General features: G+C 44.3%; 47 protein-coding genes, 4 tRNA genes and 1 other RNA gene (1 of these 52 only partly in view). 20 read left to right on the forward strand and 32 right to left on the reverse strand.

Annotation, left to right across the window (positions count from 1 at the left end; all coding sequences use genetic code 11):
- Window positions 1–4 precede the first annotated feature (4 nt).
- The 18 genes from rodA to aroH all read right to left on the reverse strand — a co-directional run bounded on the left by rodA (window position 5) and on the right by aroH (window position 18,815).
- Window positions 5–1,330: a rod shape-determining protein RodA gene (rodA, locus tag ACYQ2L_RS12450; protein WP_460056173.1), complete on the reverse strand. Its 1,326-nt coding sequence runs from the start codon at window positions 1,328–1,330 to the stop codon at window positions 5–7.
- 9 nt (window positions 1,331–1,339) lie between these two features.
- Window positions 1,340–3,202, reverse strand: a complete 1,863-nt coding sequence (gene mrdA / locus ACYQ2L_RS12455) for a penicillin-binding protein 2 (RefSeq protein WP_460056176.1) — start codon at window positions 3,200–3,202, stop codon at window positions 1,340–1,342.
- The gene (gene mreD, locus ACYQ2L_RS12460) at window positions 3,199–3,696 is read right to left on the reverse strand and encodes a rod shape-determining protein MreD (protein ID WP_460056179.1); all 498 of its coding nucleotides are present in this window, start codon (window positions 3,694–3,696) and stop codon (window positions 3,199–3,201) included. The genes mrdA and mreD overlap by 4 nt, the downstream gene beginning before the upstream one ends.
- Window positions 3,689–4,570, reverse strand: coding sequence for a rod shape-determining protein MreC (mreC, locus tag ACYQ2L_RS12465; protein WP_460056181.1), 882 nt, complete (start codon window positions 4,568–4,570; stop codon window positions 3,689–3,691). Before mreC ends, mreD begins: the two co-directional genes overlap by 8 nt.
- Entirely contained in the window at window positions 4,536–5,558 is a 1,023-nt protein-coding gene (locus ACYQ2L_RS12470; RefSeq protein ID WP_460056183.1) for a rod shape-determining protein, read from the reverse strand. Before ACYQ2L_RS12470 ends, mreC begins: the two co-directional genes overlap by 35 nt.
- A 44-nt stretch (window positions 5,559–5,602) precedes the next feature.
- Window positions 5,603–6,547, reverse strand: coding sequence for a tetratricopeptide repeat protein (locus ACYQ2L_RS12475; protein ID WP_460056186.1), 945 nt, complete (start codon window positions 6,545–6,547; stop codon window positions 5,603–5,605).
- A gap of 76 nt (window positions 6,548–6,623) precedes the next feature.
- Window positions 6,624–6,958: RNase P RNA component class A (gene rnpB, locus ACYQ2L_RS12480), an RNA gene on the reverse strand.
- A gap of 22 nt (window positions 6,959–6,980) precedes the next feature.
- On the reverse strand, window positions 6,981–7,997 hold the full coding sequence (locus ACYQ2L_RS12485; RefSeq protein ID WP_460056188.1) for a zinc ribbon domain-containing protein: 1,017 nt from the start codon (window positions 7,995–7,997) through the stop codon (window positions 6,981–6,983).
- A 17-nt stretch (window positions 7,998–8,014) separates the two neighbouring features.
- Window positions 8,015–9,790, reverse strand: coding sequence for an RNA polymerase sigma factor RpoD (gene rpoD, locus ACYQ2L_RS12490; RefSeq protein WP_460056191.1), 1,776 nt, complete (start codon window positions 9,788–9,790; stop codon window positions 8,015–8,017).
- Window positions 9,783–11,576, reverse strand: a complete 1,794-nt coding sequence (gene dnaG / locus ACYQ2L_RS12495; protein ID WP_460056193.1) for a DNA primase — start codon at window positions 11,574–11,576, stop codon at window positions 9,783–9,785. The genes rpoD and dnaG overlap by 8 nt, the downstream gene beginning before the upstream one ends.
- Window positions 11,576–15,601 carry a FlgD immunoglobulin-like domain containing protein gene (locus ACYQ2L_RS12500; protein WP_460056195.1) on the reverse strand — a complete coding sequence of 1,342 codons (4,026 nt, stop codon included), beginning with the start codon at window positions 15,599–15,601 and terminating at the stop codon, window positions 11,576–11,578. The genes dnaG and ACYQ2L_RS12500 overlap by 1 nt, the downstream gene beginning before the upstream one ends.
- Window positions 15,594–15,779 carry a hypothetical protein gene (locus tag ACYQ2L_RS12505; protein ID WP_460056197.1) on the reverse strand — a complete coding sequence of 62 codons (186 nt, stop codon included), beginning with the start codon at window positions 15,777–15,779 and terminating at the stop codon, window positions 15,594–15,596. Before ACYQ2L_RS12505 ends, ACYQ2L_RS12500 begins: the two co-directional genes overlap by 8 nt.
- Window positions 15,780–15,783: 4 nt before the next feature.
- Window positions 15,784–16,737, reverse strand: a complete 954-nt coding sequence (locus ACYQ2L_RS12510; RefSeq protein WP_460056199.1) for an MBL fold metallo-hydrolase — start codon at window positions 16,735–16,737, stop codon at window positions 15,784–15,786.
- On the reverse strand, window positions 16,734–17,198 hold the full coding sequence (locus tag ACYQ2L_RS12515; protein WP_460056201.1) for a YkgJ family cysteine cluster protein: 465 nt from the start codon (window positions 17,196–17,198) through the stop codon (window positions 16,734–16,736). The genes ACYQ2L_RS12510 and ACYQ2L_RS12515 overlap by 4 nt, the downstream gene beginning before the upstream one ends.
- 95 nt (window positions 17,199–17,293) lie before the next feature.
- Window positions 17,294–17,375: transfer RNA gene (locus ACYQ2L_RS12520), tRNA-Tyr, on the reverse strand.
- Window positions 17,376–17,436: 61 nt separating this feature from the next.
- A tRNA-Thr gene (locus tag ACYQ2L_RS12525) sits at window positions 17,437–17,510 on the reverse strand.
- Between the two features lie 128 nt (window positions 17,511–17,638).
- Window positions 17,639–18,451 carry a M24 family metallopeptidase gene (locus tag ACYQ2L_RS12530; protein WP_460056203.1) on the reverse strand — a complete coding sequence of 271 codons (813 nt, stop codon included), beginning with the start codon at window positions 18,449–18,451 and terminating at the stop codon, window positions 17,639–17,641.
- A complete protein-coding gene (aroH, locus tag ACYQ2L_RS12535) occupies window positions 18,426–18,815 on the reverse strand; it encodes a chorismate mutase (protein ID WP_460056206.1) in 390 nt (129 codons plus the stop codon). Before aroH ends, ACYQ2L_RS12530 begins: the two co-directional genes overlap by 26 nt.
- A 437-nt stretch (window positions 18,816–19,252) precedes the next feature.
- Between aroH and ACYQ2L_RS12540 the strand changes: the two genes are divergently transcribed.
- Entirely contained in the window at window positions 19,253–20,104 is an 852-nt protein-coding gene (locus ACYQ2L_RS12540) for a hypothetical protein (protein ID WP_460056209.1), read from the forward strand.
- Between the two features lie 4 nt (window positions 20,105–20,108).
- On the opposite strand, the gene ACYQ2L_RS12545 is transcribed toward ACYQ2L_RS12540, so the two are convergent.
- Both ACYQ2L_RS12545 and ACYQ2L_RS12550 read right to left on the reverse strand, forming a co-directional pair.
- The gene (locus ACYQ2L_RS12545) at window positions 20,109–21,800 is read right to left on the reverse strand and encodes a DUF5312 family protein (RefSeq protein WP_460056212.1); all 1,692 of its coding nucleotides are present in this window, start codon (window positions 21,798–21,800) and stop codon (window positions 20,109–20,111) included.
- Window positions 21,801–21,802: 2 nt separating this feature from the next.
- On the reverse strand, window positions 21,803–22,423 hold the full coding sequence (locus ACYQ2L_RS12550) for a thiamine diphosphokinase (protein ID WP_460056215.1): 621 nt from the start codon (window positions 22,421–22,423) through the stop codon (window positions 21,803–21,805).
- Window positions 22,424–22,557: 134 nt separating this feature from the next.
- On the opposite strand from ACYQ2L_RS12550, the gene ACYQ2L_RS12555 reads away from it, so the two are divergent.
- From ACYQ2L_RS12555 to ACYQ2L_RS12565, 3 genes are all read left to right on the forward strand, one after another.
- Entirely contained in the window at window positions 22,558–23,430 is an 873-nt protein-coding gene (locus tag ACYQ2L_RS12555; protein ID WP_460056218.1) for a flagellin N-terminal helical domain-containing protein, read from the forward strand.
- 71 nt (window positions 23,431–23,501) lie between these two features.
- Complete coding sequence (locus tag ACYQ2L_RS12560) at window positions 23,502–24,788, forward strand: CCA tRNA nucleotidyltransferase (protein WP_460056221.1); 1,287 nt, start codon at window positions 23,502–23,504, stop codon at window positions 24,786–24,788.
- A gap of 48 nt (window positions 24,789–24,836) precedes the next feature.
- A complete protein-coding gene (locus ACYQ2L_RS12565) occupies window positions 24,837–25,619 on the forward strand; it encodes a hypothetical protein (protein WP_460056224.1) in 783 nt (260 codons plus the stop codon).
- Window positions 25,620–25,670: 51 nt separating this feature from the next.
- On the opposite strand, the gene ACYQ2L_RS12570 is transcribed toward ACYQ2L_RS12565, so the two are convergent.
- The 3 genes from ACYQ2L_RS12570 to ACYQ2L_RS12580 form a co-directional block, all read right to left on the reverse strand.
- Window positions 25,671–26,411: a queuosine precursor transporter gene (locus ACYQ2L_RS12570; protein ID WP_460056227.1), complete on the reverse strand. Its 741-nt coding sequence runs from the start codon at window positions 26,409–26,411 to the stop codon at window positions 25,671–25,673.
- 100 nt (window positions 26,412–26,511) lie between these two features.
- Entirely contained in the window at window positions 26,512–26,730 is a 219-nt protein-coding gene (locus tag ACYQ2L_RS12575) for a hypothetical protein (protein ID WP_460056230.1), read from the reverse strand.
- Between the two features lie 14 nt (window positions 26,731–26,744).
- Window positions 26,745–27,509: an acyl-[acyl-carrier-protein] thioesterase gene (locus ACYQ2L_RS12580; RefSeq protein ID WP_460056233.1), complete on the reverse strand. Its 765-nt coding sequence runs from the start codon at window positions 27,507–27,509 to the stop codon at window positions 26,745–26,747.
- Between the two features lie 41 nt (window positions 27,510–27,550).
- Between ACYQ2L_RS12580 and ACYQ2L_RS12585 the strand changes: the two genes are divergently transcribed.
- Complete coding sequence (locus tag ACYQ2L_RS12585) at window positions 27,551–28,306, forward strand: RluA family pseudouridine synthase (protein WP_460056239.1); 756 nt, start codon at window positions 27,551–27,553, stop codon at window positions 28,304–28,306.
- Here the strand turns inward: ACYQ2L_RS12585 and ACYQ2L_RS12590 are convergent.
- From ACYQ2L_RS12590 to ACYQ2L_RS12605, 4 genes are all read right to left on the reverse strand, one after another.
- Entirely contained in the window at window positions 28,232–29,557 is a 1,326-nt protein-coding gene (locus ACYQ2L_RS12590) for a M18 family aminopeptidase (protein WP_460056249.1), read from the reverse strand. The two genes, ACYQ2L_RS12585 and ACYQ2L_RS12590, sit on opposite strands and share 75 nt — an antisense overlap.
- The gene (locus tag ACYQ2L_RS12595; protein WP_460056251.1) at window positions 29,554–30,819 is read right to left on the reverse strand and encodes a THUMP domain-containing class I SAM-dependent RNA methyltransferase; all 1,266 of its coding nucleotides are present in this window, start codon (window positions 30,817–30,819) and stop codon (window positions 29,554–29,556) included. The genes ACYQ2L_RS12590 and ACYQ2L_RS12595 overlap by 4 nt, the downstream gene beginning before the upstream one ends.
- Window positions 30,820–30,839: 20 nt before the next feature.
- Window positions 30,840–31,829, reverse strand: a complete 990-nt coding sequence (locus tag ACYQ2L_RS12600; protein WP_460056253.1) for a calcium/sodium antiporter — start codon at window positions 31,827–31,829, stop codon at window positions 30,840–30,842.
- A 93-nt stretch (window positions 31,830–31,922) separates the two neighbouring features.
- Window positions 31,923–31,995 (reverse strand) — tRNA-Val (locus ACYQ2L_RS12605).
- 113 nt (window positions 31,996–32,108) lie between these two features.
- Between ACYQ2L_RS12605 and fusA (ACYQ2L_RS12610) the strand changes: the two genes are divergently transcribed.
- A complete protein-coding gene (gene fusA / locus ACYQ2L_RS12610; RefSeq protein WP_460056255.1) occupies window positions 32,109–34,133 on the forward strand; it encodes an elongation factor G in 2,025 nt (674 codons plus the stop codon).
- 96 nt (window positions 34,134–34,229) lie between these two features.
- Window positions 34,230–36,299 (forward strand): elongation factor G, encoded by a 2,070-nt coding sequence (gene fusA / locus ACYQ2L_RS12615; protein WP_460056257.1) that lies wholly within the window; start codon window positions 34,230–34,232, stop codon window positions 36,297–36,299.
- 39 nt (window positions 36,300–36,338) lie between these two features.
- On the opposite strand, the gene trmB is transcribed toward fusA (ACYQ2L_RS12615), so the two are convergent.
- The 3 genes from trmB to mfd are packed head-to-tail and all read right to left on the reverse strand — an operon-like array spanning window position 36,339 to window position 42,719.
- Complete coding sequence (gene trmB / locus ACYQ2L_RS12620) at window positions 36,339–37,001, reverse strand: tRNA (guanosine(46)-N7)-methyltransferase TrmB (RefSeq protein ID WP_460056259.1); 663 nt, start codon at window positions 36,999–37,001, stop codon at window positions 36,339–36,341.
- A gap of 41 nt (window positions 37,002–37,042) precedes the next feature.
- On the reverse strand, window positions 37,043–39,310 hold the full coding sequence (gene ptsP, locus ACYQ2L_RS12625; protein ID WP_460056262.1) for a phosphoenolpyruvate--protein phosphotransferase: 2,268 nt from the start codon (window positions 39,308–39,310) through the stop codon (window positions 37,043–37,045).
- A gap of 10 nt (window positions 39,311–39,320) precedes the next feature.
- A complete protein-coding gene (mfd, locus tag ACYQ2L_RS12630; RefSeq protein ID WP_460056264.1) occupies window positions 39,321–42,719 on the reverse strand; it encodes a transcription-repair coupling factor in 3,399 nt (1,132 codons plus the stop codon).
- Window positions 42,720–42,780: 61 nt separating this feature from the next.
- Here mfd and ACYQ2L_RS12635 point away from each other — a divergent pair, with 61 nt between their 5' ends.
- From ACYQ2L_RS12635 to ACYQ2L_RS12650, 4 genes are all read left to right on the forward strand, one after another.
- Window positions 42,781–43,746, forward strand: coding sequence for a hypothetical protein (locus ACYQ2L_RS12635; RefSeq protein ID WP_460056267.1), 966 nt, complete (start codon window positions 42,781–42,783; stop codon window positions 43,744–43,746).
- A 17-nt stretch (window positions 43,747–43,763) separates the two neighbouring features.
- Window positions 43,764–44,393, forward strand: coding sequence for a hypothetical protein (locus ACYQ2L_RS12640; RefSeq protein WP_460056269.1), 630 nt, complete (start codon window positions 43,764–43,766; stop codon window positions 44,391–44,393).
- A gap of 65 nt (window positions 44,394–44,458) precedes the next feature.
- Entirely contained in the window at window positions 44,459–44,770 is a 312-nt protein-coding gene (locus tag ACYQ2L_RS12645) for a hypothetical protein (RefSeq protein ID WP_460056271.1), read from the forward strand.
- Window positions 44,771–44,856: 86 nt separating this feature from the next.
- A tRNA-Asn gene (locus tag ACYQ2L_RS12650) sits at window positions 44,857–44,929 on the forward strand.
- Window positions 44,930–44,967: 38 nt separating this feature from the next.
- Here the strand turns inward: ACYQ2L_RS12650 and ACYQ2L_RS12655 are convergent.
- Window positions 44,968–45,243, reverse strand: a complete 276-nt coding sequence (locus ACYQ2L_RS12655) for a hypothetical protein (RefSeq protein WP_460056274.1) — start codon at window positions 45,241–45,243, stop codon at window positions 44,968–44,970.
- A gap of 26 nt (window positions 45,244–45,269) precedes the next feature.
- Between ACYQ2L_RS12655 and ACYQ2L_RS12660 the strand changes: the two genes are divergently transcribed.
- Genes ACYQ2L_RS12660 through ACYQ2L_RS12695 form a run of 8 tightly spaced genes read left to right on the forward strand, consistent with a single transcriptional unit; the run spans window position 45,270 to window position 52,615 of the window.
- The gene (locus ACYQ2L_RS12660; RefSeq protein WP_460056277.1) at window positions 45,270–46,055 is read left to right on the forward strand and encodes an 8-oxo-dGTP diphosphatase; all 786 of its coding nucleotides are present in this window, start codon (window positions 45,270–45,272) and stop codon (window positions 46,053–46,055) included.
- A gap of 10 nt (window positions 46,056–46,065) precedes the next feature.
- Window positions 46,066–46,578 carry an RNA polymerase sigma factor gene (locus ACYQ2L_RS12665; RefSeq protein WP_460056280.1) on the forward strand — a complete coding sequence of 171 codons (513 nt, stop codon included), beginning with the start codon at window positions 46,066–46,068 and terminating at the stop codon, window positions 46,576–46,578.
- Window positions 46,575–47,366 carry a hypothetical protein gene (locus ACYQ2L_RS12670; RefSeq protein WP_460056282.1) on the forward strand — a complete coding sequence of 264 codons (792 nt, stop codon included), beginning with the start codon at window positions 46,575–46,577 and terminating at the stop codon, window positions 47,364–47,366. The genes ACYQ2L_RS12665 and ACYQ2L_RS12670 overlap by 4 nt, the downstream gene beginning before the upstream one ends.
- Entirely contained in the window at window positions 47,366–49,357 is a 1,992-nt protein-coding gene (locus ACYQ2L_RS12675; protein ID WP_460056285.1) for a caspase family protein, read from the forward strand. The genes ACYQ2L_RS12670 and ACYQ2L_RS12675 overlap by 1 nt, the downstream gene beginning before the upstream one ends.
- Before the next feature lie 38 nt (window positions 49,358–49,395).
- On the forward strand, window positions 49,396–50,718 hold the full coding sequence (locus ACYQ2L_RS12680; protein WP_460056288.1) for a carboxylate--amine ligase: 1,323 nt from the start codon (window positions 49,396–49,398) through the stop codon (window positions 50,716–50,718).
- 2 nt (window positions 50,719–50,720) lie between these two features.
- Window positions 50,721–51,431: a gamma-glutamyl-gamma-aminobutyrate hydrolase family protein gene (locus ACYQ2L_RS12685; protein ID WP_460056290.1), complete on the forward strand. Its 711-nt coding sequence runs from the start codon at window positions 50,721–50,723 to the stop codon at window positions 51,429–51,431.
- 37 nt (window positions 51,432–51,468) lie between these two features.
- Window positions 51,469–51,930 (forward strand): hypothetical protein, encoded by a 462-nt coding sequence (locus ACYQ2L_RS12690; RefSeq protein WP_460056293.1) that lies wholly within the window; start codon window positions 51,469–51,471, stop codon window positions 51,928–51,930.
- Complete coding sequence (locus ACYQ2L_RS12695; protein WP_460056296.1) at window positions 51,917–52,615, forward strand: late competence development ComFB family protein; 699 nt, start codon at window positions 51,917–51,919, stop codon at window positions 52,613–52,615. Before ACYQ2L_RS12690 ends, ACYQ2L_RS12695 begins: the two co-directional genes overlap by 14 nt.
- A gap of 65 nt (window positions 52,616–52,680) precedes the next feature.
- Here ACYQ2L_RS12695 and ACYQ2L_RS12700 read toward each other — a convergent pair whose 3' ends face one another.
- Entirely contained in the window at window positions 52,681–52,974 is a 294-nt protein-coding gene (locus ACYQ2L_RS12700) for a DUF503 domain-containing protein (RefSeq protein ID WP_460056298.1), read from the reverse strand.
- Between the two features lie 44 nt (window positions 52,975–53,018).
- Here ACYQ2L_RS12700 and ACYQ2L_RS12705 point away from each other — a divergent pair, with 44 nt between their 5' ends.
- Window positions 53,019–57,671 carry the 5' portion of a hypothetical protein gene (locus tag ACYQ2L_RS12705; RefSeq protein WP_460056301.1) on the forward strand. Its footprint extends 117 nt past the window's final position, so only the first 4,653 of its 4,770 coding nucleotides appear in the window; the start codon lies at window positions 53,019–53,021; the stop codon falls past the right edge of the window.

Below are 57,671 nucleotides of genomic sequence, written 5' to 3' on the forward strand. Positions count from 1 at the left end.
TGTCTTAAAATGAATATCGATGTTTATATACGCTTTGAAGCAGTCCAATTGCTATTAACCCTGTCCACAGGGAGCTACCGCCATACGAAAGAAAGAACAATGGTAATCCGGTAATCGGCATCAAGCCAATTGCCATTCCGATGTTTATCATAAAATGAAAGAATATCATTCCAGTCACACCAGCACAAATGTATGCTCCGAATGCATCTTTTGCTTTTCTCATAATAGCGAGTCCGCGAAAGAAAATAGTGAGATACAGACCGAAAATGAAAACCGACCCTACAAATCCCCATTCCTCTGCTACAATTGAAAAAATGAAGTCTGTAGTTTGTTGAGGTATGTATTGGTAATGACTATGTGTGCCCAGCAAAAAACCTTTACCACTGAATCCCCCTGATCCAACGGCTGTCAGGGATTGAATAATATTCCAACCAGCACCTCGTGGATCAATGTTAGGATTCATAAAAACAACAAGACGCATCATTTGATAATCTCGCAGGACATATCCAGCCACATATCCGCCAAGGATCCCGGTTCCAAGAATTATACCTACAAGACTACCTGCAATAAACCATCGCTTCTTAAGCCAGAACCATCCTATTGATGAGAATACCGCAACAAGATAAATACCAGTAGTCAGGAAAATAACGCTGTTTCTATCCTGCAGCATCATTATTATTGGAATTTCCCGTTGCTGAACAAACTGCATCCAGGCAGGTAGTAATGCAAAAAATATGGCCGATAGTATACCGGAGACAAAAATCAGGATGAACCAGATATTTCCACCTGACACAAAAATCACTGTAACGAATATTGGAATAAATACCATTGCTGTTCCAAGATCTGGCTGAACAAGAATCAAACCAACAGGTATCATAGTTACCAACAACAGAAGAAATAAAAACAATGGTTTACTTAGATTGATTCTGTTTCTGGCAACTACAGATGCCAGGAATATTATATATGCGATTTTTGTAAACTCGGACGGCTGAAATCCTATTCCGCCAATACCTAACCACCTTCGACCACCATATACAACCTGACCGAAAAAGCGGGTAACCAATAATGCAATTATAGCGGCGATAAACAGATATAAAGCGATGTCCCGGTAATAACGGTAATCTATAAACATGACTGTAGCCAGCATAAAAATTCCTGGTATAAGCCAGATAATCTGCCTTAGATATTCCTGTGATCGTAATTCTCCTGTCGCAGTTACACTACTGGAATATATGAACATTACACCGATTACACATAAAGATAATGTTGATAACAGCAACAGAATATCTACCGAGAAATTATTACTGGAATCAAAAAAAAAGCGTCTCATTAAATCCTCTTATAAATACCAGGGCCGCAAATCGCGAATTGTTTCCTCATACGTCATGTCAGAAAATATACCATGAAAAATCAGATCAGAGGCTTTCGGCGCCCACCACTCCCAGTCATTTTCTGCATCAACCCATACCACAACAACCACCTGATCTTCAGGATTTTCTGCTTCATAGGGACCGTATGCTGCAAACCATGAATGCCAGTTTTCTTCACGACCAACTTCAGCTGTACCGGTTTTGCCGGCTACCTTGACTGCTCTGGTCGTAATAACAGCGTTCGCTGTTCCATCAGTAATCACATATCGCATAGCTTCTTGAGTACGTCTGAAGGTTTCATCGGAGTAATTAACTGTACGAAGAATATTGGGGGTAACCGATTCAATTATTTCTCCGGTCTCCTGATCTCTGATTTCCTTTAGAATATGCGGTCGATACACAGTACCATTATTTACTATAAGAGAAACGGCATTGGCAATTTGAAGTGGTGTAGCTTCAACAAAACCCTGTCCAAGCGAAAGATTCACTGTATCACCACCTACCCAAGGCTCCCCTACCACTCGTTGTTTCCATTCTCTGCTCGGCATAAGTCCCGCAGTCTCTACCGGAAGATCAATTCCTGTCGGGATTCCCAGGCCAAAATCACGATAATATTTCATCACCGTATCCGTACCAAGAATATCATGACCCACAGTAGCAAAAAAGAAATTGGAACTATTAGCTAATCCTTCATGTAGTGCAAGCGGTCCGAATCCCGTTACGCGGTAACTAAGGCCCCATTCACCCACACGTCTATTACCGATTTCATAGAAAAGCCTGGTATTAATCGTTTCATCCGGACGCATCGCATTTTCTTCAATGACTGCAGCAGTTAAAAGTATTTTAACTGTACTCGCAGGAGCCCCGGAGGCTTGCACGACGCGGTTTATGAAAGGTGCCCTCTGATCTCTGGATAGCTGCGCAATCACCTGGTTGGAATCACGTCCAATAAACAGATTAGGATCAAAACTAGGATAAGATGCCATCGCAAGGATTTCTCCATTATGAGGTCTCAATACGACTGCAGCACCAACGCGTGGACCTAATGCTTTCACTACCAGATCCTGAATTTTACTGTCTATTGACAGAACCAGATCATGTCCCAGTCTTGGCGGAACATCCTGAATACTATCATCCTGCACCTGTCGACCCTGTGCATCTACCCTTCTATATCTTCTGCCGTCCTGCCCCTGCATCCAGCTATCATATTGCCTCTCAATCCCTGATTTACCGATTAACGAGTTAGCAGCATATCCGCGATTAAAAAGCACCTGTAATTCTTCCGGTGTTATCTCACCTACAAATCCCAATATATGGGCCAGATTGGATCCATCCGGATAATAACGCACAGGACGAGTGTAGAAGTTAACTCCGGGTAATTCATTAAGATTTTCAGAAAGATGTACTATTTTCTCATATTCGATATTTCCAGCTAACTCGATTGAAGAAAAAGAGTTATAAGCCCGGATAGGTACACGTCTCTGCAGTTGTTCAAGCGGCACGGATATTATTTCTGAAACACGGGACAATATGTCCGGTATGTCTCTGTTTGGAGCATCGGCAGGAGTAAAATCAACCGCAAATGCCATAGTATTTGCAGCAACGGGATTTGAATAATGTCGGTCATATATCTCGCCACGTTTTGCTGGAATGGGTGAACTTCTTCGTGTTGTGAGCTCCGCCCTGGAAAGATAAATATATTGATCCACTACCTGCATCGAAAACAGATGAAAGGTGTACAGTAATACGCATAAAGTCATAATGACGGCAAGAACCACAACCCTGGTCTTGCTGGTAAGAGGTGAATTGGCTCGATCTACCGAGCTGATCATATGATCCTGTCCTTAAGCTGCATTACTTTAATTGAAATCACGTCCGCTGCAAGAAAAACAACTGGTGCAGTAACTACCGTAAGCAGAAAAGAATAAACAGCAGTCATACTGAATAGTGGTGAATGAATCACTTCAATAGAAAAAATCCTGATTATAATAATCAACCAAAGTGATTGAAGTAAATATGCAGCAGCTGTAAAAGAAAGAGGAACCACTATCCTGTCTACACCGATATATTCACGAATAGATCCAAGACTCAAGCCTATAATTGTGCGGGCTGTCATATGAAACCCTAATGGAGATAAACTCAGAATATCCTCTACAAACCCAATACAAAAACCTGAAACTTCTCCGGGAAATGGACCTTGTTTCAGTGAAAGCCAAACTATTAATATCAGAACCAGATCAGGTTTAACCGGAAAAACAGCAAACCATGTAGAATTAATAAATACAATTATAGAAATCCCAAGAATATTCCGAATAATTCTAGCCATTTTCTTCCTCACTATCAATTTCGACAGACACATCTTTGGTGAGAATATAGACCAATTCGATCCTGCTGAAATCTATTATTGACTCCAGCGTAATCGACAAGCTTGTTTCATACGGAATTATACTTACTTCGTTTACTGTACCGATCTGAATACCCGGCGGATATGCCTGACTCATACCGGATGTAATAATGAGATCACCTTTATGAATATCAGAGAAAGCTCGTTGTGGTACAAACTGCATTTCCAGCAACCTGTCAATTCGACCTGTACCACTGACCAGCCCCTCATACCTGCTGCTTTGAAGCCTGGAGGCGACATGTGAACGCGAATCAAACATTGGCTGAACCATAGATGTTCTGTTGGCTACCAGAATTACTCTGCCGACAAGACCCTTGTTTCCATCCTGGATCGCAATAACTGGATCTCCTTGTCTGACTCCATGAACAGAACCCTTGTTGACTGTAATTGTAGCAAAGAAATTACCGGGGTCTTTGGCTATGATCTGTGCCGGAATATTAAGCATGGAGGTATTTGAAGAGAATTCCATTGCCTCCTTGAGGCGCAGATTTTCAATATAAAGCTCTTCAATATCGCTGACATTTTCTTCCATTTCATTGAGGCGTGCTGCGAGCAGGTCATACTGTTCACGAAGTTCACCTAGCTCCCGGATCGAAGTAACAGTCCCGGAGAAGAACTGACCGATACCAGCAGCACCGCGTTGAAAGCTTCCCAATACAGTCAGAGCTCCATACTGGAGCCCTGTTTGAGCATTGTCCCTACTGAATGTCAAGGAAAGAATTCCAACAGACAGCAGGATTACAGCTGTAATAAGCGTTTTTCTACTTGAGTGTGTTGTATATGCTTCTGTTCGCATTTGCACCGCGCAGATAACTGAAATACATTCCTGCACCCATAGCAACACAATTCAGTGGGTCTTCTGCCTTAAATGCAGGAACTCCTGTTTCATGAGTAATAAGTGTATCAAGACCTTTAAGTAATGAACCGCCACCGGTCATTACAATGCCCCGTTCGACAATATCAGCAGCAAGCTCAGGTGGTGTTTGTCCAAGGGTCCGCTTTATTTCCTCAATAATTGCAGTAATCGGTTCCTGTATGGACTCGCGAACTTCGACACTGTCAACCTCAAGCCTCCTTGGAAGACCTGTAATAGCATCGGTTCCTTTTATCTCCATTTTTTCAAGCTTACTGTCAGGTGTAGCATTACCGATTGTCATTTTAAGATTTTCGGCGGTTTGCTCCCCGATGATAAGATTATGCACGGATCTGACATACTTAATAATAGATTCGTCAAACTCATCACCACCCAGACGGATAGAGTTACTGACAACCATACCACCGAGCGAAATTACTGAAATTTCACTTGTACCCCCACCAATATCACAAACCATGTGACCAGCGGGTTCGAAAATCGGAATATTAGCACCAATGGCGGAGGCTAAAGACTCTTCTATTACTTTTACTTCCCGAGCACCGGCTTTATATGCACTCTCTTCAACAGCTCTTCTCTCAACCTCAGTTATGCAGGAAGGAACTCCAATAACCATTCTTGGTTTCACAAACCATCTTCTGGGAATAACTTTCGAAATGAAATAGCGAATCATTTTTTCCGTAGTTTCAAGATCAGCAATCACACCATCTCTCAATGGACGTATTGCAATAATGTCCCCAGGGGTCCTCCACAGCATTCGTTTTGCTTCGTTACCTACGGCAACGACCCGCTTGGTTCCACGTTCTACGGCGACAACTGATGGCTCGTTAGCCATTATTCCTTTTCCTCTTACATAAATCAGGGTGTTGCAGGTACCCAAATCTATTCCTATATCTGTTGAAAATGCACTCATTTTTTCCTCATTTCGCTTCAATCGCTATATTGTTCTACAGGTTCTCAAGGTTGCTGTAATCGGCTTACCGACAGTGCGTGAGACGGGTCAATGCGAACAGCCTCTCTCCACTCAGCCCTTGCCTGAATAGGATCCCCATTCCTGAAATACGTTTCACCAAGCCAGTATCTGGCATCAGCAGTACCTTTATCTCCTTCAATTAATTCCTTGAAGTGAGATTCAGCTGCCAGAAACTGCTCCTGCTCAATCAGAGAGCGGCCTGCAAGCAGTAATGCATCACTGGCAAGGCCCATATCACCAGCTTCCTCTGCTGATACTATCGCATAATTTCGAGCTTCATCATAATCACCGATTTCAAAAAGAACCTCAGCAAGACTCAGACTGATAACCGGACTGAAACGATTACTCAATGCTTTCTCAAGCCAGAATACAGCATCATCAAGCTTTCGTAAATGCCGGTTAGCCAGTCCGATGTATTCATAGATATCTGAATTATAGTAGCCAGCTTCATAAGCCCGGCTAAGACTGAATAGTGAGGCGTCGTAATAGAAGTTTCCAAGATGAAAATAAGCCTTGCCTAAAACATAGTGTATTTCAGGGTGATACTGCTCAGAAGAAACAATCAATGCCTTTCTGAGTGAAAAAACTGAATCGAGAAACAGGTTATATTTTATTTCAGTATCTGGTTCTTCAATCCCCGCATAGAACGAAGAAAAACCATGCAGAATAAGCAAATCAGGATCAACTGGCTGCTCATTAAGCAGATCAGAAGATTTTTGTGAAAGTTCAGCAAACTCATCGGAATGCCATAGTTCAAGAAGCGCTTCCTTGGTTCTTCCCAAACCGAAAGAACTAAACGAATAGGTAGCTCCCTGAAGAATAAGCCAGACGATGAATAGCGCGATAGCAATGGAAAGTGTCAGAAATATCCACAAAAATAATCTGGATTTCTCTGATTTACGACTGTACTGTTTCTGTAGAAAACCCATTGATTCCACGCCTCATTAGATGTCAACAACATAAAAAAGTCAATATATAAAAATAACTGCAATATAATGCAGAAAGAAGAAAATCGGGCCGGTAAGCCGGGTTCTGTTATTGCCGTCATCTATCTGCAGATTCTGTCTCCAGAATCCTTCAGCAATCTACCCGTGGATTACAGGCGAGCAACCTATCCACTGCTTGATTTTGCTTCCAGCAAGGTTTGCCTGGACGGAAATCCTTACGGATTTCCCGGTGAGCTCTTACCTCACCATTTCACCCTTACCTTTCGGCGGTATATTTTCTGCGGCACTCTCTGTCATATGTTGCCATATGCCCGGTAATTAGCCGGTGCTGCGCTCTACGAAGCCCGGACTTTCCTCTGTATCGAAAAATACAGCGACGGTACAGCCCGACATTCTTCTTTCTGCTAATATAATATCAGTTGTCTTCTCCTAAGTCCTCATCCTCGTTATCCAGGTCATCACTGTCATCTTCATCATCAAAATCATCATCGTCTTCATCGAGAGACTCATCATCATCGTCATCAATCAGCGAATCATCAAGATCGTCTTCATCTTCTTCATCGGCTAGAATTGTATCATCACCGTCATCCATGATATCGAGTTCTTCCTCATCCAGCAATGAATCATCAAGCAGGTCGCTGCCTTCAGTATCATCATCAAACTCACCTTCCATAAGGTCGACGAGCCCACCGGTTTCATCAAAGAAGGCTTCACCATCCGGACCATCCTGCCAGAACAGAATTCTACTGCAGTAAGGGCAGTTCAGAATAGACTCCCCTGCACGGACATCATTTACGAGCTGATTCGGAAGCATCATATGACAACCTGAACAGGTTCCTTTCCGAACCTGCACAATACCAACGCCTTCCTTGCTTTTAATAATTCTTTCAAACTTGAACACAAGATCGTCATCAAGATGCGGAGTAATGGCTTCTTCCATGGTAATCAGCTCTGCCAAATCTTTCTCTTTGTCACCTTGCTCTGCCTTAATCCGCTCCAGTTCATGACTGAGCTCTTTCTCCTGGTCCTGAATCATAGATTCCTCACGGGTCAAAGCCACCTGAATCTCTTCAAGGGCACGGTCTTCACGTTGTATATCACGACGAAGTCCCTGTTCTCGATCGGAAGCTTCTCTGATCTCTTTATCAAGTGCTTCGTATTCCCGCTGTGTCTTGATGAGATCCATCTGTTGTTCATATTTTTCCCGGGCAGCCTCAGCTTCACTGAGACGAACCTTCAGTTCAGCCAAATGCTTTCTGGTTGTCTCAAACTTCTCATTCCGTTCAATATAAGAACGCTTCATTCTATTCAGTACATCACTTTTGGTAGAAAGCGCTTTAGGCATGTCCTGAATCTCGGCTTGCAAGGCGAATTTCTTGGAAATTATTTCCTGTAATTCTCGTAATTGTTCGAATGTATTATCATTCAACATGAATGCTCCCTCCCGGTTTAATTGTCAAGATAATCCTTGAGTCGTCGGCTCCGTCTAGGATGCCTGAGACGACGCAATGCTTTGGCCTCAATCTGTCGTATTCGTTCCCTTGTAACATTAAAATAGAGGCCAACCTCTTCCAATGTCAGACTATAACCATCCACCAAGCCGAATCTCATTTTCAGAACTTCCTGCTCACGAGGAGGAAGTGTAGAAAGCACCCCTCTCAACTGTTCCTGCAATAGAGTAAATGCTGTCTGATGTGCTGGATTTTCAACATCCTTGTCTTCAATGAAATCTCCGAGAAGACTATCCTCTTCCTCTCCTATCGGAGTTTCCAGAGAGATAGGTTCGCGGGCAACATTCTTGACGGATTTAACACGGCTTACAGACCAGCCAAGTCGTTCCGCTATCTCATCATCGTTAGGCTCGCGTCCCAGCATCTGCATAAGCTGACGGGATTCACGCACTACCTTATTTATCTGCTCGATCATGTGAACAGGAACACGAATGGTTCTTGCCTGATCAGAGATGGATCTAGTAATTGCCTGCCGAATCCACCAGGTGGCATAGGTAGAGAACTTGTATCCTTTACGATATTCGAATTTCTCTACAGCCTTAATAAGACCAATATTGCCTTCCTGAACCAGATCAAAAAAATGCAGACCTCTGTTCGTGTATTTTTTTGCAATACTAACCACAAGCCGAAGGTTAGCTTTGATCAAACGGTCTTTGGCTGATTGCATCATCGTCTTGCCACGAGTAATCTCTTCAGACATTCGAAGTATTTCGTTTATTGGAGATTCAAATTCAACCTCAAATGCCTTGAGTTTTTTATCTGTTATCTGAAACTGCCTTATCTGATCCTTAATGGAATCTGCCGCAAGGCCCAGGTCTTCCTCAATGCGTTTTTTCTCCGCAGGATTGGCAAGACCTCGCCCCAGAGAACGCAGTTCCCTCATATTGGCTACGCGAAGTCTCTTCTGTATACGCTCTTCTTCCCGCTGAAACTGACGAATTTTGGAAGATACGGAAATAAAACGATCGGAAAACTGGAGTATTTCTTGCTGATGAAATTCAATTTCCTCTACCTTAGCTAAAATTACACCACGATTTTTCTGCAAGGATTTATCAGTCTGAAAAGGAACCCCCTTAACAACCATCGCATCCTTTGTCTCAATATAAGCACGAAGTTCAGGCAATATTTCCCGAAGTACTTCGCGATAAAACTGAGTCAATCGTCTTCGTTCAGCCAGATATTCGGAGATTTCCTTCTTGGAAAGATTAAGTTCTTTGGGATCCTGCTTCGAGAAGGCTTTTTCTGCAAGACGCGCCAGCTCGGGAATAACCATACCAGAATGCTTGATCACATTCTTGATGATATTCTCGCCGTCCTCCATTTTCTTGGAAAGTTCTACTTCCTGTTCTGCAGTGAGCAGATTTTCACGGCCTATTTCACGAAGATACAGACGTATGGGGTCATCTACTGCTGACTCTTTATCACTATATACGATTCGCCTCTGAGACTGATCAGGCGAATCACTTTCAGACTCGTCCTCTTCCTGTTCAGATTCGGCTTCGTCCTTGTCATCATCTGAGTCATCATTAGCTTCTTCTTCATCTTCCAGTCGAATATTATTCTTTCCAAGAATTGCAATAACATCATCCATTTTATCGGAGTTAACAATCTCCTCAGGAAGAAAATCAGTTATTTCATCATAGCTAATGACTTGCCTTTTCTTGGCGTACTCCAGCAATTTCTCCAATGCAGGATCATTTTGCACTTCATTCATCAGCACTTTCCCTTACATCACGTAAAATGGTATCCAGATGCATTAGTTCCGCCATAATTTCTTTTTGATGATCGATTGATTCGATATCAGTCCCCCGGATACTTCGCAGCTCCTGCTGCAAAAAATTCTTTCGAGAACGTACATTCCGTTCACGAAGTCGTTGCATGGCTTCTTTTATCGGCATATCATCGGCGAAAACAAACTCTGAACCAGATACTTTTTCAAGAACATGATTTCTCAAAACTATATCTTCAATATGCTCTATAACAGCCGCACTTGTCATGGATCCGCTGCGATAAACCTCTTCAAGAGCAACAAACAGCTCCTGCGCATCTTCATCCAGCAGATCATTCAATTCAATTTTTTTTCGGATAAACGGAAACAGCTCTATATTAGCCACAGCAGATACCATAAGAAACATCTCCAGTGAAGATTTATGCTTATTCTGCTGAACTCCGTCCTCTTTTTGAATCTCCTTACGCTTCGTCAACAGCTTTTCACTGGATACAGACGACTTCCCCATATCACTTCTAATAGCCGAAGGGTCTATTCCCAGACGTTCTCCCAAAAATGCATAACTTGCCTCTTTCTGTACTGCTGACGAAACAGCAGACAAATAAGGAGACAACTCACGAATTATTGAGGAAACGGCTCCGACAGACCCTGAACTATTTTGAGATGAGATATGGGAATATAAATACTCGAGTACATGTACCGGAGAAGATACACTATTCTGTAAGCTGTGTAAACCTCCCTGCTGCAAAAGCTCAGCAGGATCGGTCCCCGGAGACATCTTGACTGCTTTTACACTTACAGAATTTTGTTCACACATTACCGCTGCCTTATATGCTGCGTTGTAGCCGGCTGAATCACTGTCAAATAATAAAACAGCCTCTCTCGCAAAACGTGAAAGCAGATCCAGTTGATCTATAGTAAAAGCAGTTCCAAGAGGTGCAACAGTATTCGGAAATCCTGCTTGATGCATCGCCAGTAAATCCATATACCCTTCAACGAGAATATACTGCTTTCTGGAACGGATGTGCTGGCGAGCCTGCCAGAATCCATATAAAACCCTGCTTTTGCTGTACAGCTGGGTTTCAGGCGAATTGATGTATTTGGGCCCGTCGTCAGAAAGGCTTCTTCCTCCGAAAGCAACTATTCTTCCTGCTTCATTCCAGATCGGAAAAATAATTCTGCCGCAGAACAGCGCCCGTTTCGGGTTTTTCCTGGTAAACAAACCAGAATCAGCTAATAGCTTATCGGAATATCCCTTGCTTCGAAGGAACTCATGCAGCCAGAAAGGGTCATCGGGGCAATAGCCAACAAAAAAATCCTCAATCGTGGACTGCTGAAATCCCCTCCTGATCATATAAGTCCTTGCTGCATCAGCTCCCGGACTCTTCATAAAAATGTGATGAAAACTATGTGCCACCCTCTGATACAATTCAAGAAGAGCTGCATAAGCTTTTTCCTGCTCCGAGAGTTCTTTTGCTTCTATCTGAATACCAGAACGTTCCGCTAATTTAATTACAGCTTCAGGAAAAGTCAGCCCCTCCATTGCCATAAAAAACTGGATAGCTGTGCCTCCCTGCTGAGTAGAAAAACAGTAGTACAACTGCTTATCAGGATCAACAGAAAAACTGGGGGTCTTCTCCGTCTTGAACGGTGACAGACCCCAAAGCCTGTTCCCTTTAGGTTTAAGCTGGACGTAGTCACTGACAAGATCGACTATGTCCAGCTTCCCTGTTAGCTCATCAATAATGTGCTGAGGTATTCTCTTATACATCAACGAATCAATATAAACTCAACCCGTCGGTTTTGCCAACGTTCATCTGCATCTGTATGCGGCACGATAGGCTCCATTCCACCCCTGCCAACCGCGGTAATACGTCCTGCACTCAATCCGCTTCTGACCAGCGCGGCTTTGACAGATTCAGCACGCTGAAAACTCAATGGCTGTAACTCTTCCCGCTCCTCTCTGGCTGTTCCGGATAGATTAACGGCATGACCTTCCACCTGAATACTATAGGTATTATAGCGTGTGAAAATCTCTGTCAATCTCTCGATTATTGCCAGATTTTTCTGCCCGATCTCTGTCTCGGGATCAATTATCAACTCAGGACTATTAGGAGAAAATGTGATAGATGGAATCTGCACCTTCAGCCTGTCACCATCCCGAATCACCAGTATATCGACAGGAATTACGCCACTAAGCTGTGTTGTATTTCCAAGCGCATCACTCACAGTGAATGTATATGGATAATCCTCAGCAGAAATAACCAGATTACCAGTAACGGATGATCTGCCGTCCCAGGTGAGTGTCCTTCCGGGTTGTCCGCGTCCTTCGATCACATGAAAAACCCTCTGATTTCTGTCACGGATTTCAAAACGCCATTCACCTATAGCACTTGCATCTTCGACCTGCAGATTAATATTGAGAATATCATCCACTCCATCATTGTCAGGTGAAAAGGGTAAGGGGTGAAGTCTGACAGTAGCTTCCGGAGGACTGACATCCACAAGGAAACTTCTGGTAACTGCAACCGGAGCATTGCCCTTCTCGTAATCCACTGAAAACCTCGCCCTGAACTCACCTTCGATTATTCGGCCGGCTTCATTTTTTCCATCCCAGACAATCTGAAATGAACTCTGAACATCTTTACCTTGAAAGGTTCGAACTATTCGTTGTGATGAGTCTAAAATATCAAGGGTCCATTTATCGGCACCATCGGTGAGATTTACAAACAGATTAATTCTCTGCTCTTCACGCTCCGATCCTTGTCCCGGAGCAATTGCCGGCAGATCCACAGTTGCAAACAATGACGTCGGTCGGGTATCGATTACGATCGAATCAATCCTGTACTGAGTACGATTCCCTGCAGCATCTTCTGACCTTAGCTCATAATAGTAGCTTCCATCCGGAAGGAGGTTTCCTTCACTATCAGTACCATCCCAGGTGAAATCCCGAAGATTGCTGCCCCATCGATACTCTCTGATAACCTCTCCGGCCATTGTTCTGATACTTCCAATCCAGTAATCATCAGTGAGATTCGACTGTGTAAAAGGAACTACGTCTCTTCTACCATCTCCGTCCGGGCTGAACAGAAGGTATTCGGCAGCTATTTCTGCTGCCGGTGCTACTGTATCCAGCACAAAGTAATCTGTATATGCCTCCTCCAGGTTTCCATTCAGATACAGAATCTCAAGTCTTGATCTATACCGGCCATCAGGAAGAACAAAACCATCACTGCTTCTGCCGTCCCAGACGAATGGACTGGTGAGCACATCACTTCCACGAGACGTTCGGACAATATTATCTTCAGAATCGAGGATTTCAAATACAAAATATTCGATATCATCATTCTTTCTCAAGTTCGGAATGATAGATATTGTGTCCTTATAACTTGATGGACTGAATGCATCATGATTACTGGTTATCAGAACCGGAGTTTCTTCTGTATTAAGTTCAAAATCAACCCTGTTTGATCGACCTGTATTACCTGCCCGGTCAGTAGACTCCAGGTAATATGCGTAGATCCCGTCGGCTGCAAGGGCCCCTGTACTCGTCCTTCCATCCCAGTGAAATTCTGATGCAGCCCGCTGATCCCAGTTGAACTGCCTGATTACTTCACCTTGCTGATTTCTGATGACACCAGTCCAGACCTCTTCAACACTGCTGTCCTGAGTGAATATCTGGGTATCCCGTATTCCACTGTTGTTGGGAGAAAAAACCGGATACTCTGCCTGTACCCGAGCTGATGGTGGTGTCACATCTATAGTAAAATTGGGACTACGAGCTTCGGGTCTGTTTCCATTTCTGTACACAACCACAAGTTCTGCATGATAAGCCCCTTCGGGAAGCCGCTGTCCATTATCACCACGGCCATCAAACAATAAACCAGAGTCCCTCGGCACTCCTACATCACCAAAGGTTCGAACCACTGATCCCCTTGCATTTTTAATCTGTACTGACCAATCACGTATACCACGGGTATTCCCGATTTCAGGTAAAATCCTGATTGTATCATTGACGCCATTGTTATTAGGAGAAAAAATAGAACGACTGATATTTAAGCTGACTGGTGTCGGCTCTGTATTTATAATTATGTTTGACACTGAAGCAGAAACAGAATTTCCGGCGCGATCAGTAGCAGAGATTGAATAGGAATATACGCCATCCCTGACTACTTCACCGTCACTGTTCATTCCATCCCAGATCATATCCCCGGGTTCTGAATTACGCCAGCTGAAATCACGCACAGCTTCGCCAGAAGCATTATACACAGTCCCTTTCCAGAGATCTTCAATGCTTCCGCTCTGCCCTACACGTACAAAATTCTGGAAGCTATCTTCACTTGGAGAAAAGATCAACTCATCCCCAACCGGAACCTGAAGCTCAACTACTGGAGCTGTATTATCTACAATAACTGTGTATTTTGTGGATGTACCCCGGTTATCGTTATCATCCCAGGCTTCTACATAAAACCTGTACTCACCATCCAGGGCAACACTTCCATCATCCAGTCGCCCATTCCATCGAATGGACTCCGGAATTTCCAGACCAGTCGTAACACTGAGAAAACGGTCAATGAAGTTTCTCACTCCTTCACTTTCAGGCCGCTGATCAACATTGTCGATAGATCTTATGATATCTCCATCCTCATTTTCAACGACAAAGCGATACCTCATCACATAACGTTCATCCGTTATTTCCAGAGGAAACTGGAGATAATCCTGAACCCCATCGTTATTGGGTGATATATATGTTCTATCATCAACAGAAAGTGATATTTCAGGTGGGTTGATGTCAATCGAGCCAAGTGCTGCGTTTATACCGATACCAGCTATTAATGAATTACCTGGAAATGAGGTGACTCCACTTCTGAGTCGAATCTCGTTCTGTTGCCAGCCTCTTTCTGCAATTAAACCATTCTCCCCGGATAAAGAAACGGGAAATCTTAACTGGAAACCAACCGAGGGAATATACAATCCTGGATCCGATGGATTCTCAAGTATTGAACGTAAATCAAGCTGCATGCCGCCAGAGAAATCAAGACGGTTACCAATGCCGAGCTCAGTTCCAATACCGAAACGTACGTTCTGAAATGCCGGAAAAGAAAGCCGTGAATACAGATCCCATTTCAGATTTTCAGTTACTACCGGTGAATACGCAAACTCGAATGATGGAGTAAAAGGAGAAGGATACGGAAATTGATTCTCGAAACCCCTGTACCATTTACCAATTCCGCTCATGGCAATTCCATATCTCGCATTTTCAAGACCGGTCAGATGAGAAACATGATGGATATAGCCTATGGATGCAGATGCACCTATATCAAATTGATCACCAAAACCTGTGAGCAGGTCAAAACCCAAACCAAAATCGATCGTATCATATAACGGCTTGGCAAATGATGACTGAAGGCGGAAAAGGGCCCCGGTATTCAGTGATTCCTCCAGTCCTGAGAAGACCATCTGGAGATTTGCCCCAAAAACGCCTGCCGGCGAGGGGTACATAGCACCGAGATTGATAACATGACCAGCCCAGCCGGATCCGCCCAATTGAATCGCTGCAAGGTAGGATAAATCAAGTTGAGACCTCTGCACATGAGACGCAGCAGCAGGATTACTGCTTGAAGCAGCAGGATATTCATCTATCAATCCGAAATCGCCAACAGAAAGAGCTCTCGGAGAAAGCAGTCTGTCAAGATCATTGGTACCGGCCGGCGGATTATAATCAGCCCACACCGCTGCTGGCAAAATCAGACAGATCGCCAGGAATACTCCGGAAAAACTCAACTTTCTAAGCATTGTTGTATACGCTTTCAATATTCTCTACCTCCTCCAGGGTCAATTCCTGGAATAAAACTCTCTGCAAATCTAGATACAAAGCCTGTTGTGTGTCATCAAGCAGATCTTCATTCTGTTGTAAAAACACATATACCGCCAGCAGGTAACGGTCATTCAACTGATATGATACTGATTTCAAAATATTACACCTCTATTGTCAAACCTTCCTGAGCCAATTCAATATGCAGAGCTTTTCTATGTGAGCATCTGGCATATTCCCTGGCGGCACTGAGGTTGGAGAACAACTTGCGATCATCATATTTAGGTTCATGATGAAACATAACAAGCTTTTTTATATTCCAGTGCAGTGCAAAATCAACACCGTGAATATATGAGGAATGTCCCCAGTCTTTCTTCTGCAGAGCCTCATCTAGAGTATACTGAGTATCAAGCAAAATGATATCTGCATCAGCAAAAAAATCGGTATTTACTTTATTCCGCTCGTAGTAATATTTGGTCAACTCAATGTCTGTGACATACAAACAGGATTTGCCTGAAGAAGAAATTTTATAGCCGTATGCTCCACCAGGATGCTGTAATTTGATCCAGGAAATATCCGCCCCGTAAAGCTTCAGACTTTCGTCCTCGACAAGCTGCATCCAGGCAATTTCCGCCAGCATAGCTTCATCCATTTTAACCGGGAACAAGGGAGGAGCCATTTGCCGCTCAAGTGCTTCTCGAAGACCCGGCAAAGGCGAATGGAGAAACAATCGATGATTTTTCATATAGGCTGGAGGAAAAAACGGCAGACCCTGTATATGATCATAATGGTAATGGGTAAAAAACAAGTAATGATCGCTCAATAAATCTGAAAGCCCGGAAGCCATTGCTTGCGCCCAGTACTCTATAATTCCAGTACCCGCATCGAAAACAATATGCTTCTTCTTTTCAAGTTCAATGGATACACAGGATGTATTTCCGGAATAACTGCCAAACAACCATGAAGGCAGCCCAGCCAGAAATGCTTCTTTTGATGCTGCAGACGCCAGATCCTCAGGTCGCGCACGCTGGATAATAGCGGATATTTTACTTCGTATCTGATTTGGATTCAGCGCTTTGGGATGACTACCTCTCGCTCCCCATACTCGAATTTTCATGATTCTTCATCCCGCGGAAGAACATCCTTCCATTGAGCATACGGCTCGTCTGAACGCTTATCAAGTATTTCATCTATTTCTTTAACGGAAAACAGTTTACCTTTTCCAATCCCCGGGCAGTAGCTTTTTTCATTTTCCCAGCCATCATCCTGATCGAGTATTGATTTCCAGAAAGGATACGAACTGCACTGCAGCGGTCGTGAGTCATAAATTGTACAACCCTGATCCCAGAAAACACAGTCATAATTAGACTTTTCAATGAGACTGACATATGTCTCAGCTTGCCTTCTAACCGGTCTGCAGTATTTTTCCGCAAATGATCGAACCGACATGGAAAGAAAATCTGCCATTTTATGAATATCTTTCATTGAAAGCATAACATATCCTGGCTCTCCCCTACAGCAGATATGGCATTGCGTACACCCAAAATGAAGACCATTTTCATACTGCCTGTTAGTCATGGAATACCACCCGAGTTATTACTTTATGAGTATAATAATAACGCATTCAGATTAAAAAAAAAGGTTTCCATATGTAGAATATGGAAACCTTAAATTGGGGAGAGCAGGATTCGAACCTGCGAAGGCTACGCCGGCAGATTTACAGTCTGCTCCCTTTGGCCGCTCGGGCATCTCCCCGTATTTCGATACCGTAACACACAAATATAAAAAGTGTCAACACTCTCTAATTATTGTGATTAGCCGTCTGTCGGATTCGAACCGACGACCCCGAGATTACAAGTCACGTGCTCTGGCCAGCTGAGCTAAGACGGCGTTAACGAGGCAGATAGTACCTTAACCCAAAGTAAAAAGTCAAGCACAGTCATGATTTTTTAGGCAAACTTTTCATAAGCCTTTGAGCTTCCTGAAAAAAAAATCTACATGAGCATTTGCAGGATTATTTACCAGGGAGGTGCCGATAAGAGTCGATCATGTGCAGATGACATATATATGTCTGAATAATCCAGATTGATCAGCAGCAGCTGTCCCTCAGGTGTTATGGTGTACATATGCTCGAATTGAGCCGTGAACTGGCCGTCGGTCGTCTGAAATGCCCCAGAGTCCAACATTTCAACAGATTTATTGCCTTGAGTAATTATGGGTTCCCAACAGAACGCTGGAAGCTCCGCTGTAATACAAGGAAATCGGCATAATTCTGCCTGGTAAGCAATTACAGGCGGAAGATGTATTTCTCGTCCGATACCATGACCAGCAAATCTATCACATATCTGGAATTGCTTCTGATCCACGAGCTTTGACAATAACATCCCCGCAGATTTTCCGCTGCTGTCATTGCGGGTACACAGAGGAATAAGTGATGCCTGCCAGGCAGTATTAAGCAGTTTTTTGTGTTCGGATTGAAGTGGTTCGATTCCATACGTCCAGGCAAGGTCAGCCTTCCAGCCGAGAACATCAATTACGATATCCACTGTAATCAGATCTCCAGACTTGAAAACCTTGTCTTCAGGTGGGCTATGGGCAGCAATCTCATTTCGGTTTACGCAAATATGTCCCTGAAAATTCTGAAACCCATGCAGCGACGAGCTGCCGTAATTATTTTTAAGATAATCAAGACAGATGCGTTCAATGCCATGTGCGTTCTGGCCGGGATACATATGAACTTTAAGAGCCTTCAACAGCGGGCTGAGTATTCTGGCACTGCGCTCCACGCCATGCCAGAATGGTTTATCATTGTGCAATACTTCGTAAACCAAGCGTTTTACCTAAATAGACAGCCGACGGTTTATGCTGAATCGAAGAGCGATATGTTACCAGCACCCGCAGCGTCCGCTCCAGTGACTCAGGATAATCTGGTTCCAGTGAGCAGAACAGAGAAACATTTTCAAATCCGGAAGACCTCAACTCTCTGGCAGGATTTGCCTGTACAAGATCACTGGTTTGCGTAAACTGGATACTGATAATATCATCTTCATGTAGATCGTTTTGCCGGCACAGTGTTCCGAGCAGCTCTGTTACCGCTTCCCGCATTGAAATTACCGAGTCGGTTTCAAGCTGGACAGCGCCTCTTACTGCAAAAACTGTAGTTCTCTCGTCGATTTGATCTGAAAAATCAGACATCCTATTCCCCCTAAATATTACTTAACAGTACGATATATGATTGAGAAATAAATACCGCAACCGATACGCATGCCTGCAGCAGACGGATTACAAGCCTTCTACCAAAAAAAGATGGTCTGGACAATATGAAAAAAAACAGGAAGAAAATATCACAGATAATCCCGATCAATGCTACAGCAGCTAACCAACCCGTAAGAGAAAGAAGAAAAAATATCGAAGCCTGAGTTAGCCCTTGCAGACTCCCGATAATGTATAGAACCCATGAACACACCATGAGGCTGAAAATCGGAAAAATAAACCTCGAAAGAAGATATTCTGTTTTATCCAGTATCCATACTAGCTGCATTGCTTGTAATAGTAGAGTGTTCAGCCTAATATGGGAAGAGGCGGGTAAGAAATTATATCGATTGCATGCACCCGGAAATGAGGAGTCAAGCGTGGGTAAGTTCCTTGTAGTTCTGTTTATTCTGATTATTTGTGCGGTAGCCGTATTTTACATTGGCTGGATCTCATTTCAGATTGATGACCATGAATACGGTGTTATATTCTCCAAAACGCAGGGTTGGGACCCGGATATTATTTCACCTGGTGAGTTCAGATGGTATTGGGGAAGACTCCTCCCCACAAACGTCAATCTATACAAATTCGACATTCAGACTGAACGCAGCCATATCTCGATCTCACGCCAGTTACCATCGGCAGAGCATTACTCGCTTTACCTTGAAGGCAATCCTGATTTCAGCATTTCAGCTGACGCAATCGTAGAATGGGAGCTTGATCCACACACAATTCCACACCTGGCAGCAGAGCGAAATATACGACCGGAAAACCAGGAAACTATAAATAATGAGCTCTCGGACAAGTTATCATTCTGGTTTGAACAGTTATTCGAATCCAGTTTACGGAGTTTTTCCTCGGACAGCATATACGACTCGGCTGTACAACTGGAAAATATCAGTTCAGAACTTCAGGACAAAATCCCGGAGATCAGGATTTTATCTGTGAGTGTTCAGAATATGAAATTTCCTGATCTTGATCTCTATGAATCAGGCCGACTGCTGTACAGGGAGCTTGTAGAGTCAAGACGTGAAGCAATTCAGCAGGCGAATGCAGCAGTACTGTTTGAGGAACTGATTATGGAACGGCAACTCGAAGCATTACGGGTCTATGGTCAGATAATCACAGAGTTTCCTCTGCTGCTTGACTACTTCCAGCTGTCGGCAGAGACAGATACGGACCCTCTGAGATTAAGCAGAATGGGTGCTTTATTGAGCCCCTCAGGTCAATAGTAATCTATTTGATTGAGCCCGGACCACGGTTAAGTGCATTGTAAATCTCGCGGGGTTTCTCATCTTCCAGCTGCATTACCAGCCTCAATGCTTCAACAAAATGTTGAAGCCATTCAATCTCCTTCTTCAACTTGTCTGCAGATCCGCTGCGGCCTTTTTCAATATGAACGTGGTAACTTACGAACTGGGATCTCAATGAAATCAATGTATCGAGGAACCGGGTACTATACTCGTATGCCCTTTTATCTATTTGTTCGAGTTTCATTCGATATTGTCGCTGTATCGAAGGATCACGCTGAGATAACAGACGCAGCCTTCTTAGATCTTCTCCTTCCGATGCATCAGAAGAAAGAGAAATATTCACTCGATCAATCTTATCCATTATGTCATCAAGATTTGACAGAACCATCAGCATATCACTGCCGACCTGCCCTATCCTTCTGGTTTGAGTTTTTGCAATAGCCAGGGCAAAACCTTCGTGCTCTGTCGGGAACCTTGTCTTCAGATATAAATAAATCATCCCGACAGAATGTGTGCGATGTATGTGAACATGCTCACTTCCAGTTCCTTCCATACGCTGAAAATCAATAATATGCTGCAGGGGATTCTTCCATTCAGCCCTGAAGAGATCACTCAGCATTTCACTCGCGGTCTCAATTCTACATTCTGTAATTACAGCATCAAACTCAGCAAAAACATGCAGCCTGAGATATGCTCCAAGGAATCTTTTTACATCAATCCTAGGTACATAGATCATGAATCTATAGTAAGGATCCAGAGTACCTGCCTTGATTATTTCAGCCAGGGGGACCTCGAAAAAGAAATCTTTAAGTGCATGATAGAAATTTACTATCTGCTGCGCAATGGTTTCGTTACCCTGGGTCAAAATACTATCTATTTTACGACCAGCTTCCCAACGAGTTGCTACATAGACGGAATAATACAGATGCTCGAGATCATCGCGAATAGACTGAAAGCGGGCACCATGATATCCATCCTTTCCTTTGAAAGCGGCAAGAAATTTATCGTATGGAAATTCAACGGCCGATTTAAGGAAATATAAAGGTGATAATTCCTCAGTGATTATATCGAATACTTTTATATGCACAGAATCAAGATAGTCCTTCATTTTAGAATCTAACTGTTCTCTGATTTTTCCTGAGTTTTCCTGCTTATATACCAGTATCTTCAATTCTGAACGCGGAAGAAAATCTGTCAGCTTCTCTTTCGCCTCAGGTATATGACGCGAAGCGATGCCTGCCGCAATTTCTGGTATCACATCAGGGTTGTTCCATATTGATGCATAATAGGTTTTTAGTTTCCTTGCATATTGCTGAAGTATTTCAACACGAGATGCGAATCCTGCTCCTATGTACTCACCGTCACCATCTATAAGTGAATCATCGACTTTATGAATCTTGCGAATCATCTGATTAATACGCAGGCGAATAAAACGCTCTTCAATCGATTTAGGAGAGAAAAAGGATGTAATCCATAACTGCAGCTGCAGTGCTGGACCGAGCCGGGAGAGATCCTGACGGATCTTTTTTTTCTTGTCCTCCTGATCCAGAGGTTTATGAATAATAGAGGTATCCGAATCAGCAGCCAGATTCAGAGATACCGAGATACGCTCAAGCAGTGCTGCACGCTCATCCCGGGAGAGTGATTGTGATAAATTATCAAATACATTTTCCATAGCTATTCCTGCTCATCAAAGGGAACAATGATCAAAGCACTGCCCCGCTCTACCTGGATGTGAATTAATTCTGATACACTTCGATTGGAAATTCCAACAGGCTGTTTTTGCCAGTCTGCATCCTGAAGCGGCCACTTCAATCCAGATGAGTAAGCTTCAAGAAATATATTTGAAGTAGAAAAAACAGATATACAGGAGTTTATTTCCAGTTTCAGTTTGAGCTCCTTATACACGTGATACATAGCCGCATTACTGCTTATCCAGAAATCAGGCGGATTTTTACTCCAGAACAGACTACTGATAGCAAGCAGATGATCGAATCTGCCCCCACCCCCGCCTATAATGCCGATTTTTTCAGGTGATTGTTTTTCCGCCTCCATCAGAGCAAGCTCGGTATCTGAAAAGTCTTTATCTTCCGGAAACTGGACAATGTTCTTTGCCCGATCTGTGTTTCGGTTTTGAATTGAATCCAGATCACCAATGAGCAGATCAACGCTTATATTATGACTGATTGCCCAGTCATATCCAGAATCAGCGGCAGCAATCCAACCGGATTCTGCAATCAGCTCAGACACTCGTTCAAATTCAGGTTTTTCTCCTCCGGTAATAATCAAGGACAACATATTTATAGTTCGGTTATTTTCATTTCTGTCTAAAGGGCCATTGTGAACTACCGATATTATGAGTGTACCTCTAAAATGAGGCTACAAAAAAAGAGAACAAGGATGTTCTCTGGGCACGATCAAGGAGGATTTCAATGATCATCAATCACAATATGAGCGCAATGTTCGCCCAACGGCAAAACAACCTCAACACCGAGGCTGTCAAAAAGGATATGGAGAAACTGTCATCCGGACTGCGGATTAACCGTGCTGGTGACGATGCATCTGGTCTTGCTGTATCTGAAAAGATGCGGGCGCAGGTTCGTGGTCTCAACCAGGCAGACAAGAACGCAGCTAATGCTATTTCCCTTATTCAGACAACTGAGGGTTATCTCCAGCAGAGTCAGGATATGATTCAACGTATTCGTGAGCTTGCAGTTCAATCATCCAACGGTATTTATACAACGGAAGATCGAATGCAGATTCAGGTAGAAGTATCTCAGCTTATTGCTGAGGTTAACAGAATAGCCTCACATGCACAGTTTAACGGAATGAACCTGCTGACAGGACGTTTTGCCAGTGAAACCGGTACCAATGCTGTTACAGCCAGTATGTGGTTTCATATAGGCGCTAACATGGATCAGCGTACCCGTGTAAACATAGGTACAATGACAGCTCAAGGATTGGGATTACAGGGAACTGACGGCCTGCCGCATACTGCAAGCTTTATTAGCCTGTCTACACCTGATAAGGCCAATGCCGCAATCGGGATACTGGATAATGCTCTGCAAATCGTAAGCAAACAACGGGCAGATCTTGGTGCGTACCAGAACAGACTGGATTTTGCACGACAAGGCTTGAACGTTGGCGCCGAAAACCTGCAGGCAGCAGAATCACGGATCCGTGATGCGAACATGGCTGAACAGAGTGTACAATTTACCAAGAATCAGATTCTTGCTCAGAGTTCGACTGCAATGCTTGCCCAGGCAAATCAGAGTACTCAGGGTGTACTGCAGCTGCTTCAGTAAAACAGGACCCGCAAACAAAAAAGGGGCATACGCCCCTTTTTTTTTGTTCATAGAACTGCTATTATCTCGCGGTGAATCCTGTCACCAAATCATCGGAAATTAAAAAACGCATACCTCCATATCTGTTTGACTTTGCCCGGATGTTTACTGATGCAGGGTACGAGGCCGTTCTTGTTGGAGGGGCTGTTCGCGATATTGTTATGGGCACCATTCCCGATGATTTCGATTTTGCCAGTTCTGCCAAACCGGAACAGGTTGCTACGCTGTTCCCGAAAGTCCTCAACACTGGCATTCAGCATGGTACAGTAAGTGTCTTTTTTCACGGCAAATTGATTGAGGTAACCACTTTCAGAATTGACGGGAACTATTCCGATTCACGCAGACCCGACTCGGTATTGTTTACCAGCAATTTGTCTGAAGATCTCTCGAGAAGGGATTTTACCATTAATGCTCTTGCTTTATCCCTTCCTGAGTGCAGACTGATTGATGAAACAGATGGAGTTAATGATATAAGAGAGGGAATTATACGAGCAATCGGTGAGGCGAAAATCCGTTTTCATGAGGATGCACTGAGAATTATCCGAGGCCTTCGTTTTTCCTCACGCCTTGGCTTCCGTATTGATCCAGACACCTCTGCTGCCATGAAATCATGTTCACATCTAATGAATAAGCTCGCTGCAGAACGACTCAGAGTAGAATGGATAAAGCTACTCTCTGGCTCTCAACCCGATCAACCTATAGCCCAACTTATAGAATTAGGACAGACCCATCTGTTCCTCCCCTGTTTGCCAGAAAACACACTCTCAACAACTGTAATTCCGAAAATCTCTGATTTTTCACAGAGCATCTCCGGTCATGATACCTGGTTATGGCGTGCTTCCATTCTCGCCTGGAGGATGTTGCCGGAAGTGAGTCTGAAAGATAATTGTTTTATAGAAAAGTCATTCTTCGAAAGACGCTACACAAAACAGGAATGTAAATCATTAACGAGAATTATTTCAGCAATAGGACAAGAACTGCCAGATGCCAATACCTCTTCGATACGAATGTTTCTGTATGCCGTTTCACCATGTAAATGGGCAGATCTGTACCTGGCAAGAAAAATCCTTGGCACACGGATTCCGGACAGCAGCATTCAGAATCGTATAATCGCTGAGGAAAATGCCGGTGTAATAGCGCATATCAAGGATCTGAGGATTGATGGTGGACGAATCATGAAACTTCTGGACAGGGGATCCGGCCCCTGGCTTGGAAAACTTCTGAACGATATGCTACTGCATGTAGTAATACATCCAGAGGATAATACTCCTCAAAATCTTGAAAAACTTGCAGAATCAATGAGTGCAAATATGAACTAAGGCACAAGCCTTTTCCATTTCCACCTAATGCGGTATCATGCTGTTCATATGCTTTTATTTACATTAAAAAAATGGTTCTTTGATATGTGGGATGCAGTTCTCAAGTTACTTCTTATGAATGTTCTGGGAGCAATAGCCATTATAATTCCGTTGTCAATTCCTGGGTGGCTGGTTAATGCCGGTATGCCGCCATTTGTTGTTGCTCTGTCATTCCCTTTCGGAATCGCTTTGATAATTATATATATCAGCGCTACAACACATGTTGCTTACCTCACAGCTGCCTATAAACCCTGGGGATTTCCGGAATTACTTGAAGGGATACGGCTTCTGTTTCTCCGTACATTGTTTTTTGTTCTGGTGAATATAGCGGTGGGGCTACTCCTGTACAACGCATTACCATTCTACTTCGACATGGAGAACCTTTTTGGTCTGGCGGCCGCGTCAATATTATTCTGGATCGCAATTCTATGGATAATGACCGCACAATATAATCTCCCATTATATTGCGCCATGAAGGATCCATTTCTGAAATCATGGAAGAAAAGCCTCATATTAGCACTTGATAACGTTTTCTTCTCGATCATTCTGGTGATTATGTTAGGCGCGATCATTATTCTGTCAGGATTCACTGCGTACTTGTTCCCGGGTATATTCGGTGTAATTCTGCTTCTTCAGGGAGCAGTAAGGTTACGCCTTCAGAAATACGACTACCTTGAAGAAAATCCCGAGGCAAACAGAAAACGTATTCCATGGAGAGCAGTACTTCATGAAGACCAGCAAAAGGTAGGGAAACGTACACTCAGGAATATGATTTTCCCCTGGAAGGACTGATCCTGTAATAGCAGCCTGCGAAATCATGCAGGCTGCAGAATGAACACAGTCTTAATCTTCGCAGATTTCCGCCATACCGAGCATAGCTGTACGCTTTTTCCAGTCATCCTGTATTCGAGTATCAGCATGCCAGGTCTGAGCAATATACACCATTGGCGTATCGACAAGAGCAACCAGCAGCTTGAGCACATAGGTTGTAATCAGAATCTCTATAAACACTCCACTGCTGAATACACCGTAGAATGCGATAAAGGTAAAGATTATACTATCAATCAACTGGCTGACAGAGGTGCTGGCCAGATTCCTGAACCACAGAGCTTTCCTGGAAGGGTATTTTTTTCTCCAGAGATGGAATGCCCATACATCATGTAGCTGGCTTAGGGTATAAGCAACAAGACTTGCTAATACTATACGTGGTAAAAAAGAAAAAATAGTTTCAAGACTCGATTGACTGAAATCCTCCGCCCCCGGCACAAAAGCAAGCGCAAGATTCATAATAAGCGTAGTAGCAATCAGAGCTATAAAACCTATATATACGGCGAGTCTGGCTGATTTCTTCCCGTGATTCTCGGAAAGGATATCAGTGACCAGAAAGGTCGTTCCATAAAGAATATTACCGAGAGTTGCACTCACACCGAACAGGTCTACCGCTTTGATTACCTGAATATTTGCCAGAATGACAGCGATTGGAATCCATAACAGAATTCCGATTTGCCCGATCCATCGGTATAACAACATGATTATGCCGAAATTAACGGCCATCATAAGTAGCCAGAGAATCTCATTGTTCATTTACTAATCCTTCTCTATGGAGCTTTTTGCAAAATTACATTTTGCTTGAGAATTCACTACTGATACAAGGAGGAAATTGCACGTAATTTTGCAATTTCCTCTATGATAAAGATAATCCGCTCTCATCCTTGATAGATTGAGGAAGTTTACCTTTAGCTCTCTTCTGGGTCTGGTTGATATAACCCAGAGCATCTGTAGCAACATTCAATGCATGTTCGTGCCAGATAGAGTACAGTTCATTTTTGACTGTATGAGGATAGGGCGCTCCCTCTATTGATGCAATAAGTTTCTTCAAGTATTCAAGTCCCTGATCATCCATACTGTCCTCCCTGCTTATTTATGTTCGAATCCAGCCTGAAATGAAAGTACCTGCTTGTCTGTACTGGTTTTAACATAACCCTCATACAAATCTTCTGTGAGTCGATAATTCATATTCAGGTGATCATTTACAAATGTTTCACCATTAAAATTAATCAGAAACTCGTGAATATGATGTTTTTGAAAGAATTCCATTGGCAAGGCATCCTCGATCCAGTCTATGTATGCCGCATTATTTGTATGATAATTAACATCAAGTTTACTTCGCTCTACCTTCATCTGATATGTATTGCTGAAATCAACGAAATCCTCATTGATTCTGTTGTTGCCGAAGTCAAGTTTTGACGGAGTCTCCTGTATCGCATCCTTGTCAAAAGTATATAATTTATGTTCCAGGGTCTCCGGTCTTCTCGGTCGCTTACTTTTAATATCTATCAGAAGCCAGGCTGAACTAGCAGATATAACCGGGGTATCAGGATCTTCTTCACTGAAAATCTCGAAATCACGCAGGGCAAATAATCTGTCAGTTCTTTTAGGCCAGGTGTGAACGAAGACAAGCTCTCCCATCCGAGGATAATCAGTTATTCGGATATGGAGACGGGAAAGTACCCACCCGAGATTCATATGGTATAAATCATTATATCCGAATCCAAGCTCATCAGCACTTCTCCAGGCCGCAGTCTGTAATATATTTGCGAGACTACCCAAGCGCAGTAAATTACTTACATCTACTTCATTCGGCCGCAATAAGTATTGTTCTATAAAAGGTAATTGCACCATTACTACTATTCTTTCCCCTTGTTCTATTGTATCACTATAGCATGGAAGCTTCCATAGTAAATATCAAGCAAACATCTGCGATGCTTTCGAGAGATGGAATAATTTATGTCTATAAAAATGCGGGTATTCCCATGCAGCCTGATCAATCAGGAGACCAGGATATTTTATCATCAGCTGAACAGGATTTTGGAAAAGGACTTGGGCTTGTTCATCGAATTGATCGAGTTGTAAGCGGCTGTTGTATCCTCTGTAAGAATAAATCTATAACCGCAGACATTTCACAACAATTTCGGGAGGGCACAATACACAAGTTTTACCTGGCCGTTACTGCAGGAGAACCTGAAGAAAAATCCGGTATACTGATTAATACAGTCCAGGAGCGTCAGAACCGGACGTACATCTCTGAAAACGATTCCAAAGGACGGAAAGCCGAGCTCCGCTATGCCCGTATCGGCAGTATAGATCGGTATTCCGTATTCCTCGTAGAGCTTATCACCGGCAGGAAGCACCAGATACGTGCACAGTTAGCTGCAGCCGGTGCCCCCATACTTGGTGATGTCCGCTATGGCGCCAGGCGCAGGATCAGGTACCCTGGCGTTTTTCTGCACGCTTTGCAGCTGCATTTTCATAACCCTCTCGTGAACCAAAAGATTGTACTTAATGCTGAGGTTCCTGATCACCCGGTCTGGAAAGCAAGCCACAAACTGTTGCAGGAGAACATATCAGGACTGAAGGAAAGCCTGCATTGCTTTCGTCAGATACCCGATATCATCGCTGCCTGTAGTTTCACGGATTGAATGCATTGATAACATAGGCAAACCAACATCAATACAAGCAATTTGAGTATGAGAATTAGTAAACGGTCCAATTGTTGATCCAGCCGGTACGTCAGCTCGATTTGCGAGAAACTGCAGAGGAATTTTATTGCTGCTACATATATCTATGAATTCCTGTGCCAGTGGAGCTGTGGTTGCGTATCGATAGCTTGCACTCAGCTTGACTACCGGGCCGCCGTTAAGAACAGGTTTGTACTGCCCATCGTGTTTCTGCGGATAATTAGGATGCACTGCATGCGCACCATCATTGGACACACATCTCGAGAGAGAGATGGCTCTAAAAGGAGCTTCATAATCACCTTTGGATACAGCAAGAGAAATTCTATGAAGAATTCCAGTAAGAAATCCGGAATCAGCACCGAATGAGGTTTTACTTCCGATCTCTTCTACATCAAAAAAAGCAGCCACCTGGGTCGATCGAGTGGGTTCAGCTCCAAGAAAGGCTTTCACATTCGAGTAACAACCAGCAACATTATCGATTTTGCCCGAACTCAGGAGTGATCCATCAAGTCCTCCTGTACTCGCAGGCTGAGGATCAAAAAGATAAAGATCAGCTTCAAGAATATCCTCAGGCTTTACTGTCAATGAATCACGGCTGATTTCTTTCGCGATCAATTCCTTGAGGGTTTCGACTGAATTATTTCCACTGTTTCCGGATAGCAGAACACGCATATTTTCATGAGCATTAAACTTGAATCCATCATTTACCTCACGGTTGAGGTGTATTGCCAGACTGGGAATAATTGCACCTGCATCCGGAAGAGATACCAATGAAACCTCTGTCCTGTCTTCAGAAACACGCCGGACAATTCGACCTGCAATTCCAAGACTTCTATCAAACCAGGTATAAAGCAATGGACTTCCATACACCTCAATTGACAGACAGGAATAACCTGAATCTGGTATGGATTCCGGTGAATGAAGCTTCAATTTAAGAGCAGGACTGTCGGTGTGAGCTCCGACGACCCGGAAGCCTGATTCAGATGGCGGAAGAAGACCTGGTCGAAAGGCTATAACAGCCGACTGATTCCGCACTATATGATAGGTCTGTCCGCTCTTTAACTGCCATGCATCTGATTCTGACAATTGAATGCTTCCTGCATTCTTCAGCATGTCGCTGATAGATTCCTGGACATGAAAAACCGAAACAGCTGAATCCAGAAAATTAGAAAATTCATCTGTTGAAATAGCAAGATTACTGTTAATGCTCATGGAAAATCCTTTCTTTTTTCAGGAAAAATACTGCTTGAAAGAAGCGTACATTTAATAGGCCCATTGTACAGACTCAAACGCGATTCAGTGCGCAGCGCAAATGCTTTGACTGCGTCAGAACTGCCCGTGAGAATATGGATAGTCCAACCGGGAAGCTGATCCTTCAAGCGTAATGAGGCCCTATGATATAATTCTCTGATATCTTCAGTTTTCATTCTTTCATCATAAGGCGGATTTGACAGCACCATTCCCGGCTTTCCGTTTGCCGCTGCCGGTGCCATCAGTTCGCAGGCATCCATTACATCAACCTGGAAAAAATCTTCAGACAAGCCGGCTGCTGCGAAAATTCTAGCTAGGGTTTTACTGGTCTGTCCGACTGATTCTTCGCTGATGTCACTTCCCGCAATATACAGTTCTACAGGACGCTTCTGCAGCAGTGCAGATCTTCGCTCAAAACCCGTATTAGCTGCTGTTACCACGTCTCTCCAGGCTTCAGGCTGTCCGAATGGCAGCATGCCGCTTGAAGGTAAATCCCTGCTGTTCCCCGAGTTCTCTGAAGAATTACCGCTGTACCTGAAAAATCCTGCAGGCATACCACTAAGCCGCATTGCACCTTCTGCCAAAATGGTGCCGGATCCGCAGAAAGGATCAAACAATGTCTGAACAGGAGAATAAGAACAGAATTCGAGCAGTGAAGAAGCGAGAACTTCATTCAGAGGTGCTTCATGTACAGATTCTCTGTATTTTCGTTTATAAAGACTCCCCTGTCCGAAATCAAGCGAGAGTACTGACAATGCAGACTGGGTCAAAAAAAGATTAATCCGGATGTCCGGATCGGCGGTATCAACATCAGGGCGTGCTCTTGTTCTTGTTCTGCACCGGTCGACAATTGCGTCTTTTACAACAAGTGCGGCATAACTGAGTCGATGAAAGGAGTCATGCTTCCCCTGTACATCTACCGAAAAAGTGCTGCCTGTATAAATTATCCGCTCCCAGGGAATTCCGGAAGCCGCCTTATAAAGATCATCCTTATCCAGAATCTTTTTTTTAAGTACTGGTGAAAGTATCCTTATAGCAAGACGGCTTTCGTATAGAAGACGATATGCTGTTGTCCAGTCAGCCGTCCCACTAACTATGCTCCCGTTAATACTGGCATTCTGCAGGCCCAGTGAAACAGCTTCACGCTCAAGCAAGGCTGAAAACTGCGGAAGAGGAACAATATGCAGGGGGAAATATGTGGAATTACTCTCGTATATATTCATTTAACATCCAATACCAGATCTTACTGCAGGATAATAAAGGTGTAAACCGATAGTACTAAAAGCAGGAACACTCCGTGCAGCTTACCGAAACTCCTTGATTTTGCAAGAAATATCCATAGAAAAATACTGATAAAGAACATGACGGCTATATCAAAGCTGAAAGCACCTTCAACAGCCGTAAGAGGTCTGACTATGGCAGCAATACCAAGAACCCCCAGGGTATTGAAAATATTGCTTCCGATAATATTACCAAGCGAAATATCGCTTTCCTTACGGGTCAATGCTACAATACTGGTAATCAGCTCAGGGAGACTGGTGGAGAATGCTACAACTGTTACACCGATAACTCTTTCTGAAATCAGGAACACTTCAGAAGCATACCATACAGCTCCCTTCAGTAAAAAATCACCGCCGAAGCCAAGAAGCAGGATTCCCGTCAGAAAAAAGAAAATAATACCAGACCAGGACTGAGAAAAATGCACAGATTTCAGAATCTCCTCGGTCTCGACAGCATGCTCAGCAGGTCGTTCTGCGAGAGACTCCATTCGATAAAGCTTTACTATGTATACACCAAGACAAGACAGAAGGAAGAATCCTTCAATCCGATTCAATCCCGATATTATGAGAGGCCATGAGAAATCGCTTAAAAACAGAAGCAGCAGTACATAGCCGGATATCATAATCGGAAAGTCAAAACGTAATAGTTGACGGTGTGCTTTAAGTGGCATAAACAGAGACAACAGACCGATAACCAATGCAATATTCAGGATGTTACTGCCGAAGACGTTTCCAACAGCCACTGAAGGAAATCCCCTGACAGCAGAAACAACACTCACGACCATCTCAGGTGCGGAAGTACCAAAGGCTACAACAGTCAAGCCAACAATCAATGGAGAAATTTTGAGTCTGGCTGCACCGGCGACTGCACTGCGCACGAGGTATTCTGCTCCGAAATACAACGAAAGCAGGCCTCCAAGAATCAACAGGGAGTTCAGAATTATTTCAGTCATCGGGCCTCCATTTATACATCAGGAGCATACTACATTTTTACTGTCCGGGCAAAAAAAAACCGTAGTGATAATGATAATCACTACGGCAGTATATGGGCGAAGAGGGACTTGAACCCCCGACATCCTGCTTGTAAGGCAGGCGCTCTTCCAGCTGAGCTATTCACCCCAACGAGTACGGAATCTATCACGCGTATTGATTTGCGTCAATAACTTTCACAATTTTTTTGACCTTTTCTTTTTCCGGACATGTATGATATTATCCGCCTACGGAGACGATTTATGAAGATGCGCAACATTGGAATTATGGCTCATATAGATGCCGGTAAAACTACCACTACTGAACGAATACTCTTTTACACCGGAAAAAGCCACAGGCTCGGATCCGTAGACGACGGTACCGCAACCATGGACTGGATGACCCAGGAACAAAACCGGGGCATTACAATAACCAGTGCTGCTACAACATGTTTCTGGAATGACCATCAGATTAATATTATTGATACACCTGGCCATGTTGACTTCACGGCAGAAGTTGAACGCAGTTTGCGGGTGCTCGATGGTGCGGTTGCGATTTTTTGTGCTGTTGGCGGTGTAGAACCTCAGTCGGAAACAGTCTGGCATCAGGCCGATACATATCATGTACCCAGAGTCGCATATATAAATAAACTTGACCGGACAGGAGCTGACTTTCAGGCTGTTCTTGAGGAAATGCGTAGTAAATTACAGGCAGATCCTATTGTACTTCAGCTGCCTATCGGGAAAGAAAGCAGCTTCGAAGGCGTAATCGATGTAATTTCACAGCAGGAGATGCATTGGGATTCAGTAGAAGGTGGCAAGGAAATCCGTTATGAGGCAATTAGACCAGAGCTCCAGAAGTTGACAGCTGAAGCGCATGAACTGCTTATGGATTGTGTGACCGCATATAATGAGGAATTGACAGAAAAATACCTGGAAACTGGAGAGCTTGATCAGGATGAGATCCGTCAGGAGCTCCGTCGGCTGACTATCAACCGCCAGGCCGTACCAGTCCTATGTGGAGCCTCTCTGCGAAACATCGGTGTCCAGCCGCTTTTAAATGCTATCGTGGATTATCTACCTGCACCTGAGGATATGCCTGATATGAAGGGGCATCACAAGAAAAAGGATTCAGAGATTGACGTTCCTCATGATCCCGAAGGAAACCCTCTGGCACTTGTGTTTAAACTGCAATCGGATAGAGAAGCTGGAATTCTATCATTTATCCGTGTTTATTCGGGTAAAATAGAAAAAGGGAAGGCATATACCAATATAGACAAAGGCAAGAAAGAACGAATCCATCGGCTGCTCCGGATGCACGCAAACCGTTCTGAGGCGGTAGAGGCTCTGCATGCAGGAGAAATCGGTGTTGCTGTAGGACTGAAATTTTCACAGACAGGTGATACAATCGGCAGTGAAGGATTTCCGGTCATTCTTGAACCAATGCACTTCCCCGAACCGGTGATCTCCATTGCGATAGAGCCGAAAACCATGGGTGATAGAGAAAAACTGAAGGATGTAATGGCACAACTTCAGCGCGAAGATCCGACCTTTTTCTATCGGGAGGATAATGACACGGGTCAGATGATAATCTCAGGAATGGGAGAACTGCACCTTGATGTCATGGTTACCCGTATGAAAGATGATTATGGAGTTGATGCTCGAGTTGGGAATCCACAGGTAACCTATAGAGAATCAATCACAGAGACCATAGTTCATCGAGAAGTATTTGACAGAACCATTGGAGGCAAGGAAAGCTATGCAGCCATCAGCATAGAATTAAAACCACTCTCTCGCGGCAGTGGAAATACCTATACTTGCACGGTTCATAATAACGAGATTCCAAAAGAAATTTACGCTGCTGTTGCCGAAGGAATAAACGGGGCATTTGCCGGTGGTATACTTATGGGATATCCCATGATTGATGTCGGAGTCACTGTAAATGAAATTGATTACGATCCTGAACGATCAACCATCTTTGCATTTGAAGCAGCTGCAGCTACCGGTCTGGATAATGCAGCCAGAAATGCAGGCCCGCATCTGCTTGAACCGATTATGAAAATGGATGTCATGGTACCATCCGATTTCATGGGCGAAGTAATCAGCAGTCTTACCATGAGGTCAGGAATTATCAGCAGTGTTGATTCCCGCGGAGCAATTGAACATATTCGAGCCCAGGCTCCGCTCCGAAAACTATTTGGATATACAACGAGTTTACGAAGCACCACACAAGGGCGAGGAGTCTTTGCCATGGAATTCAGTCATTTTGAAAAGAAAACTCTTGATTAAAAAGACGATTTAGCAGAGATTCTGACTATTTTCTTGACAGCCCCCCAAAAGCATACCTAAGATGGTGTAACTACCCCATCAACGAGGAGAAAAGGTATGAGCTATAAGACCGATATGATACGCAACATTGCAGTTGTAGGTCACGGGGGAACAGGCAAAACATCCTTTGTGGAACAACTCCTGTATATCGATGGCCTCATCGATTCACCAGCCACTGTTGAATCAGGAAAGACAGTAAGTGACTATACCGAAGAGGAAATCCAGCATGGTATTTCCATTCATACGTCAATTACACACATTTTCTGGCAGGATTACAAAATCAACCTGCTTGACACTCCAGGTGCAGCTGATTTCGCCGGAGAGGTCGTAGCATCTTTTCGGGCCGCGGAATCGGCATTGATAACAGTTGGTGCCAAATCCGGTGTAGAGATTGAAACCATAAAACTATGGCGTCGTCTGAATCAGAGAAATATGTCCCGCATGATTTTTGTTAACAAAATGGACAAAGACGGGGCGAATTTCCAGAATACCATGGAAGATCTTCAGAGTCGATTTGACAAAACCTTTATTCCAGTTGTGATTCCTATGGGTCAGGGAGACAGTTACAAAGGCGTCATTAACCTGATTAACATGAAAGCATATCCTGTACCAGCAGACGGAAAGTCTGAGATAGCCCAGGACATACCAGCGGAGTACAAAGAAGTCGTCGAGGAGTATCACCGCAACCTCGTTGAATATGCCGCTGAAGGGGACGATGATCTTCTGCAGAAATATCTGGAAACAGAAGACCTTACCATGGAAGAAGTTCGTTACGGCCTAACTGAAGGTTTACGGACCAATCGGCTTGTTCCGGTTCTCTGCGGCTCAGCAATTCATGGCTCGGGCTTTGAACCATTTCTGGATTTCCTGTCCATAGCAGCCCCGGCCCCAACCGGGATTGATGAGCGAGGGCTTGATGAAAATGAGCAGGAGTACCCTGTCAAGATTGACCCGGAAGGACCAATCAGCTGCCTTAATTTCAAGACAATTATTGATCAGTTCTCCGGGAAGCTATCTTACGTGAAGGTTGTAACCGGAATCCTTAAACAAGACATGGAAATTTTTAACTACAGGGAAAACCGCAAGGAAAAGATTTCGAAACTTTATATTGCACAAGGTAAAAATCTCGAGGAGGTTGATGCCCTGAGTGCTGGTGATATCGGAGTTCTGGCAAAAATTGAATCTGCACATACAAATGATTCTTTCTGCGATCCTTCAAATGTGCGGCATTATGTACCTCTGCAGTTACCCCAACCGACCTACTCTGCAGCTATTGAAGCTGACAACAAGCAGGAAATGGACAAGCTCACCCAACTGCTGCATAAGGCAGCAGAAGAAGACAAAACATTTGCAATTGATTTCAATCCCGAGACAAAAGAGACCGTTATCTCTGGTATGGGAGAACTGCATTTCAATATTACTTTTGAGCGTGCTTTGAGAAAGAGCAAGATCGGCTACACCACTAAAAGTCCAAAGGTTGCATATAGAGAAACAATTACGAAAGCCTCTGGATCAGAATACACCCATAAGAAACAGTCCGGTGGCCACGGTCAATATGCTCGGGTTAATCTTGAAATAAAGCCGCTGCCAAGAGGTGAAAATTTTAAATTTGTAAATGCCATTCATGGCGGATCAATTTCTAAAGGATATCTTCCAGGTGTCGAGAAAGGGGTGCTTGAAGGAATGGAGCACGGTGTACTTGCCGGCTACCCCGTAGTAGATATCGAAGCTACCGTTGTAGACGGCAAGGAACATCCAGTAGATTCCTCTGAAATGGCCTTCAAAATTGCAGCCCGTGGTGCATTGAAGGAAGCTATGAAGACAGCAGGCAGCATTATACTCGAACCAATAATGGATCTGCAGGTTTTCATTGAAGATCAGTATCTCGGAGATGTACTGTCCGACCTCAGTTCAAAGCGGGGGCGTGTTCAAGGTCAGGAAAATCTTGGCGGCGGGATCGTTGAAGTCGATGCCAAAGTTCCACAATCAGAATTGCTGAAATATTCCATGGATCTGCGATCGATAACCTCCGGAACAGGAGCATTCGAACTCAGCTTCAGTCATTATGACCACCTTACCGGCAGGCAGCTTGACGAAGTCATTGCAGCTGCCCAAGCTGAGGAATAGGAATGATAAGGCAGCTGCAGAATAGCAGCTGCCTTTTTTTTATTTCCTTCTGGAAAAAAACAACTCTCTTATCTGGTGCTCTTTAGCAAGCCCTTTTGCCTCGAACGCTGTATTCGGACGCCAGGGTATAGGTGCATGAAATCCATCTGCATTATTCTTCAGTAAAGGTTCGGCGGATAGTACATCCAGCATCTGCAGGGCATAATCCTCCCAGTCAGTTACTGCATACAGATACCCCCCCGGTTTTAATCTTGATGAAGCGAGCGCTACAAATTCCTGCTGTATAAGTCTGCGTTTATGATGTCGTTTTTTTGGCCACGGATCCGGAAAGAACACATGAATTCCATCGAGAGACTGGGCAGGTATCATGTTCTGAAATACTTCAACGGCATCATGATTGATTATTCTGACATTGTTTATTTGTCGATCATCAAGAGCTCTGACCAGCTTGCCAACGCCAGGCTTATGTACCTCAATGCCTACAAAAAAAGTTTCAGGGCGGGAAGCAGCAATCTCATGTGTCGCGTCTCCCATGCCGAATCCTATTTCCACAACTATTGATTCAGGACTTCCACAGATAAGGGAAAGATCTGCATCCGTATCGGAATATTCAATACGGTACCTGGGAAATGTCTGATCGTAATGAGTACGCTGACTTTCACTCATCCTGGCCTGACGAATTACATAACTCTTAATATGCATGCCAGGAGAATACCCCGAACAATCAGATTATGTACATGGGATCAGTTGTTCCCGCCAAGATAAGTTTCGACCTCATGTATTGTTTTCATTGCGAGAAGCCGTGAAACCAGCCGTCTGGATTCGCGAATAGTCAATTTACTCACCAGATCCTTTACCATGGGAATCTGACGCGGTTCTACACTGAATTTGCGAATTCCAATACCAAGAAAAAAAGGAATCATCCATGGATCAGCTCCGGCACCGCCGCAGACAGAGACGGTAGAGATTCGATTGCCCACTCCATCGGCTATTCTTTTCAGAGTGCGGAGAACCGATGGATGATGAGATTTATGAAGATCCTGGACAAGTTCGTTTGTACGATCCGCGGCCAGTAAATACATGACCAGATCATTTGTTCCAATTGACAGGAAATCAGTACAGGCAGCAATATCGCTTATGAGATCCACAGCTGAAGGCACCTCAATCATGGCACCAACTTTAGGGGATGGATTATGTTCGATTCCTTCCTCTGATAACTCATCGATCGCATCATTCAGAATGGAACGAGCCTGTAATAACTCATCCAGACTGGAAATCATCGGGAATAAAATGCCCAGTTTACGCTTGTAACCTGCTCGGAGCATCGCCCGCAGCTGTTCACGAAAAATATCGGCATGACCAAAGCTGAAACGTATACCCCGGAATCCAAGAAAGGGATTGGGGTCTATAACGGCATTCTCGGTGTAGCTCAGTTGCTTGTCTCCACCAATATCAAGTGTGCGGAGTACCACTTCCTGGTCCTTCATCGGATCAAGAATTCTCTGATAAATTGAAAGCTGTTCTTCTTCTGACGGAAAATTATTGCGGATAATAAAGGGGAATTCGCTTCTGTAGAGCCCGACTCCCTCACTGTTGTACTGAAGAGCTGGAGTTACATCGTTTATCAAATTGATATTGGCCTGTACAATTACCCGCTGGTGATCGATAGTATAAGTCTGGGCTGGTATATCCCTTGATTCCTGTTCTGAATGAAGAAGTCCATAATGCAGCCTCTGAAATTTCTTTACAATATCTTCGGTGGGATTAAGGTAGATGTTACCTTCAAAGCCATCCAGAATCAATTCAGTACCATTAGGTATATCCAACGCATCGGAATTCTTGCAAATAACAAGCGGCATGCCGAGTGATCGGGCGAGAATCGACACATGTGATGTGATCCCTGATGAAACAAGCAGCACACCTTCAGCACTCTGAGCCCTAAGCTTTACAAGCTCTGATGGATAAATATCTGACGCAACTACAACATGATCAGCATAGGAACCGCTTTCAGCATGGTCATCCAGCAAGTTATGGAGCAGCCGATAACCAAGATCCTGAACATCCTGTACCTTTTCCTGTACACTCGCATTACTTGATCCGGAAAAAATACTGACATATTGCTCTACAACTTCAATAATGGCATCTGAAGCCGTTCGTCCACCCTCAATCATTTTACGCATTCTACCGGTAAATTCACTATCCTGTAGCATCAAGAGATGAGAATCAAAAATCAGGCTTGCGACATCGCTAAGTGCCCTCGTTACCTCACGCTGAAGATCCTCAAGCTGCGTAAGCGTCTGCTGAAGAGATCGATCAAAATCCTCGAGAGTGTCACGCCTGGCTTTTGCCTTGTCGACAATACTCTGAAATAATTCTTCACGGTGTCCAAGTACAACAGCTGATCCGAATGCGATACCCTCCGAAGTCGGCACACCTTTAAGTCGGCTGAAACCACCAGGATCTCTTTTATCCTGGACTATGCCCTGCTCATGAATTTTCATAAGTAATTCAGCATTTTCAAGAGTAGCAGCAAGTTGACTGGCAATAGCACGTAATGCTTTGGAATCATGCTGGGTAAAATAATCAGGTTTTGAATGCTGTAGAACGATGACCCCGATTCTCTTCAGCGATCGCCTGATCGGCACAGCCAGAAATGCACTGAAATTCTCTTCATGTACATGAGGAATTGACTTATAAAAAGGATTTGAAGGTGCATGGCCAACCCGAATCGGACGGAGTTCCTTCAGAGCAACACCTGAAAGTCCTTCACCGATCCGCATGCGGACATCCTTGCTCTCATCGATCACGAGACCACGGGTAGCGCGAAGGATCAGTTCCTGACTGTCTTCGTCAAAGAGATATATAGAGCAGACATCGGAGTCCATATGCTGAGCAACCAGATCAACTACATTCTGGAGAAAGCCGCTGACCGAGGTTCTTTTCTCGAATAATCCAGACAATTCAGCGATGGAGCAGACGAGGTCAATGTTGTTCTTTCGTTGTACAGCCATATAGCGCCTATTATAACAGAGATGATAGCTTACCGCGAATAAATTCTGATTTTTCTTTCAGACCAATACTTTCTGTACTGAGAATCAGATTTTGCGGGTTTGCTGGATCAAGCTTGATGCTGCCCCCGCCGAGCCTTATTGCTTCCAGTACTTTGTTTACGTCTATATGTGCAATTTTCTCAAAGGTGACACTGGCTTTACCCCGCCTTTCCTTCAGACTGGAAACATTCAGGGAGTAGCACAGAATCCTGATTTCTGCCAACGAAAGCAGACTTTGAACTTCATCCGGGAGCGGACCAAAGCGGTCTTCCAGCTCGGCGGATACAAGGACCAACTCGGCATCATGATTAATTGAAGCTATTTTTTTATAGACATCCATTTTTTCCATAGGATCACTGATATAGGAATAGGGAATAAATCCACTGTATTCAAGTTCCAGATAAACTTCCTGATTCTCAATGTATTCCCCATCAGCCTGACGGCGCTGTATCGCTTCATCCAGCAAACGAAGATACAGGTCGAAGCCAACCGAAAGTATGTCGCCGCTTTGCTGCGGTCCAAGCAGGTTTCCTGCCCCCCTGACCTCCAGATCTTTCATGGCGACCTTAAAACCAGAACCTAATTCGGTATGATCGGAGATAACCTGAAGACGGCGCATGGCGATTTCACTCAAGGCTCGATCCTCAGGATACAAAAGAAATGCATATGCCGCTCGATCAGAGCGGCCTACCCGGCCACGCAGCTGGTATAGCTGACTGATACCGAAATTATCCGCACGGTCGATTATAATTGTATTAACATTTGGAATATCTATCCCGTTTTCGATAATAGTGGTTGCAACGAGAACCTGAAAAGCACCATGAATAAATCGGTGCATGATATCTTCAAGCTCATGTGATGACATCTTTCCATGAGCCGTGTCGACCATGACCTCGGGAACCAGCTCTTCGATAAAAGAGCGTATATAATCAAGCGTCTCCACCCTGTTATGCAGAAAGAATACCTGGCCACCCCGCTGGATTTCCCGCCGGATTGCACCAGCAACTACATCCTCATTGAACTCCCTGATCACTGTCTCGATGGGCATCCTGTTTGTCGGAGGAGTCTTCAGAACAGACATGTCCCGGATTTTCAGCAAACTCATATGCAGTGTTCGGGGTATCGGAGTAGCAGAAAGCGTAAGGCTGTCGACACTTGTCTTGAGCTCCTTGAGCCGTTCCTTATGCTTGACCCCAAAACGCTGTTCCTCATCGACAACCACCAGTCCGAGATTCTTGAAAATCACATCCTTTGAAAGGATTCTGTGAGTACCTATTATAAGATCAATACTCCCATCAGTAATTCCTTTGAGAACCTTCTTCTGCTCAGCCGCGCTGACAAAACGTGACAGCATACCACTGCGTATCGGAAATCTTGCCAGACGCTCCTGCAGATTTTCGAAATGCTGTTCTGCGAGAATAGTAGTTGGCGCAAGGATAGCCACCTGCTTACCCGCACTGACAGCTTTAAAGGCTGCGCGCAATGCAATCTCGGTTTTTCCGAAACCGACGTCACCACAGACCAGCCGGTCCATAGGGAAAGGCTGCTCCATATCGGCTTTAACCTCTTCAATACAACGGAGTTGATCTACTGTCTCTTCATATGGAAAAGATGCTTCAAACTCAAGCTGCCAGTCTGTATCGGGCGGGAAGGCAAAGCCCCTCACCTGCTTGCGTTTTGAGTATAGATCCACCAGGCTGTCAGCAAGGTCTTCAACGCTTGCCTTGACCTTATTTTTTCTGTTTTCCCAGGATTTTCCACCTATTTTATCAAGTTTCGGACTGCCCCCCTGTTGTCCTATGTAGCGTTGAATTAGATTCACCTGTTCTATCGGAATATAGATGAATTCATCCCCGGCATATTCAAGGTGGATATAATCGCGTTCATTCCCGGCTGCCTTAATCCGCTGTATACCCTTGAACAAACCGATACCGTAATTCACATGTACAACAGGATCACCTGGTTCCAATTCCACGAAGGTTTCAATTTTCTGGGAAGCTGCTTTCTGAACACTTGCCGGTGGGCGCTTTCTTCGTCCGAATATCTCGTTTTCCTGAAGCACCACCAACTTTGCATCAGGAAGTGTGAATCCTGATTGAAGGGTCTGAGCAATTACTTCAACCGGATAATCTGCAAGCATATGCTGCAATCGCATGGCTTGAGGTTCTGAATCGGCAGTCAGCAGTATTCGGTAGGAATTTTCAGCGTATTTGCTGATTTCCTCTTTCAAAAACTCGATATTCCCGAAAAAAGATCTCGGACCATCGTAGCTCAATTTGAGATCGACTTTGGTATTTGCAGTCAGTAAAATACATTGCACCTGTCTTTTCAGAGAAGCACTCGAATCTGAAAGAGGTATCAGAATATTTTCCGGCAAAGGAAACCGGCCTTCGGTTCGGGTCTTACGATGTAGACTGTCATATTCCTTCTCAACACCTTCGGCAGCACTGTAAAGGCGTTCGTATTCAGAGAATAGGACAAGGGTTGAATCGTCTGCATAATCCAGCACACTGCCGGGTCTTGAAAAAGACAATGGATAATACACATGCTCACGCTCATGAGCCCTTGTTTCTCTTAAATGATCGAGTAGCTTTTCACCATTATCCGGAAATTCCAGCAGGCCGGTCAGCTTCTGCTGGAGGACATCTAATCTTTCATCATCCCAGATAATCTCTGAGACTGGATAAAAGCTTGTTCGTGAAATCTTACCGGTTGATGTCTGTGTAGAAGGATCAAACTCCCTGATTGCTTCTAGTTTATCGAATTCAAAAACCAGTCTTATTGCATTTTCAGCTCCGGGAGGAAACACATCCAGCACCTCACCACGCAGTGCATATTCGCCCCGGAGAGAGACCCTGTTTACCCGCGAGTACCCAAAAGAGGAAAGCACTCCTGATACACGCTGAGGATCAAATTCCTGACCGGTTTCAAGGGTATACATGTGTTCTTTGATCCAGGCTGCGGGAGGTACATGCGTCAGTGCTGCCCGAACAGAAACAACACATACACCGGGGCGTTTTTCTGCTTGTGCCAGAGAAACCAGTGTTCTCATTCTCTTGCCGTGAATACTGGAATTAGCGGGAACTGGATGATACGGCATAGTGCCAAAACAGGGAAATCCGGTTGCTGCAACACCCAGGACTTCAAGATCACGTACCATATCATCAACCTCGCGCTCGGAGGGTACAAGCACCATTATTGATTGATGTTTATGAAGAACCAGTCGCGCAAGCACGAAGGTAAGAAGGCTTCCCTGCAGTCCCCCGGCCTTGACCGGCCAGTTCTGCCCGTTTAGAGTGGAATCAAGCTCAAAAAGCTCTCGTGATTTTTTTAACTGTTGACTCAGGATATCAAACAATAAGGTTTTCATAGTATACATCCGACAATTAGGTTATTGATATGCGCAGAAAAATAATAATATGGATGGTACCATGAATAGATACGCTATTTACAGAGCTGCAGGGATTTTTTTATGTATCGTATACGGCTCTATTGCCGGACAAAATCTCGCTGCCCTGGAACTACAGATTCGCTATTATGATCAACAGCTATATACAATCGACAGCAGAGTGTATATCAGGCTCAGCATTAACAACACCAGCCCGGAAAGTAAAAGCTTCCGCCTGGCCGAGCATCGGCAATTCAGTGTTGATTTTGACATCCGTACCGATGAGAATATTGCACTGAATCCATCAAGAAGGTATCTGGACATACAGACAGGCAACCGCCCGATATTTTATCGGGAAATTCATCTGGAACCCGGTGAGGAGTTTGCATTTGTTGAAGAGCTTAATCATTACTCCGAAATCAACAATGCTGGAATGTATACCATACAGGCGCATTTCAATCCCGGTATAGGCTCAGCAGCAGATGGAAGGAATAACAGGATTTCATCCAACAGACTGAATCTGTCCATTCGACCGGCAATGTCACAAATTGAAACTGCTCTTATGGAGGCTGAGGAGGAAATCAGAATTGCCTTGCTCAAACAGGATCTTCCTCCAGATCAAACAGTGCGCTATGTTATAGAATCCCGGCAGAGGGAACAGTGGGAACGTTTTTTTCTGTATCTGGATGTGGAACGAATCATGTTGCGAAACCCGAACCTTGCGCGTCAATTCCGGAACTCAAACCCCAATGAGCGGAGGGAAATGGTTGAAACCTACCGTAAACTTATGCAGCAGCAGGAAACTGACGACGAAATACTGCAAATTCCCCAGAGTTTTACTATAATGCAGACAGAATATACCCCTACTGATGGTAGTGTGACAGTACGCAGTTTTTTCCGGTATCCGGGATATACTGAAGTAAGAGAGTATATATATTATCTACAGCGGGAAAATGGCTATTGGCAGATCTATGATTATGCGGTAAGAAACCTGGGAACATCAGAGTAACGGTAAAAATGAGAATAATGCTGCTCACAAGACAAGAACATCACCGGTCGATAGCCGAAAAATTTGGGCAGATAGCTGATGTATTTATATATGATGATGCTATCAAGGCATTAAGTAACATACCCGAACTTCGTCCAGACATACACATAGTGTCGATTCATGATTTTCCACGGCATTGGAAACCACTCCAGATTATTACCGAGCAGCAGAATACTGATTCACTCTTCTATCTACTCGCGGATGCCCCGGTACATCGATCTGAACTGAAAAAAATACAGGCAATGAACATTGCAGGCTTAATAGAATCCGAAGACGACGGAAATTTCTCCAATAATCCTGTATACACCCAGTTAATAGAGCTTATTGAAAAAAATAACGATGCGGACAACCTTATACAAAGAACTGTTGAAAAAAAATCGGAAAGCTATAAGTGTACTGCCCTGGTCTCGGTACCGGGACTGATCAGACTCCTTCCATGTGAACTCGAAATCTCGGGTAAAAGTGCTCGTGTTCTGACTGGTTCAGATTGTCAGGAATTACTAAAAAAAAATCAGCTGCTGTCTATATCGTGGGAACAAGACGGAAGCGTGTTTCAAAGCCGCGCACTGGTCGATTCAGGTGAAAAGCAGCTGCTTTCCTTGCTGTGAAATAATCAGAAACGGTAGCTTGAGAATTGCTTCCACATGGCACATAATAAGGACAGGAGGGCAACATGGCACTAACTCATTATCTGACAGCAGCTCCAACCGATCCACCGGTCAGTCGCAGTGGCAACAGGTCACATGCAGGCAGCATTTTTCGCGGCTCCGTCAGGCAGCATCCCTATGATCCCAGAAAACTTATACTGGTACCCTACCCATATAAAAGCAAGGAAGGAATCCTCGAGTTTAACAGGGATGACATTCTGTTCGCTGACAATACGGCGGAGGTTGCCAGCCAGGATGGTGATATACTCACGATCATGGATATTCATGTAAAAAAAGGTTCGCATGCTGTCATGCTTATACCATTCAATGTAGACTGAGCTGCATCTGATTTTTTTTCATTAAATGTGTTGACGAAAAAAGAACTCTACGGTATATTCCCAATCATCGCTCAGGCGATAAGCATTCCCCTGTAGCTCAGCCGGTAGAGCAAGTGGCTGTTAACCACTGGGTCGGCAGTTCGAGTCTGTCCGGGGGAGCTGGCGTCAGGATCATTCATTGATCCTGACGCTTTTTTTTATTCTACTCTCGGCAGATCCGACTCCGATCTGTCAAAATCCACGCAATAATCCAGACCGAAAATCTGATGTCGACCGATGTAATCCGCCCCGGGTTTTTCAAGATCTCCCAGAAAAGCATAATAAAGCTGAAGCAATTGGTGTTGATCCTGATTTAATATGACCTTGGCTGGATATACCATAGATTTTGAAGCGGCAAGCTTCAGAGCCCAGATTTCTGACACAAGCCTCTGTGCAGATTCAATATCTTTACGTAATGTACCTTGATCCCTCATGCAGCTTCCTTTACATTCATTGTACTGTGAGTATATTCAAATCAACAAGCTGGAATCCAGATGATCTGGCTGTTCTGTGTTTTATTCGAGTAGATAATAGAATCCTTCTGATACACAAACTTCGGGGACTCGGCATCGGGAAGATCAATGGTCCCGGGGGAAAGTGCGAGCCTGGTGAACTGCCTGTACACACTGCTATCAGGGAAACCCAGGAGGAAGTGGGACTTACTCCTTCGACCTTAAAGGAGTCCGGTACTCTACGTTTTCATTTTGCAGATGGGTATCAGCTTGAAGGTCGTATTTTTCTGGCAGGTTCATATTCCGGCACGCCGGTAAAAACGGAAGAAGCTGATCCATTCTGGTGTGATGAAACCAGCATTCCTTATGATAAAATGTGGGAGGATGATATTTTATGGCTCCCCTCGGTACTGGCAGGCAGGTATGTCGAAGCCAATTTCTGCTTTGACGGTGATCGCATGTTATCCTCTGATGTCATAGAACTTGGATCTTCTGTTTCCATGGAGCTGAAACAGCTTGCACCGGATATATCCGCAAAGCTGCCGTCACTCTCCGCCGCTGAAACACTGCTGCAGAGGATCCGAAAACATTATTCAAATCTGATGAATCCGAAATCCATGAATAAAGCCAACGATCTCGCTGTATTAACAGCAGATGCAGCATACTTTGGTTTTGCTGAATTTCATAAAAGTCTGAATACATACGCGGCTGGAGATACAGCAATAATTGATCTTCAATTTCTTCGCATAGTTTCTGTTTTGAAAGAACAGATTTATCTTCATACGGTGTTATAATTGGTGTCCTATGGAAAGTATGGATGTAGAAAACCTGTATCGGCGTTACGGACCGATGGTCATACGTAGATGCAGCTCAATTCTGGGTGACGAGGAGTCTGCCTTGGATGCAGCACAGGATGTCTTTTTCCAGGTTTGGAAAAAACGGAATAAACTGGAAGACCGCGGTGTTTCGAGCTTGTTGTATACCATGGCGACAAATACCTGTCTAAATATTCTGAGAAGCAGAAATCGGCGGGGAGGAATTCACAGTGAATTCGATGAAACATTCCATGGATCTGAAAAATCTGTATACCAAAGTGGTAATACAGATTTTGAGGACAGAATACATGCATCTCACTTTATTGAATCACTGTTCGCCAGATATGACGAGAAGACACAATTGATTGCTGTGTACCATTATGTTGACGGCTTTACCCTTGAGGAGACAGCCTCAATGGTAGATATGTCTGTTTCTGGGATACGAAAAAGGCTCAAGAAGCTTCAGAAAGCCGGAATAGAAATGCACGAGGGCGAAGCATGAAAAAACAGGAAAAAAAAATACCGGATCTTATCCGGGAACAACAAGTACTGAACGAACTCTCGCCGGAGCTTTGGAAAAACAGACGAATAATTGATCTTGATTCCAGTGAAAAGCAAGCCCTTCTTGATGATAACGAACGCCTGCTTGGCTTGCTGAGTCCGGAAGAGCTTACTGAAAAACTCAGAAACCGAGATAACCAACAGAATGAAAAAACTGTCAGATTTCGTTCTCATTTTGCACTGCCAGGCCTGCTCGCAGCAGCAGCAGTCTGCCTGGCTCTTGTCGGATATATCCTGAGCGGTCCTTTACAGGACAGATCATCAATACTGACAGATCCATCTGATGAAATTCGGCTCAAAGGTGCGGACAGCCGAATCTACATATATCGACAGGATCAGAATTCATCCCAGGTAACTCTGAACGATGGTGACGAGGTAAGCGCCGGAGATGTTCTTCAGCTCGCATATCGCAGTGCTGTATACGAATATGGCTTGATAGCATCGGTCGATGGCACTGGGCATGTCTCATTACATTATCCCTCGGGAATCTTCGATGTACCGATTCTTAACACGCAGACCCTTGAGTTACTTCCCTATGCCTTTCGCCTGGATTCTGCACCCGATCACGAACAATTTATTTTCATGCTGTCAGACCGTCACTTTCCGATAAACGATGCCGTGCGCTGGATTGAGGAGAATTTAGACGAAAACAGGCTCCTGCCACTGGATAATCCGCTGCCTGAAAATATCCGGAAAATCGAACTTGTGACGCTTTTAAAGGAGCAATAATGAAACGGTCAACTATCAGAACATTAATCATTCTTTTCTGCCTGTGCACGGCTTCAGTTATATACGCTGAATCAGCACCTGTCCGTAGAATAGGTATGTTCGTAGGCGCAAATGATGGCGGGAGTGCACGTGTACGACTCAGATGGGCAGCCAGTGATGCAATGAAAATGGCACAGGTAATGCAGGAATTAGGCAGCATAAATGCTTCAGACATATATTACCTATCTGATCCCACTGCGGCTCAGTTGATACACAGTTTCGCGGAAGCCTCAGAACGAATTCAAAGGGCCTCAGAGAATGCCAGACGCGTCGAGTTTATTTTTTATTACAGCGGCCATTCAGATGACCAGGGCCTGCTTATCGGCGAAGAACGCCTGCATTACTCTTCTCTTAGACGACTCATACAGAATGCAGGGGCTGATGTCGCTGTAGCTATTCTAGACGGTTGTGAGTCTGGTGCATTCACAAGAATCAAGGGTGGAGACCGTATACAGCCATTCCTGCTGGATGAATCCAGCCAGATTAAGGGTTTTGCATTCCTCACCTCCAGCTCAGACAGTGAAGCGAGTCAGGAAAGCGACCGCATTCAGGCATCATTTTTTACTCATTTTGTAGTCTCAGGACTTCGAGGCGCTGCCGATACCACCGGTAACGGAAGAATCAGCCTGAATGAGCTATATCACTATGCATTCCATGAAACACTTGCTATGACAGCCGGCACTGTAGCAGGTCCGCAGCACCCGAGCTATGATATCCAGATATCCGGTACCGGTGATATAATCCTGACAGACATATCACAGCCCGAGAGTCTGCTACTATTCCCCGAGCCAATGATAGGGCGGGTACAGATCAGGAATCAACAAGGCGCATTGGTTTCTGAATTCACCAAAAATATGGGATCTGAACGGAAAATAGCTGTTCCTGCAGGAAGCTACACTGTCAGCATTCACAATCAGGAGAGAGCCTGGCAGACAGCTGTTACACTCAGAAGATCCGAAATTCACACGATACAACAGAACAGACTCAGTCCTATCAGTCTGGAAAGAGCCCGTCTAAGAGGCAATGAATCGCAGCCTGAGTATGGTTTTTCATACAGCATGGGACTTTTTCCTCCTGCAATGGCAAGGTTTTCACTAGGTGTTATACATCCACGCGACAGTAATCTGGCAGTAGCCTTGATTGCCAATCAGGTGCGGAATAACTATGGCATGGCAATAAGCGGCATCTATCACCACACAGAAGAAAACCAATATGGACTTCAGGTGGCAGGAATTGCATCAATCAGCGGATCACGCAGCTATGGCTTGACTGCATCGGGTATTTACAATCAGGCTGGCGATGTAATAGGAATCCAAGCAGCTGCTTTTACCGAAAGCAAAACCGTAAAAGGAGCACAGATCGGCCTGTTCAATCAATCAGGAACTGTCTACGGAACACAGATCGGACTCATAAACGTAGCTGATGATGTCTATGGAATTCCGATTGGTCTTATAAATTATGTACGAAACGGGATCAACGATGTCTCGGTATGGTTCGAAAAGGATGATCAGTTCAAGATCGGTTTCAGAAACGGTACTAGATATCTTTATTCCATTCTGTTCCTTGGTCTGGATCGCGAAACAAACTGGCAGGAACTAGATGCCTTGATCGTGGGAGCTGGATTGGGAGCAAGAATTTATCTTCCGGGACCATTCTTTGTAGATGGAGATATCAATATTGCTAAAACAGCCAGTGGGACAACTGTCGACGAACGGCTCAGCACAATCTTCAGCCTAGACCAATCTCCATTGTTCCCTCTTATGCGTATTACCGGCGGTATACGCTTCGGGCGATTCGGTCTCTATGCCGGCACTGCACTTTACGGAGACCTCAATGACCTTGCCAGACAGTCAGGCTCACGGTATCACAACGCTCAACAAGGCACATCCATCAGCATGCCTTTTGGTGGACTAAGTATTTATCCGCAGTTTCTGACAGGCTTCACCTTCTGAGTTTGCAATTTTCTCTGAAACATAGTTGAATATAGCTTGTGAAAAAGAATAAAAAAGTTCCGTCTGCCAGGGTTATAATCACCTACGGCAGAAGTATGATGGCACTTGTTGCCGCACACTCATTGGGAAAACGTGGGATTGAAGTCATTGGCTGTGATGATGTTGAAATGACCGTAATGGGTTTCTCCAGGTATGTCAGCAAAACTTTTGTCCACGCACCTCTTGATAAAGATCCTGATAGATTTCTAAAGGATCTTGTTGAGAAGGTACAGCGATTCAAACCCGAGGATGACAGACCGTACATTCTCATGCCCATATTCAGGGAAACAGAAATTATTGCCAGAAACAGAGAGCTGTTCGAGCCGTATATAAAAGTAGCTGCTCCTGATTACGCCACAATACAGGCTGTGCATCCCAAGGATAACCTGGCTACGACTGCCGATATGTTAAATATTCATGTTCCGAAAACACTACGGTTCGCCGATCTGGCAGAGCTGAATACTCAGGCTGAATCCCTTGCCTTTCCTCTACTTATTAAACCTACAGATCAGGTAGGCGGCCGGGGAATTATTCGAGTTGAAAACCCCAACCAACTGAAGAGAGAATTCAAGATATCGATGGATTATTACAATCACCCTCCCCTGATTCAGGAAATTGTCGGTGGAGAAGATTATTGCCTGACAGCACTCTATGAACACGGAGTACGCAGAATGAGCATGGCATACAAGAATATTCACCGCTTTCCCGCCGAATCAGGAGCAGGATCTTTTCGAGAAACAGTGACGGACAGTCCATTTGTAGAGATAGCTGATTCTCTTCTGGGCCCTTTGAAGTGGCACGGAATCGTCGAACTGGATCTTCGTTGGGATGGTATAAATACTCCTCATCTCATAGAAATCAATCCCCGTTTCTGGGCAGGACTTTTCCAGTCAGTGACATCTGGTACTGATTTTCCCTATATGCTGTATCACATGACAGCATTCGATGAGGTGCCGGAAGTACAGACCGCTTCAATCGGTCAAAGAACCAAGATTCCAGGACTCTGGCTGATTGGCGCAGTTGGAAGTATCGCTCAGTCAGAAAAAGATTACACCCGTCTGCGCAGTACATGGCAGGAAGTCCAGGCGAAAATTCGAAGCAAGGAAATACGTGAAGGTTTTCAGGTACTACAGGAAATGACAGAGAAGAAAACCGGCCTCAAAAAAACAATCGCAGCCTTGAGAAAACTGGTCAGGGATGGCAGGGAAGCAAAAAATGATATTTTTTTCCGTGATGACCCCTTCATCGTACTGGGCATTCTTTTTATCCTGGCATCCCTTATCAGACATCGTAAACTACCCCCCGAATTCCGGTACCGTTGAATATGATGTCATTTCATGACCGTCCCGTTATCGGTATCACACAGCCTTCAAAGCGATTTAACCCAGCCTATGCTGCTATCTGGGCAGCGGTATTTATAGCTGGTGGACGCCCTATACTTCTTACTCATCGCCACCCTGAACCATTTCCGGAAATTCAGGGTTTGATTCTTGGCGGAGGACGCGATATATTTCCGCCATTCTTTAAACAAAAAATCAAAAGCGATTATCGTTATGATCTGAACCGCGACTCAATGGAAATAACGTACTTTGGATATGCAGAAAATCACAACCTGCCGATACTCGGTATCTGTCGAGGTGCACAACTCATCAATGTAATACGAAATGGCACTCTGCACATGACCGTCCGGGGATTGTTTTCTAAAGCAGATTATCCGGCTAATCCGCTTCGACAGCTTGTCTATCGAAAACGTCTATACACAAGATCAAACAGCAGATTCAGAGAGATAGTCCGATCCGAAAAAATGCGGGTTAACTCTCTCCACTCACAGGCTATTGAGTCGATAGGTACGGATCTACAGGCTGCCGCACATGACACAAACGGGGTAATACAGGCGATTGAAGACAATCGATATCCATTTCTGATCGGAGTACAATATCACCCGGAGTTGCTGTTATACCGAAAAGAGAGCCGTAGATTATTCCGGGCTCTTGTCACCACCGGAAAAATGGTTCGTAGGTATATGCACCCTTGAACGGAGACCATACATAAGCTAAAGTGTCAGATACAATATGAAGCAGTCAAGAATAATGAAGGAACGCATCCGGCGGGTGCGTTTACTTTTCAAGGAATTAGGATACGATCTGGAAGAAGAAGAGTACGACAGCGAAGTATATTCAGCTGGATTTCGAGGAACCTCGCGTCCTGGCGGTGTAATTTACATCGATCGTCACTGCAGATTTGTTGAAATTGCATACAGTTATCTGTTTTCCATACATCTATCCGGATTTTTGCGAACACAGCTCGCAGTTTTTCAGGACATTTGCTATGAATTCGGTTGTTATTATTTGCTACGGAACGAGGATGATCATATACTTTTTACTGTGCACTCAAAAATTTATTACGCTGGATTGAATTATTTTGCCTTGAAGGAAACCTTGCGGGATTTATCGTCGGCAATTCAGGCACTCGAGGAACAAATGGAAATACTCTTTAATTCCGATGACAGAGGTACATTACATGAAGATACGTAACATTATCGAAGAAAGTGTAATAAAAACGGTAAATGAAATAGTCGAAGAAGATCAGAATACATCTAATCCCCAGTATTCAGCGAGCGAGCAATGCAGAATGGATGCTGCCTGTTATGTGCTCAACCGGATTCCTCCCAGATATATCAGTTCTGCCAGAGGACAGACATATGCTGACAAGGAATCGTATACCAACTTCCAGTTCAATATTGATTTGATGGCGCTCGTGCATGAGGGATTACGGCGTGTAACATCTATCCAGAGGTCTTATTATAGTAACCAGAGTTCAGGGTCTGTTGATGAAACCGGATCCTATTACCAGTTTCCGGTTATAAAGGGTCGAATACTTCACGGTCTTAACTTTGAGCCTGTCAGCGACATAGAAATCCTGATTCTTATTGACGGAAACAGGACGGAGATGATCGACAGTAACTGGCAGAATCCTTTTCCTATTTCAGCTCAAGCAGATGGTACCTACGCATTCTGGCCAAGACCTATTGCAGCAGATTCAGAATCTAAATCTGTTCCACGGATATTCCATTTCCAGCTCCAGATAAAGAATCCTGCATATGAAAACATGCAGCACGCTTTTCAACTGGAAATAGTACCTGAAGAAAAAAATGCAATGGATTTATACAGTACTCCCGATCATCGGATACCGGATCTATATCTGGTTCCAGCTGAGTAATAAAGCATTTCTCGATCAGTGATAATTCCTGACTGTTTTCCAAAATACGCATTGCGACATTTACTTCAGGTATATATCTCACTGTAGACCTGATAGTCATGAATACGCCCTGGAATGCAGATCTCAATAAAATCCAGTGCCTTCCTCATGACAGATTCACCGTGACTCTGATCATTCGACACATAAGCAGCACCGATCTGGCTGAAAAGCAGACTGGTCTGAAGATCTACTTCGGCAACTGAAATCCTGAATTTCCTTGCAAGACGCGCCTTCAGAGAAACCAGTTCTTTTCTCTTGTCCTTGATACTATTTACCTCTGGAAACTCGATTATTACCTGTAACATAGAAACTACCATCATTCCCCTACCTCCGATAGTCATTACCCTGTATACTGGTTTCTGTCATGGGGCATCAAAAAACCAAGCTGATCGTGTGTTTAGTATTAACGACACTTGCACAAATATACAACGCTGCAGGGCTGTATGCACAACAACCGGCAAATATTCTTCAAGCCGGTTTGTTGTTTCCGGAAGATGAGGAAGCTTTCTTCTCCTATGAAATAGAAGACAGCAATGTAGAACTCTTTATCAGCGGTAATTGGCATATCAGCAGTGGTGCGGCATGGGGCTGGCGAACCCAGACAGAGGATTATGGCCCATCATTCCTGACAGGAACACGTCTGCCTGGTTTCTCCCCCAGTCCTCTTGCAAATGATATCTCCATGACAAGCAGCGTGTGGCTCGATAACAAGTATTTCGTTTCTACTTCTTTCACGGATGACCTGGAGTCCAGGAGTCTGATTGCAGGATATAGAGGTGACGAATCGGAACTTCTTCAGCTGCTCAGCTTTGGTTACGGTGATTTTTTTATGCCTGCGTATCCCGGTTTGCCTCAATTCAGCAGCCGCCAGAATACTGGAGGACTACTACTGCATTTAAAAAATGATGACTGGGAAAGTCATAGTCGAATCGGAATGCTCCAGGGAGAATGGCGCGAGCTGTATTATTTCAGCAACAGCAGAGTATTTCCGCAAACAATCGATCTTTTGTACCCATTGCCACCAATAGAGTTTGTCCTGCCGGATATTGTGGATGCAGCAGAAGTCAAAATCTGGATTAAAGATTCGTCTGGTAGTTTTCTGGCAAAGCCAGGCGGCAGCAATCATGATGAGCAGCGCTTCAGACCTGCAGCAGAGGGCATCGACTACCGATTTATATACCATGACCAAAATGAGGTCACAGGAATTATTATATTAAAGAAGGCTGATTTTCTTGTACATTATGAAACAGGATCTGGAAGTATCGGTGACATCGGCCTTGGACAGGATGTTCTGGTTTTTCAAAAGTCCGCTTCATGGTCTTCATCAGAAAACAAGGAATCCCCGGAAACCGGCAATTTCGAATGGGGGGGCACCACCTGGCTGCAATACCTGGATGAACAAGGCTTAAGCGAACGGCAATTCAAGTATGAAATAAGAGAATCAGGACAAAGTAATCCCGGTAAAACCGTACTGCTCATTCATTCACCAGGAAGATTCAGTCCCTTCGGAAGGTATAACCGCTATCCTCTTCCTGATACAGAAGGTTTTGACTCAGGCGAATTAGTCTACGCTGAGCTAAGTCCCGGGCCAGGCCCTGATGATCTTCGCTACAGTATCCAGAGCAACGAACTCCACATTGACTGGTTACGTGCTGACAACACAAGTCCTGCGTGGAGATTTCCGCTATGGTTCACCGGCATACATTCTGTAAAAGCACATGGAATAAGTCCAAAGCTGACAATCCTGCCCAGAAGCCCGGATTCCGGGCAGAGCATGGAAATTCAGCTGCCTTCCGATGCAATTCTGGATACTGTCGAGGTATACATTAGCGGTCTGCGCAGCAATCTCCACCGTATCGATCCGAACGAAGGCAGATTGAACTTCATATCACCTCCCCCGCCGGATTCCTTGATATATATCCGCTACCTTGCAGCAGCAGATCCTGGAAGCCCTTCACTTGATTTCCAGTCAGGTTTTCGAGGCAGATACGGAAAAACTCTGAACTGGGCTGTCTCGAATAAAACCTCAATTCCTCTCGATTTTCAGGGCCAGAGCAGCGGAAACCTGCCGACAATGACTCGCTTCAACAGCAGTATTTCTCAATCACTGCCCGGCCGGAACTGGCAGGTATCCGCATTTGCTGCAGTAACTAGTATGAATGGAAGATCATCACCTTTATTTAACTGGTTCGAAACAGAGCCAATGCGTCCTCCGGTGACTGGATTGCGACCTGCTGCAGCGCCAGGACTGCTGAGCACAAACATGCAGGAATACATAGCTCTGTACCATGAAAACAGAGGGGAATTGCTGTACCGCCTTGATCCTGTATTATTGGGCGACTACGTAGAGTTTCCCAGACTTGATTTGAGCACACTGAAACCGGAAAAATTCAGGAATCAGGATGGCCATCGAACAGGACCTTATGCAGCAGTGCCGATTATTGGTGGGGAAACTGAATCTGAACCGTATTCAATACTGGATTTTTCTCTGGAATCGGGACAATGGGCAGGTGCACAGCTATTTACAGATTCCCTGAAAAATTCCGCAGATATATCTGAAATAACGTTAACAGCCTCACTTATTCTACCTGATGATCTGCCGGCTAGCAGCCTTGAATCACTACAGATAATTCTTCGGATCGGGAAACTTTCGGAGGATGTGGATGGAGATGGAAGGCTCGATAGCGGCACTGCAGGTTTTCCCTTCCTGACTGCAGATGACAGAGTTCTCTATGCAGCATATCACACATCATTAGTGAATGCACAAACCGGTGGTGTTGCCAGCGAAGACTGGAATCGCAATACTATACTTGACTACGGATCACCTCCTGCACAACGCGCTCCTGAACTCAGTTTTGATATCAGCGATCAGATTCTGGCTTCAGCTCACGAAGATACTGACAAGGTAATCCGGCTAAATCTCGAAAAACTTCCACCGGAGGCACGCAGGCAGCTTTCTGAAGCAACCGGAATGCAGATACTAGTGCATTCTGCTACCGCAGAAATTGCCGGGATCCTGGCGTTCGGTAACTGGACTATTCATCGTAGAGCAGTAAGCAGCAATTCACGGGATACCGGAATACAATTAACTGAAGACGGTTTCAGTATAGAATCTGACATATCCCATAGCCAAAATTCACCTCTGGAACTGAGCGGGCGAACAAACAAGATCCCGGTGTATTCCAGGCAGTCTATAGTTATTCCTTTCCGGAATTACGGAAACTATCCAATTGAAGCCGAGATCAGTTTTCTTTCCAACATGGAAATAATCAGCTCACATCAATTTATTCTTGCAGCTGATACTGAATCGTCTGAGGAAATATTTTTTGATCGGTCAGCATTAATAGATTCCTATATTATTCGATTATGGCATCCTGCAGATGGAATCACGGAACCAATCCACATCGAAGTACTGCAGGCTGAAGAGTTCAGGACACACAGAGATTTTTCTGCTGGGGCAAGTGCGAATTTCAGTATGAATTATTCAGGGAGGCAGTTGTTCGGTCCCATCCATTCCCCGCGTACAGCTTTGAGACTTTCGATTGAGGGTGGAAACGAACAAGTCCTGTTTTATGATTCGCTGTTGAGTGGTGGAATCGCTGTTGGATTACTGTTCACCGAAAACTCGATTAATCTATATGGATATAACGACACCTTGCCTCAAATCAGTAATTTAAAGAGCATTCAGGCTTTTCCGTATCAAGGTTCAAGCGCTGCTGTAACCACACCGCTGATTGGTTCAAGAACAGCCAGGTCAGCATCTTCAGCTGGTATACTACCCTCGGGCAGCAATATGTCAGTGTTTCACTCAATAAGCTCTACTGACACCAGTTTTGCTTCACTCGATCAGACTCTGGCAGTCTGGTTCCGTTCCAGCCACAGCGAGTTTCCATTAACGATATATTCCGGAAACGAGGGAAGTTCTTCCGGCAGCAATCGACAGAGGTCTCAGCTGTATGTAGGCCTGGGCAGTACAGGATCACCGCTTATTGCAGCAGAGGCGCAGATACGAAGCAGAGAAAGTCACAGTAGTTCTAATGAACTGCTGACATTCATGCCTTTTCAAAACAATGATTTTACCGAACGAGAACTGCAGTACTTGCTGGAAACAAACAGCCCGGGAAGCATGAATCACAATATCAGGAGCAGTATCACCGCACGACGCTATTCAGCATATATGCTTCAAAGTGAATCAGCACTATTGAACATTTCATATGGAAGCCCCACGATCCTGGATACAGAAATCAGCATGCAATTAGCAGCAGAATCAGGATTCACTTCAAACAAACGTATGGAGATGACACAGTTTGAAGATCCGCTTGAAGCATATGCTGCTGATTCAGTAGAACTTTTTCGATCTCTGCATAAAAATCTTCCGGAAAGCCTGTTTTTTCCATTTTCAGAAACAGAAAACATAGAAGGAAGCATCGATAATCTTTATGACAGCCAAAGTTTCAGACAAAAACATAGTCTGGGGCTCCAGCGCCCTGCATCTGCTGGAATTATTGACCTGTTCCTTCCACAGGGTATAAGTCTGGGAAGTGATCATGAACTGCAGCTGGGGTTGAATGAAAGCAGAATCAAGAGACAATTCTCGGTGCTCTTGCGTAATCGCTCGACTAATCTTTTTGGCGCACTCAGCCACTATGCCTTTTTCCAGTGGTATGAACTCGACGATATCGTCTCGAGCCTGGGGTTAATATATACCTCTCCCGATGAACTCCTGAAATTCCAGCCGGAAGCAACACTAAGACTGAGCAGCCGAAAGGTCTTTGATTTCTCACAAAATCTGCGGCTGAATACTGAAATTCCTCTATCAAACCAAAACACTGCCCAAACGGTTTATAGCAGTCATAGCTTATTCCGTATGTATCACGATCTGGAACTTGAACACAGAATTTTCAGGGACAGTATTCTACAGCATGGTCCCGGTATAAAATTCAGGTATTCACACACAGCGGATCATAGGCAGACTGATTCCAGCTTTGAGTATACTGCAGGAATCAGGGGAGAAAAA

This window comes from Spirochaeta dissipatitropha, from assembly GCF_054657935.1.

What these genes read in the sequence shown, in the direction of transcription:
- mreD (WP_460056179.1), bottom strand. Translation starts at nt 3,696, where the DNA reads ATGGCTAGAATTATTCGGAATATTCTTGGGATTTCTATAATTGTATTT.
- ACYQ2L_RS12570 (WP_460056227.1), bottom strand. Translation starts at nt 26,411, where the DNA reads ATGAACAATGAGATTCTCTGGCTACTTATGATGGCCGTTAATTTCGGC.
- rpoD (WP_460056191.1), bottom strand. Translation starts at nt 9,790, where the DNA reads ATGAATGAAGTGCAAAATGATCCTGCATTGGAGAAATTGCTGGAGTAC.
- ACYQ2L_RS12600 (WP_460056253.1), bottom strand. Translation starts at nt 31,829, where the DNA reads ATGACTGAAATAATTCTGAACTCCCTGTTGATTCTTGGAGGCCTGCTT.
- ACYQ2L_RS12515 (WP_460056201.1), bottom strand. Translation starts at nt 17,198, where the DNA reads ATGACTAACAGGCAGTATGAAAATGGTCTTCATTTTGGGTGTACGCAA.
- ACYQ2L_RS12475 (WP_460056186.1), bottom strand. Translation starts at nt 6,547, where the DNA reads ATGGGTTTTCTACAGAAACAGTACAGTCGTAAATCAGAGAAATCCAGA.
- ACYQ2L_RS12655 (WP_460056274.1), bottom strand. Translation starts at nt 45,243, where the DNA reads ATGAGGGATCAAGGTACATTACGTAAAGATATTGAATCTGCACAGAGG.
- ACYQ2L_RS12550 (WP_460056215.1), bottom strand. Translation starts at nt 22,423, where the DNA reads ATGTTGTCCTTGATTATTACCGGAGGAGAAAAACCTGAATTTGAACGA.
- ACYQ2L_RS12640 (WP_460056269.1), top strand. Translation starts at nt 43,764, where the DNA reads ATGCTGCTCACAAGACAAGAACATCACCGGTCGATAGCCGAAAAATTT.
- ptsP (WP_460056262.1), bottom strand. Translation starts at nt 39,310, where the DNA reads ATGGCTGTACAACGAAAGAACAACATTGACCTCGTCTGCTCCATCGCT.
- ACYQ2L_RS12485 (WP_460056188.1), bottom strand. Translation starts at nt 7,997, where the DNA reads ATGTTGAATGATAATACATTCGAACAATTACGAGAATTACAGGAAATA.
- mreC (WP_460056181.1), bottom strand. Translation starts at nt 4,570, where the DNA reads ATGCGAACAGAAGCATATACAACACACTCAAGTAGAAAAACGCTTATT.
- rodA (WP_460056173.1), bottom strand. Translation starts at nt 1,330, where the DNA reads ATGAGACGCTTTTTTTTTGATTCCAGTAATAATTTCTCGGTAGATATT.
- fusA (WP_460056257.1), top strand. Translation starts at nt 34,230, where the DNA reads ATGAGCTATAAGACCGATATGATACGCAACATTGCAGTTGTAGGTCAC.
- ACYQ2L_RS12665 (WP_460056280.1), top strand. Translation starts at nt 46,066, where the DNA reads ATGGAAAGTATGGATGTAGAAAACCTGTATCGGCGTTACGGACCGATG.
- mfd (WP_460056264.1), bottom strand. Translation starts at nt 42,719, where the DNA reads ATGAAAACCTTATTGTTTGATATCCTGAGTCAACAGTTAAAAAAATCA.
- ACYQ2L_RS12670 (WP_460056282.1), top strand. Translation starts at nt 46,575, where the DNA reads ATGAAAAAACAGGAAAAAAAAATACCGGATCTTATCCGGGAACAACAA.
- ACYQ2L_RS12575 (WP_460056230.1), bottom strand. Translation starts at nt 26,730, where the DNA reads ATGGATGATCAGGGACTTGAATACTTGAAGAAACTTATTGCATCAATA.
- ACYQ2L_RS12470 (WP_460056183.1), bottom strand. Translation starts at nt 5,558, where the DNA reads ATGAGTGCATTTTCAACAGATATAGGAATAGATTTGGGTACCTGCAAC.
- fusA (WP_460056255.1), top strand. Translation starts at nt 32,109, where the DNA reads ATGAAGATGCGCAACATTGGAATTATGGCTCATATAGATGCCGGTAAA.
- trmB (WP_460056259.1), bottom strand. Translation starts at nt 37,001, where the DNA reads ATGCATATTAAGAGTTATGTAATTCGTCAGGCCAGGATGAGTGAAAGT.
- dnaG (WP_460056193.1), bottom strand. Translation starts at nt 11,576, where the DNA reads ATGTATAAGAGAATACCTCAGCACATTATTGATGAGCTAACAGGGAAG.
- ACYQ2L_RS12500 (WP_460056195.1), bottom strand. Translation starts at nt 15,601, where the DNA reads ATGCTTAGAAAGTTGAGTTTTTCCGGAGTATTCCTGGCGATCTGTCTG.
- ACYQ2L_RS12590 (WP_460056249.1), bottom strand. Translation starts at nt 29,557, where the DNA reads ATGAGCATTAACAGTAATCTTGCTATTTCAACAGATGAATTTTCTAAT.
- ACYQ2L_RS12565 (WP_460056224.1), top strand. Translation starts at nt 24,837, where the DNA reads ATGCTTTTATTTACATTAAAAAAATGGTTCTTTGATATGTGGGATGCA.
- ACYQ2L_RS12695 (WP_460056296.1), top strand. Translation starts at nt 51,917, where the DNA reads ATGAAGATACGTAACATTATCGAAGAAAGTGTAATAAAAACGGTAAAT.
- ACYQ2L_RS12510 (WP_460056199.1), bottom strand. Translation starts at nt 16,737, where the DNA reads ATGAAAATTCGAGTATGGGGAGCGAGAGGTAGTCATCCCAAAGCGCTG.
- aroH (WP_460056206.1), bottom strand. Translation starts at nt 18,815, where the DNA reads ATGTCTGATTTTTCAGATCAAATCGACGAGAGAACTACAGTTTTTGCA.
- ACYQ2L_RS12595 (WP_460056251.1), bottom strand. Translation starts at nt 30,819, where the DNA reads ATGAATATATACGAGAGTAATTCCACATATTTCCCCCTGCATATTGTT.
- ACYQ2L_RS12580 (WP_460056233.1), bottom strand. Translation starts at nt 27,509, where the DNA reads ATGGTGCAATTACCTTTTATAGAACAATACTTATTGCGGCCGAATGAA.
- ACYQ2L_RS12690 (WP_460056293.1), top strand. Translation starts at nt 51,469, where the DNA reads ATGAAGCAGTCAAGAATAATGAAGGAACGCATCCGGCGGGTGCGTTTA.
- ACYQ2L_RS12545 (WP_460056212.1), bottom strand. Translation starts at nt 21,800, where the DNA reads ATGGAAAATGTATTTGATAATTTATCACAATCACTCTCCCGGGATGAG.
- ACYQ2L_RS12700 (WP_460056298.1), bottom strand. Translation starts at nt 52,974, where the DNA reads ATGATGGTAGTTTCTATGTTACAGGTAATAATCGAGTTTCCAGAGGTA.
- ACYQ2L_RS12585 (WP_460056239.1), top strand. Translation starts at nt 27,551, where the DNA reads ATGGAAGCTTCCATAGTAAATATCAAGCAAACATCTGCGATGCTTTCG.
- ACYQ2L_RS12645 (WP_460056271.1), top strand. Translation starts at nt 44,459, where the DNA reads ATGGCACTAACTCATTATCTGACAGCAGCTCCAACCGATCCACCGGTC.
- ACYQ2L_RS12635 (WP_460056267.1), top strand. Translation starts at nt 42,781, where the DNA reads ATGAATAGATACGCTATTTACAGAGCTGCAGGGATTTTTTTATGTATC.
- ACYQ2L_RS12555 (WP_460056218.1), top strand. Translation starts at nt 22,558, where the DNA reads ATGATCATCAATCACAATATGAGCGCAATGTTCGCCCAACGGCAAAAC.
- ACYQ2L_RS12685 (WP_460056290.1), top strand. Translation starts at nt 50,721, where the DNA reads ATGATGTCATTTCATGACCGTCCCGTTATCGGTATCACACAGCCTTCA.
- ACYQ2L_RS12675 (WP_460056285.1), top strand. Translation starts at nt 47,366, where the DNA reads ATGAAACGGTCAACTATCAGAACATTAATCATTCTTTTCTGCCTGTGC.
- mrdA (WP_460056176.1), bottom strand. Translation starts at nt 3,202, where the DNA reads ATGATCAGCTCGGTAGATCGAGCCAATTCACCTCTTACCAGCAAGACC.